Source organism: Caulobacter sp. CCUG 60055 (assembly GCF_022750545.1).
GTDB lineage: Bacteria > Pseudomonadota > Alphaproteobacteria > Caulobacterales > Caulobacteraceae > PUIC01.
On sequence record NZ_PUIC01000001.1, the window covers coordinates 505,055 to 559,941 of the forward strand.

General features: G+C 70.5%; 55 protein-coding genes and 1 tRNA gene (2 of these 56 running past the window's edge). 32 read left to right on the top strand and 24 right to left on the bottom strand.

Going from position 1 to position 54,887, the window contains the following annotated elements; genetic code table 11:
* Positions 1 to 216, top strand: the 3' portion of a protein-coding gene (locus tag C5708_RS02355; protein WP_242917435.1) for an efflux transporter outer membrane subunit. The gene continues 1,233 nt to the left of window position 1, outside the view; 216 of the gene's 1,449 nt are visible here — the last part of the coding sequence; its start codon lies beyond the left edge, outside the window; the stop codon is at positions 214 to 216.
* 263 nt (positions 217 to 479) lie between these two features.
* Here C5708_RS02355 and C5708_RS02360 read toward each other — a convergent pair.
* Positions 480 to 570 (bottom strand) — tRNA-Ser (locus C5708_RS02360).
* A 79-nt stretch (positions 571 to 649) separates the two neighbouring features.
* Positions 650 to 1,150 (bottom strand): AprI/Inh family metalloprotease inhibitor, encoded by a 501-nt coding sequence (locus C5708_RS02365; protein WP_242917437.1) that lies wholly within the window; start codon positions 1,148 to 1,150, stop codon positions 650 to 652.
* 367 nt (positions 1,151 to 1,517) lie between these two features.
* On the opposite strand from C5708_RS02365, the gene C5708_RS02370 reads away from it, so the two are divergent.
* Genes C5708_RS02370 through C5708_RS02385 form a run of 4 tightly spaced genes read left to right on the top strand, consistent with a single transcriptional unit; the run spans position 1,518 to position 6,252 of the window.
* Positions 1,518 to 3,098 carry an exopolysaccharide biosynthesis polyprenyl glycosylphosphotransferase gene (locus C5708_RS02370; RefSeq protein WP_278253693.1) on the top strand — a complete coding sequence of 527 codons (1,581 nt, stop codon included), beginning with the start codon at positions 1,518 to 1,520 and terminating at the stop codon, positions 3,096 to 3,098.
* Positions 3,099 to 3,110: 12 nt separating this feature from the next.
* A complete protein-coding gene (locus tag C5708_RS02375) occupies positions 3,111 to 4,559 on the top strand; it encodes a lipopolysaccharide biosynthesis protein (RefSeq protein ID WP_242917439.1) in 1,449 nt (482 codons plus the stop codon).
* Complete coding sequence (locus tag C5708_RS02380; protein ID WP_242917441.1) at positions 4,556 to 5,491, top strand: glycosyltransferase; 936 nt, start codon at positions 4,556 to 4,558, stop codon at positions 5,489 to 5,491. Before C5708_RS02375 ends, C5708_RS02380 begins: the two co-directional genes overlap by 4 nt.
* Positions 5,491 to 6,252 carry a polysaccharide deacetylase family protein gene (locus tag C5708_RS02385; protein WP_242917443.1) on the top strand — a complete coding sequence of 254 codons (762 nt, stop codon included), beginning with the start codon at positions 5,491 to 5,493 and terminating at the stop codon, positions 6,250 to 6,252. Before C5708_RS02380 ends, C5708_RS02385 begins: the two co-directional genes overlap by 1 nt.
* A 25-nt stretch (positions 6,253 to 6,277) precedes the next feature.
* On the opposite strand, the gene C5708_RS02390 is transcribed toward C5708_RS02385, so the two are convergent.
* From C5708_RS02390 to C5708_RS02400, 3 genes are all read right to left on the bottom strand, one after another.
* Entirely contained in the window at positions 6,278 to 7,546 is a 1,269-nt protein-coding gene (locus C5708_RS02390; protein ID WP_242917445.1) for an O-antigen ligase, read from the bottom strand.
* On the bottom strand, positions 7,543 to 8,253 hold the full coding sequence (locus C5708_RS02395) for a sugar kinase (protein WP_242917447.1): 711 nt from the start codon (positions 8,251 to 8,253) through the stop codon (positions 7,543 to 7,545). Before C5708_RS02395 ends, C5708_RS02390 begins: the two co-directional genes overlap by 4 nt.
* A 71-nt stretch (positions 8,254 to 8,324) precedes the next feature.
* A complete protein-coding gene (locus C5708_RS02400) occupies positions 8,325 to 9,833 on the bottom strand; it encodes a Wzz/FepE/Etk N-terminal domain-containing protein (RefSeq protein ID WP_242917449.1) in 1,509 nt (502 codons plus the stop codon).
* 114 nt (positions 9,834 to 9,947) lie between these two features.
* Between C5708_RS02400 and C5708_RS02405 the strand changes: the two genes are divergently transcribed.
* Positions 9,948 to 10,685 (top strand): polysaccharide biosynthesis/export family protein, encoded by a 738-nt coding sequence (locus C5708_RS02405; protein ID WP_242917451.1) that lies wholly within the window; start codon positions 9,948 to 9,950, stop codon positions 10,683 to 10,685.
* A gap of 18 nt (positions 10,686 to 10,703) precedes the next feature.
* Here C5708_RS02405 and C5708_RS02410 read toward each other — a convergent pair whose 3' ends face one another.
* Both C5708_RS02410 and C5708_RS02415 read right to left on the bottom strand, forming a co-directional pair.
* Positions 10,704 to 10,976: a sel1 repeat family protein gene (locus C5708_RS02410; RefSeq protein ID WP_242917453.1), complete on the bottom strand. Its 273-nt coding sequence runs from the start codon at positions 10,974 to 10,976 to the stop codon at positions 10,704 to 10,706.
* Between the two features lie 163 nt (positions 10,977 to 11,139).
* The gene (locus tag C5708_RS02415) at positions 11,140 to 11,865 is read right to left on the bottom strand and encodes a glutathione S-transferase N-terminal domain-containing protein (protein ID WP_242917455.1); all 726 of its coding nucleotides are present in this window, start codon (positions 11,863 to 11,865) and stop codon (positions 11,140 to 11,142) included.
* Positions 11,866 to 12,074: 209 nt separating this feature from the next.
* On the opposite strand from C5708_RS02415, the gene C5708_RS02420 reads away from it, so the two are divergent.
* Together C5708_RS02420 and C5708_RS02425 are read left to right on the top strand one after the other, a co-directional pair.
* Entirely contained in the window at positions 12,075 to 12,554 is a 480-nt protein-coding gene (locus C5708_RS02420) for an RcnB family protein (protein WP_242917457.1), read from the top strand.
* 170 nt (positions 12,555 to 12,724) lie between these two features.
* Positions 12,725 to 13,045 carry a hypothetical protein gene (locus C5708_RS02425; RefSeq protein ID WP_242917459.1) on the top strand — a complete coding sequence of 107 codons (321 nt, stop codon included), beginning with the start codon at positions 12,725 to 12,727 and terminating at the stop codon, positions 13,043 to 13,045.
* A 61-nt stretch (positions 13,046 to 13,106) separates the two neighbouring features.
* Here the strand turns inward: C5708_RS02425 and gatB are convergent, their stop codons facing one another.
* Positions 13,107 to 14,588 carry an Asp-tRNA(Asn)/Glu-tRNA(Gln) amidotransferase subunit GatB gene (gatB, locus tag C5708_RS02430; RefSeq protein ID WP_242917461.1) on the bottom strand — a complete coding sequence of 494 codons (1,482 nt, stop codon included), beginning with the start codon at positions 14,586 to 14,588 and terminating at the stop codon, positions 13,107 to 13,109.
* 122 nt (positions 14,589 to 14,710) lie between these two features.
* On the opposite strand from gatB, the gene C5708_RS02435 reads away from it, so the two are divergent.
* Positions 14,711 to 15,028 (top strand): hypothetical protein, encoded by a 318-nt coding sequence (locus tag C5708_RS02435; RefSeq protein WP_242917462.1) that lies wholly within the window; start codon positions 14,711 to 14,713, stop codon positions 15,026 to 15,028.
* A 135-nt stretch (positions 15,029 to 15,163) separates the two neighbouring features.
* Here C5708_RS02435 and gatA read toward each other — a convergent pair whose 3' ends face one another.
* Positions 15,164 to 16,636: an Asp-tRNA(Asn)/Glu-tRNA(Gln) amidotransferase subunit GatA gene (gene gatA, locus C5708_RS02440; protein WP_242917464.1), complete on the bottom strand. Its 1,473-nt coding sequence runs from the start codon at positions 16,634 to 16,636 to the stop codon at positions 15,164 to 15,166.
* Entirely contained in the window at positions 16,636 to 16,923 is a 288-nt protein-coding gene (gene gatC / locus C5708_RS02445; RefSeq protein ID WP_242917467.1) for an Asp-tRNA(Asn)/Glu-tRNA(Gln) amidotransferase subunit GatC, read from the bottom strand. Before gatC ends, gatA begins: the two co-directional genes overlap by 1 nt.
* A 192-nt stretch (positions 16,924 to 17,115) precedes the next feature.
* Here gatC and ruvX point away from each other — a divergent pair, with 192 nt between their 5' ends.
* The 11 genes from ruvX (at position 17,116) to rpmG (ending at position 29,557) form a co-directional block, all read left to right on the top strand.
* Entirely contained in the window at positions 17,116 to 17,589 is a 474-nt protein-coding gene (gene ruvX, locus C5708_RS02450; RefSeq protein ID WP_242917469.1) for a Holliday junction resolvase RuvX, read from the top strand.
* 56 nt (positions 17,590 to 17,645) lie between these two features.
* A complete protein-coding gene (locus C5708_RS02455) occupies positions 17,646 to 18,569 on the top strand; it encodes an alpha/beta hydrolase (RefSeq protein ID WP_242917471.1) in 924 nt (307 codons plus the stop codon).
* A gap of 34 nt (positions 18,570 to 18,603) precedes the next feature.
* The gene (locus C5708_RS02460; RefSeq protein WP_242917473.1) at positions 18,604 to 19,581 is read left to right on the top strand and encodes an aspartate carbamoyltransferase catalytic subunit; all 978 of its coding nucleotides are present in this window, start codon (positions 18,604 to 18,606) and stop codon (positions 19,579 to 19,581) included.
* Positions 19,581 to 20,894: a dihydroorotase gene (pyrC, locus tag C5708_RS02465; protein ID WP_242917475.1), complete on the top strand. Its 1,314-nt coding sequence runs from the start codon at positions 19,581 to 19,583 to the stop codon at positions 20,892 to 20,894. Before C5708_RS02460 ends, pyrC begins: the two co-directional genes overlap by 1 nt.
* Positions 20,895 to 21,008: 114 nt before the next feature.
* On the top strand, positions 21,009 to 21,644 hold the full coding sequence (gene plsY / locus C5708_RS02470; RefSeq protein WP_242918043.1) for a glycerol-3-phosphate 1-O-acyltransferase PlsY: 636 nt from the start codon (positions 21,009 to 21,011) through the stop codon (positions 21,642 to 21,644).
* Positions 21,644 to 22,756 (top strand): DNA-processing protein DprA, encoded by a 1,113-nt coding sequence (gene dprA / locus C5708_RS02475; RefSeq protein WP_242917477.1) that lies wholly within the window; start codon positions 21,644 to 21,646, stop codon positions 22,754 to 22,756. The genes plsY and dprA overlap by 1 nt, the downstream gene beginning before the upstream one ends.
* A gap of 144 nt (positions 22,757 to 22,900) precedes the next feature.
* On the top strand, positions 22,901 to 25,513 hold the full coding sequence (topA, locus tag C5708_RS02480) for a type I DNA topoisomerase (protein WP_242917479.1): 2,613 nt from the start codon (positions 22,901 to 22,903) through the stop codon (positions 25,511 to 25,513).
* Between the two features lie 161 nt (positions 25,514 to 25,674).
* Positions 25,675 to 27,960: a ribonuclease R gene (gene rnr, locus C5708_RS02485; RefSeq protein ID WP_242917481.1), complete on the top strand. Its 2,286-nt coding sequence runs from the start codon at positions 25,675 to 25,677 to the stop codon at positions 27,958 to 27,960.
* A 43-nt stretch (positions 27,961 to 28,003) separates the two neighbouring features.
* The gene (locus C5708_RS02490) at positions 28,004 to 28,723 is read left to right on the top strand and encodes an NUDIX hydrolase (RefSeq protein ID WP_242917483.1); all 720 of its coding nucleotides are present in this window, start codon (positions 28,004 to 28,006) and stop codon (positions 28,721 to 28,723) included.
* Positions 28,720 to 29,289, top strand: coding sequence for an NUDIX domain-containing protein (locus C5708_RS02495; protein WP_242917485.1), 570 nt, complete (start codon positions 28,720 to 28,722; stop codon positions 29,287 to 29,289). Before C5708_RS02490 ends, C5708_RS02495 begins: the two co-directional genes overlap by 4 nt.
* Before the next feature lie 100 nt (positions 29,290 to 29,389).
* Positions 29,390 to 29,557 carry a 50S ribosomal protein L33 gene (gene rpmG / locus C5708_RS02500; protein ID WP_242917487.1) on the top strand — a complete coding sequence of 56 codons (168 nt, stop codon included), beginning with the start codon at positions 29,390 to 29,392 and terminating at the stop codon, positions 29,555 to 29,557.
* Positions 29,558 to 29,658: 101 nt separating this feature from the next.
* Here the strand turns inward: rpmG and C5708_RS02505 are convergent, their stop codons facing one another.
* Together C5708_RS02505 and C5708_RS02510 are read right to left on the bottom strand one after the other, a co-directional pair.
* Positions 29,659 to 31,023: a PleD family two-component system response regulator gene (locus C5708_RS02505; RefSeq protein ID WP_242917489.1), complete on the bottom strand. Its 1,365-nt coding sequence runs from the start codon at positions 31,021 to 31,023 to the stop codon at positions 29,659 to 29,661.
* Positions 31,024 to 31,030: 7 nt separating this feature from the next.
* Positions 31,031 to 31,396 (bottom strand): response regulator, encoded by a 366-nt coding sequence (locus tag C5708_RS02510; RefSeq protein ID WP_242917491.1) that lies wholly within the window; start codon positions 31,394 to 31,396, stop codon positions 31,031 to 31,033.
* A gap of 174 nt (positions 31,397 to 31,570) precedes the next feature.
* Here C5708_RS02510 and C5708_RS02515 point away from each other — a divergent pair, with 174 nt between their 5' ends.
* The 6 genes from C5708_RS02515 (at position 31,571) to C5708_RS02540 (ending at position 36,813) form a co-directional block, all read left to right on the top strand.
* Positions 31,571 to 32,170 carry a hypothetical protein gene (locus C5708_RS02515; protein ID WP_347566990.1) on the top strand — a complete coding sequence of 200 codons (600 nt, stop codon included), beginning with the start codon at positions 31,571 to 31,573 and terminating at the stop codon, positions 32,168 to 32,170.
* 13 nt (positions 32,171 to 32,183) lie between these two features.
* Positions 32,184 to 33,083: an ROK family protein gene (locus C5708_RS02520; RefSeq protein ID WP_242917493.1), complete on the top strand. Its 900-nt coding sequence runs from the start codon at positions 32,184 to 32,186 to the stop codon at positions 33,081 to 33,083.
* Positions 33,080 to 34,336, top strand: coding sequence for a DNA polymerase IV (locus tag C5708_RS02525; protein WP_242917495.1), 1,257 nt, complete (start codon positions 33,080 to 33,082; stop codon positions 34,334 to 34,336). Before C5708_RS02520 ends, C5708_RS02525 begins: the two co-directional genes overlap by 4 nt.
* A gap of 73 nt (positions 34,337 to 34,409) precedes the next feature.
* The gene (locus C5708_RS02530) at positions 34,410 to 34,901 is read left to right on the top strand and encodes a RidA family protein (protein ID WP_242917497.1); all 492 of its coding nucleotides are present in this window, start codon (positions 34,410 to 34,412) and stop codon (positions 34,899 to 34,901) included.
* Complete coding sequence (locus C5708_RS02535) at positions 34,898 to 35,650, top strand: glycerophosphodiester phosphodiesterase family protein (RefSeq protein WP_242917506.1); 753 nt, start codon at positions 34,898 to 34,900, stop codon at positions 35,648 to 35,650. The genes C5708_RS02530 and C5708_RS02535 overlap by 4 nt, the downstream gene beginning before the upstream one ends.
* Entirely contained in the window at positions 35,593 to 36,813 is a 1,221-nt protein-coding gene (locus tag C5708_RS02540; protein WP_242917508.1) for a GNAT family N-acetyltransferase, read from the top strand. The genes C5708_RS02535 and C5708_RS02540 overlap by 58 nt, the downstream gene beginning before the upstream one ends.
* Before the next feature lie 9 nt (positions 36,814 to 36,822).
* Here the strand turns inward: C5708_RS02540 and C5708_RS02545 are convergent, their stop codons facing one another.
* Positions 36,823 to 37,401: a DUF5655 domain-containing protein gene (locus C5708_RS02545; protein WP_242917510.1), complete on the bottom strand. Its 579-nt coding sequence runs from the start codon at positions 37,399 to 37,401 to the stop codon at positions 36,823 to 36,825.
* Between the two features lie 61 nt (positions 37,402 to 37,462).
* Between C5708_RS02545 and C5708_RS02550 the strand changes: the two genes are divergently transcribed.
* Complete coding sequence (locus C5708_RS02550) at positions 37,463 to 37,900, top strand: HIT family protein (protein ID WP_242917512.1); 438 nt, start codon at positions 37,463 to 37,465, stop codon at positions 37,898 to 37,900.
* Between the two features lie 57 nt (positions 37,901 to 37,957).
* On the opposite strand, the gene clpA is transcribed toward C5708_RS02550, so the two are convergent.
* From clpA to phaP, 4 genes are all read right to left on the bottom strand, one after another.
* Entirely contained in the window at positions 37,958 to 40,264 is a 2,307-nt protein-coding gene (gene clpA / locus C5708_RS02555) for an ATP-dependent Clp protease ATP-binding subunit ClpA (RefSeq protein WP_242917514.1), read from the bottom strand.
* Positions 40,265 to 40,273: 9 nt separating this feature from the next.
* On the bottom strand, positions 40,274 to 40,603 hold the full coding sequence (gene clpS, locus C5708_RS02560) for an ATP-dependent Clp protease adapter ClpS (RefSeq protein WP_242917516.1): 330 nt from the start codon (positions 40,601 to 40,603) through the stop codon (positions 40,274 to 40,276).
* A gap of 208 nt (positions 40,604 to 40,811) precedes the next feature.
* Complete coding sequence (locus C5708_RS02565; RefSeq protein WP_242917518.1) at positions 40,812 to 41,876, bottom strand: DUF2332 family protein; 1,065 nt, start codon at positions 41,874 to 41,876, stop codon at positions 40,812 to 40,814.
* Positions 41,877 to 42,041: 165 nt separating this feature from the next.
* Positions 42,042 to 42,479, bottom strand: coding sequence for a TIGR01841 family phasin (gene phaP / locus C5708_RS02570; RefSeq protein ID WP_242917520.1), 438 nt, complete (start codon positions 42,477 to 42,479; stop codon positions 42,042 to 42,044).
* Between the two features lie 311 nt (positions 42,480 to 42,790).
* Here phaP and C5708_RS02575 point away from each other — a divergent pair, with 311 nt between their 5' ends.
* On the top strand, positions 42,791 to 44,128 hold the full coding sequence (locus C5708_RS02575) for a D-alanyl-D-alanine carboxypeptidase (protein ID WP_242917522.1): 1,338 nt from the start codon (positions 42,791 to 42,793) through the stop codon (positions 44,126 to 44,128).
* Positions 44,129 to 44,140: 12 nt separating this feature from the next.
* Here C5708_RS02575 and C5708_RS02580 read toward each other — a convergent pair whose 3' ends face one another.
* Complete coding sequence (locus tag C5708_RS02580) at positions 44,141 to 44,584, bottom strand: molecular chaperone DnaJ (RefSeq protein WP_242917524.1); 444 nt, start codon at positions 44,582 to 44,584, stop codon at positions 44,141 to 44,143.
* Between the two features lie 21 nt (positions 44,585 to 44,605).
* Positions 44,606 to 45,445, bottom strand: a complete 840-nt coding sequence (locus C5708_RS02585) for a division plane positioning ATPase MipZ (protein WP_242917526.1) — start codon at positions 45,443 to 45,445, stop codon at positions 44,606 to 44,608.
* A gap of 187 nt (positions 45,446 to 45,632) precedes the next feature.
* On the opposite strand from C5708_RS02585, the gene panC reads away from it, so the two are divergent.
* On the top strand, positions 45,633 to 46,490 hold the full coding sequence (gene panC, locus C5708_RS02590) for a pantoate--beta-alanine ligase (protein WP_242917528.1): 858 nt from the start codon (positions 45,633 to 45,635) through the stop codon (positions 46,488 to 46,490).
* Here the strand turns inward: panC and C5708_RS02595 are convergent, their stop codons facing one another.
* From C5708_RS02595 to C5708_RS02605, 3 genes are all read right to left on the bottom strand, one after another.
* Positions 46,491 to 46,901 carry a DUF1489 domain-containing protein gene (locus tag C5708_RS02595; protein ID WP_242917530.1) on the bottom strand — a complete coding sequence of 137 codons (411 nt, stop codon included), beginning with the start codon at positions 46,899 to 46,901 and terminating at the stop codon, positions 46,491 to 46,493.
* Between the two features lie 48 nt (positions 46,902 to 46,949).
* Positions 46,950 to 48,848 (bottom strand): biotin carboxylase N-terminal domain-containing protein, encoded by a 1,899-nt coding sequence (locus tag C5708_RS02600; RefSeq protein ID WP_242917532.1) that lies wholly within the window; start codon positions 48,846 to 48,848, stop codon positions 46,950 to 46,952.
* Between the two features lie 101 nt (positions 48,849 to 48,949).
* The gene (locus C5708_RS02605; RefSeq protein WP_242917534.1) at positions 48,950 to 49,786 is read right to left on the bottom strand and encodes an enoyl-CoA hydratase-related protein; all 837 of its coding nucleotides are present in this window, start codon (positions 49,784 to 49,786) and stop codon (positions 48,950 to 48,952) included.
* A 45-nt stretch (positions 49,787 to 49,831) separates the two neighbouring features.
* On the opposite strand from C5708_RS02605, the gene C5708_RS02610 reads away from it, so the two are divergent.
* A complete protein-coding gene (locus C5708_RS02610) occupies positions 49,832 to 50,638 on the top strand; it encodes a hypothetical protein (RefSeq protein ID WP_242917536.1) in 807 nt (268 codons plus the stop codon).
* A 19-nt stretch (positions 50,639 to 50,657) separates the two neighbouring features.
* Here C5708_RS02610 and C5708_RS02615 read toward each other — a convergent pair whose 3' ends face one another.
* Positions 50,658 to 52,265, bottom strand: coding sequence for a carboxyl transferase domain-containing protein (locus C5708_RS02615; RefSeq protein WP_242917538.1), 1,608 nt, complete (start codon positions 52,263 to 52,265; stop codon positions 50,658 to 50,660).
* Between the two features lie 181 nt (positions 52,266 to 52,446).
* Here C5708_RS02615 and C5708_RS02620 point away from each other — a divergent pair, with 181 nt between their 5' ends.
* Complete coding sequence (locus tag C5708_RS02620; RefSeq protein ID WP_242917540.1) at positions 52,447 to 53,007, top strand: YbjN domain-containing protein; 561 nt, start codon at positions 52,447 to 52,449, stop codon at positions 53,005 to 53,007.
* A 65-nt stretch (positions 53,008 to 53,072) separates the two neighbouring features.
* Positions 53,073 to 54,839 carry a patatin-like phospholipase family protein gene (locus C5708_RS02625; RefSeq protein WP_242918047.1) on the top strand — a complete coding sequence of 589 codons (1,767 nt, stop codon included), beginning with the start codon at positions 53,073 to 53,075 and terminating at the stop codon, positions 54,837 to 54,839.
* Here the strand turns inward: C5708_RS02625 and C5708_RS02630 are convergent.
* Positions 54,836 to 54,887: the 3' portion of a methyltransferase domain-containing protein gene (locus tag C5708_RS02630; RefSeq protein ID WP_242917542.1), read on the bottom strand. It continues 722 nt past the right edge of the window; 52 of the gene's 774 nt are visible here — the last part of the coding sequence; its start codon lies off the right edge, out of view; its stop codon occupies positions 54,836 to 54,838. The genes C5708_RS02625 and C5708_RS02630 overlap by 4 nt on opposite strands.

Sequence of the window (54,887 nt, forward strand, 5' to 3'; positions counted from 1 at the left end):
GACGAAGCGGCCCAGGCGGCCGATCAGGCCCGGCGGCTCTACACGGCCGGGCGCAGCCCCTATCTCAGCGGCCTGGACGCCGAGCGGTCCCTCGCCGCCGCCGAAAGCGCCCTGGCGGCGTCGGACGCCCGTCTGTCGCTGGATCAGGTCAACCTGTTCCTGGCGCTGGGCGGCGGCTGGAGCGGCGGCGGGCAAGCCGGAGCGACTAAAGGTTAGGAGACGCGGCGGTGGACGCCGCTGGACCAAGATGAGGTCCTCGGTGTGTTGGTCCAGAAGCGTCGCAATAAGGCGGTGACCGCCACACCTGCCTGACGAAGCTCGCTCGTGATCCGGCCATGTCGATCCACAAGGTCATGGTCTGGGCTGGACACAGCGACATAAGCATCACAGTCAGCCGCTACGCCCATCTACGGCCCGAGGACAGCCTCGACGCGCTGAATGTTCTGGAAGACAAAGCGCCTTATATCATTCGGGATTGTTGGCGGAGACGGAGGGATTCGAACCCTCGATACCCTTTAGAGGTATGACGATTTAGCAAACCGTTGCCTTCAGCCACTCGGCCACGTCTCCGGCGAAGGGCTGCTTAGCTGCTTCGCGCGGCGGGCGCAATGGCGTGACGCTTATCTGACGCTTTCGTCCACGGCCGCCGTCAGCGGATGATGTCCACCGCCGCGCCGTCCATCGTGCGGGCGCCCTGCCAACGGTCGGGATCGGTCGGGCGCAGGCGCGCCGCCGTCGCGCCGGCGACGGTGAACAGCCTGATCTCGCCCGAGATCAGCTCCCAGCCCGCCACCTCGCCCAGGCCGGCTGGACAGCCGCGCCCGACGGCGGCGCGCTGGACCGCGCCCGTCTGGTCGCCGAACAGGTAGAGCGCGCAACGCGACCATGCGCCGCGCTTGCCCATCCGCCAGCGCCCCGACGCGGCGCCGATCTCGTCGTTGCGCGCGAGCGCCATGCCGCCGAACCCGTGCCCGGCGTCGACCGGAGCCCAGCCAAGGCTGGATTTCTCGACGTCGCCTGGGGTCGCGGCGGCTGTTCTCGGCTCGGTCACGGGCGGGACGGCGTAGCCCAGTCCCGTGGTCATGAACTCGCTGGCCCCTTGGGACTGCGACTGGGTCTGGCTCTGATTGAGCAAAGGCGAGATGGTCATATTCGTCGAACTCTGGGTATTGTTCGGCGGCGTCTGGCCCCAGGCCCCCGCCGAAACCATCGCCCCGAGACCGACGCCCGCGCAGCCCGCGGCGCCCCATGCCGAAAACCTGACCATGCCCGCCGCCCGTTCCCTGAAACAGGATTAAAATGGAAGAGTTGGAAACTCGCCCCTCAGGGAAAAATGGTCGCGTGGGGGGCGAAATGCATTGACCAACTCGCTTGACGGGGCGCCTTCACCTATTCCGACCAGTCTTTCGACCTGCCGGATCGGCGCATTTGATAAACTTCTCTTCACCTTGTGTATTAACGGCAAGCACACTCGGGGCTGGCACTCTGCCCTCCTGTTCGACCTTCGATAGGCCCTGATGCTCGCGCCAGCCTTCAAGCCGGGTTCAGACCCAGAGCGCACGCCGGACGGCGCGGCGGCCGGGCGCGTGGCGTCGGACGTCGCCGCCGTCGACGCGCTTGAAGCCGCCGACGATCAGGCGACCGAGGCGCGCCGCCGGCGGGGGCCCTTCCGGCCGCGCAAGCTGGTGCCGGCCCGGGCGCGGGCCACCATGCGGGCGCCGATCTGGGCGTTCCAGCTGACCGACGCCGCCGTCGCCGTCGCCCTGGCCGGGCTGGCCTGGACCGTGACCTCGCCCGTCGATCCTCTACAGGCGCCCGTCGGCGCCGTGCTGCCGTTCGTCATGGCCGCCGGCGTGCTGCTGTGGGCGTTGCGCGCGCTCGACCTCTATCGTTTCGGCCACGCGGAGAACCTGACCCGCCATCTGCTGCGCCTGAGCGCCGTGTTCGCCCTCACCGGCCTGACCGCCCTGGCGGGCGTGACGCTGCTGGGCCGCGGCTCGACCGCGCCCCAGGGCGTGACCCTGTGGTACCTGCTGGCGTTCGCCAGCCTGTATCTGCTGCACGTGTGGTGGTGGACGAGCATGGCGCGCTGGCGCCGTTCGGGCCGCCTGACCCCCAACATCGTCGTGGTCGGGGCCACCGAGAACGCCGAGAAGTTCATCGCCGCCGCCCTGGCCACCAAGGAGGTGGCGGTGCTCGGCATCTTCGACGACCGCATCGGCCGCGCTCCGTCCTCGATCGCCGGCGTGCCCGTGCTGGGCGACATCAACGCCCTGCTCGACCACAAGATCGTGCCGTACGTCGACAAGATCGTCATCGCCGTGACATCGACCGCCCAGGCCCGCGTGCGCCAGCTGGTCGAGAAGCTGCGGGTGCTGCCCAACGAGATCACGCTCTTCGTCGACGTCGAGGACGACAGCGCCCGCGCCGCCGCCGTCTCCCGGCTCGCCGACACGCCGGTGGCCCATATCTCCGGCGCGCCGCAGCAGGAGCGCCGCGCCGCCGTCAAGCGCGCGCAGGATCTGGTGATCGGCGCCCTGGCCCTGGTCCTGTCGGCGCCGGTGATGGCGCTGGTCGCCCTGGCCATCCGCCTCGACAGCCCCGGCCCGATCCTGTTCCGCCAGCGCCGCCACGGCTTCAACAACGAGGAAATCGTCGTCTGGAAGTTCCGCTCGATGCGGGCCGAGGACAGCGACCCCCGCGCCCGCCGCCAGGTGCGGATCGGCGACGACCGCGTCACCCGCGTCGGCCGCTTCATCCGCCGCACCAGTCTCGACGAGCTGCCGCAGATCCTCAACGTGCTGACGGGCGAGATGTCGCTGGTCGGGCCGCGCCCGCACGCCATCGGCATGATGACCGGCGACGCCGAGTCGGCCCGGCTCGTCGCCGAATACGCCCATCGCCATCGCATGAAGCCGGGAATGACCGGCTGGGCGGCCGTCAACGGCTCGCGCGGCCCGGTCGACACGCCTGAACTGGTCCGCCGCCGCGTCGCGCTCGACATCGAGTACATCGAGCGGCAATCCTTCTGGTTCGACATGCAAATCCTGGCCATGACCATCCCCTGCCTGCTCGGGGACCGACTGGCCCCCCGTTAGGACGGCAACGCGATGTTCTGGCGCGGCGTGCTCGGCTACCTGCCGGTCAACATCGTCCAAGGCCTGACCGGTCTTCTGACCATCGTGGTCTTCACCCGGGTGCTGGCGCCTGCCGACTATGGGGCCTACGCCCTCGCCTTCTCGGTGATGACCCTCGTCCATACCGGCGTCTTCACCTGGCTCGAAGCGGCCATGGCCCGCTTCTACGCCGCCGAAGCCCAGGCCGGCCGGCTGCCGGATCATTTCGCCACCCTCTACCGCGCCTGGGCGGTGCTGGCGGCGGTCTTCCCGTTGATCGCCGGGGCGATCCTTTGGCTGTGGCCACTCGGCGCGCCGCTGAAGCTGGCCATCGCCGCCGGGCTGGCCACCATCCTGTTCCGCAGCCTCGCCAAGCTGGCCCAGGAGCGCCGCCGCGCCGCCGGCGACGTGCGCGGGGCGGCCCTGCTCGACATGGCGCAGACGGCGGGCGGCTTCCTGATCGGCGCGGCCCTGGCCCTGCTGGGCTGGGGCGGCGCGGCGCCCATGGCCGGCGTCGGCGCGGCGGCGGCGGTCTGCCTGCTGTGGGCCCTGCCGACCGAGCTGAAGCGGACGCGCGGCGGCCGGCTCGACCGCGCCCAGCTTCGCGTCTACGCCGTCTACGGCGTGCCGGTGTCGCTGTCGCTGATCTTCGCCCTGATCCTGGCCACGACGGACCGCCTGCTGCTGGCGGCGTTCCTCGACGAGACCAGCGTCGGCGTCTATCACGCTGGCTACAGCCTGGCGAACCGCACGCTCGACGTGCTGTTCATCTGGCTGGGCATGGCCGGCGGCCCGGCGGCCGTCGCCGCGCTGGAACAGGGCGGGCCCCGGGCCCTGGCCGCGACCGCCCGCGACCAGGCCTCGTTCATGGCGCTGATCGCTATTCCCGCCGCCGTCGGCCTGGCCCTGGTCGCGCGCCCCCTCGCCGATGTGATGGTCGGCGAAGGCCTGCGGGCCGGCGCCGCCCAGGTGACGCCCTGGATCGCCGCCAGCGCCCTGTTCGCCGGCTTCACCACCTACTATTTCCACACCGCCTTCACCCTGGCGCGGCGCACGCACCTGCTGTTGCTGGCCATGGCCATCCCGGCGGGACTGAACCTCGTGCTCAATCTGGTGATGATCCCGCGTTTCGGACTGCAAGGCGCGCTGTGGGCGACGACGGCCAGCTACGCGCTCGGCCTGGCCGCCTCGTCCCTGCTCGGCCGCCGGGCTCTGGTCCTGCCGGTGCCCTGGGGCGTGCTCGTCCGCGCCGGAGCGGCGGCGGCGGCGATGGCGGCGGCGGTTTGGGTGGTTCCGGCCTGGGGCGGTCTCGTAGAACTGCTGGCCAAGGCCGCTCTAGGCGTGGCGGTCTACGGACTGGCCGCCTTCGCCCTCGACGCCGGCGAGGCGCGCAGCCGCTCGCTGCGCCTGCTGCGCGCCCTCCAGGCCCGGAGGGCGGCATGAGCGAGGCCGCCGTCCGCGACAACGCCGCCTGGCCGGACGCGGCCCCGACCCTGTCGGTGCTGATCCCGTTCTTCCGCGACGATCCCTGCACGCTGCTGGCGGCGCTCGACCGCGAAGCCGGCGCGGCGGACGGCCGGGTCGAGATCGTCACGCTGGACGACGGCGGCGGCGATGCGGGTCTGGCCGCGCGGGTCGAGGCCGTCGCCGCCGGCCTCTCGCTCCCCTGCCGCTTCATCCGCCTCGACGGCAACGAGGGCCGCGCCAAGGGACGCAACCGCCTCGCCGCCCAGGCGCGCGGCCGCTGGCTGCTGTTCCTGGACAGCGACATGCTGCCGGACGACGGCCGGTTCCTGGGCGCCTATCTCGACCTCATCGCCGAGGCCGCCCCGGCGGTGGCGTTCGGCGGCTTCTCGCTAGACCAGGCCCCGCGCCGGCCGGAGCACGCCCTGCATCGGGCCATGGCCCTGAAATCCGATTGCGCCCCCAGCCGCGTGCGTCGGCTGACGCCCGAAAAATATGTCTTCACCTCGAACCTGCTGGTACGCCGCGACGTCTTCGACGGCGAGGCCTTCGACGAGGGCTTCTCGGGCTGGGGCTGGGAGGACGTCGAATGGGCGATGCGGGTCTCGCGCCGCCACGACATCCTGCATCTGGACAACACCGCCACCCACCTGGGCCTCGACCCGGCCGGCGTCATCGCCGCCAAGTACGAGCAATCGGCCGCCAATTTCGCCCGCGTCGCCTCAGCCCACCCCGACATCCTGTCCGGCTATCCCAGCTATCGCGCCGCCCGGGCCCTGAAGCGCGCGCCGCTGCGCGGCCTGTGGCGGCCCCTGCTCAAGCGTCTGGCCCTGGCCGAGGGCGCGCCCCTGGGCGTGCGGGCCTTCTCGATGCGGCTGTACCGCGCCGCGCTCTATGCGGAGGCGATCTGATGGACGCTGGCCAGGCCTACAGCGCCGACCGCTCGTTGAAGGGCAAGCTGCGCCGCCGGCTGTCGCGCTGGATCGCGCGCCGGCCCGCCCGTGTGCGGCTGGAGCGGCCGATGGTCTCGTTCACCTTCGACGACGCGCCCGCCACCGCCTTCGAGACCGGCGCGGCCCTGCTGGAGGCCGTCGGCGCGCGAGGCACCTTCTACGTCTCCGCCGGCCTGGCCGGAACCGACGGCCCGATGGGGCCGATCGCCCGGCGCGAGGCCGTCGAGCGGGCGATGGCGGCCGGGCACGACATCGCCTGCCACACCTTCTCGCACCTCGACTGCGGTCGGGCGACGGCGGCCGAGATCGCCGACGATGCGGGCCGCAGCCGCGCGACCCTGGTCGAATGGGGCGCGCCGGCGGCGGCGACCTTCGCCTATCCCTATGGCGACGTCTCGCCGCGAGCCAAGCGCGTCCTGGCCGGCCGCTACGGCCTGCTGCGCGGACTGCACCACGGCCTGATCGAGGACGGCGTCGATCTGAACCAGGCGCCCGCCGTCGGCGTCGAGGGCGCGGATGGCGAGGCGGTCGCGGCGCGCTGGATCGAGACGGCCGCCGCGCGCCGGGGCTGGCTGATCCTCTACACCCACGACGTCTGCGAAACGCCCTCGGCCTGGGGCTGCACGCCGGCCGCCCTGGCCCGGCTGATCGCGGCGGCCAGCGCCCGCGGCCTGGACATCGTCACCGCCGCCGAGGGCCTGCGCCGCATCGCCGCCTAGCGGCGAGGCGCAAGGATCGACCCGTTCAACGGAGCGCGAGCCGATCCGGATAGGCCAGCTTGACGGCGAACATCACGAACACCACCCACCGCAGGTCGTTGTAGGTGACGGCGATGCTCTCGGTGAGGCTGAGCAGGCTGAAGATCAGCAGGAACGGAAAGGCGGCGTAGGCTCCTTTCTCGCGATAGACCGCCACCAGGGCGGCGGTGATGGTCTGCAGGTAGAACAGCACCCAGGCGGCCAGTCCGACCACGCCCAGCCCCAGCCATTGCTCCAGCCAGGCGTTGTGGGCGTGCTGCGGCCGGAAACCCGCGTCATGGGTGATCCAGGCCAGCGGCCCCCGGCCGGACGGATCGTTCCATACCGCCCCGTAGCCGTAGCCGAGCCACGGCCGCGCGTCGATCTGACGCAGGACGCCGGCCCAGATCTTGGTCCGCCCGGTCAGGGTGGCGTCCTTGCCCAGCAGAGCGAACACCGCATCGGCCGCGAAAATCCCTGCCGAGACGATGACCAGCAGCCCGACCACGCCGATCCAGGTGGCCGCGACGCCGGTCACCCGCCCGCGACGGACGAGGCCGACGAAGACCAGTCCCCCCGCCCCCAGCAGCAGGGCCATCAGCGCCGTCTTCGAGGTCGACAGCAGCACCAGTCCGGCCGCCAGTCCCGCCGCCGTCCACCACAGCGCCCGCCGGGACGGATTGAGCAGGGCCGCGGCGCAGAGCACCGGGAAGAACTGAGCCATGTTGCCGCCCATGGCGTTCTTCTCGGTCCAAAGACCCCGCCAAGCCCCTGGGAACAGGTCGTGCATGCGCCCGATCGAGGGGATGGCCACGCCGGCGACATAGGAGGCGACCACCAGGATGGCGAAGGCGGCGGCCAGCACCTCGACCAGGGTCGCCCAGCGATAGCGCGTGGCCAGCACCGCGCCGCACAGGGTGGTGAAGCCGATGGCGAAGGAGCGGCGCAGGGTCTGGTCGGGCGCTATCGACCAGACGATGGACGTGCAGACGATCAGCATCAGCAGACAGAGGAACGGCTGGCGGGCCAGTCCTTGCAGCATCCTGCCGGGACTGAGGACCAGCAGGATCAGGCCGGCCGCGTAGGCGGGGAAGAACAGGGCGCGCAACAGGCCCGAGGCGGCGGGATCGGCCTTCTCGCCCGCCACCGGCAGCACCCACGCCTGGCTGAAGACCAGCAACATGATCACCGCCAGCACGAAGGCGATCACGTCCACCACCGTCGGGCGGGCCGTCTGCTCGCGCGGGGGAAGCCACGCGGCCGACGAGATGGTCATGACCGCGCCTTGAGGAACTTGGGCGGTTCGACCGTCACGCGGTTGAAGAAGATGCCGCCGCACCGGGCCCCGGCCGCCGTCAGGGCTTCCTTGAGCTGGCTGGAGGCGCGCACGTCGCCGGTGTCGGCCGACATCACCATGACGTTGACGTCGGCGAACGGGGCCACGGCCAACCCGGCCGGAGAACGGTCCAGCGACGGCGCGTCGACCACGATCAGGTCGGCGTAGCGCCTAAGCGCGCCCCAATAGGCGCCCGAGCCGAGGATGTGCACGGTCTGGTCGGGCCGCATCGATTCCCGTCGGAACCGCGTCGCCCAAAGGCGGGTGTGGCCGACCGGATGCGCGACCAGATAGCCGGCGTCGGGCCACGTCCGCCCGTCCTGGCCGCGCACGGCCGGCTGGACGGTGAAGAAGGCCGAGCCGTCGGGCGACGCCGCCGCCGGGCGGCCAAGGGCGCCGAACCGCGCCGGATCGGCCGCCAGGGCGGCGTGCTGGGCGTTGTTCAGCAGATCGAGATCGACGAGCCATACCGCGCGGCGGACCCGCTCTACGGCGTAGCGAGCGAATTCACGAGCGACGGTGGAGGTGCCCTCGCCGCGCCGGCCGCCGATGAACTGGATCATGCGGCCATGGCCGGGCGACGGCGGGCTCCAGGCTCCACCCAGGGACGCCCACAGCTGCGCCATTTCCGCCTTGAGATCCACCATCGTCGAATCGCCGTGTGCGCAACGTTCGAAACGCTTAACACGACTCGCCCAAGGCGTGCGCGATCTGGCCGTCAGGCCTTCAGCCGCGCCATGGCCAGCACCGGAAGGTCCAGGGTCCGCGCCGCCGCCGCCGGCGTCGGCACGCCCGGCCGCAGGAACATCCGCAGCAGGCCGACGCACAGGGCGGTGAAGGCGGCGAACAGCACCGCCAGCACGAACACCGGCTTCTTCAGGCTCTTGCCCTCGGTCGGCGTCACGGCCCGCTGGGCGATGCGGATATTGTCGTTGCTCTTCTGGGCCATGGCCTGGGCCGCCTGGCTCTCCTCCTCCTTGACCGTGAAGTCGCGGACGTTGCTCTGCAAGACGTCGCGCTCGCGGGAGAGGTTCTGGAACTGCGGCTCCAGCGCCGCCAGGCGCAGCTGCCTCTGGGTCACCTGGGCGATCTGGGCGTCGACCGTGGCCGTGGCCTGCTGCAGCGCCTCGACCTCGGCGCGGGCCTGGATGCTTTCGGTCTGCAGGGTCTGGAACACCGGGTTCACGCCCAGGCGCTTGGTCCCCTCGCCCTGGGCGCGGCCGCCGGCCACCGCCTGTTCGAGCTGCGCGATCTGGGCGTTGACGGCCTGGACGGGCTGGGAGTCGGGACGATAGCGCGACAAAAGGTCCTCCCGCCTCGCCTTCGCCTCGACCAGCTGGTCGGCGGCCTTGTTGTTGATGTCGCGATAGAGGCCGACCTCGGGATTGATCTGCCCCAGCTGGGCCGACAGGCCGGCGAGCTGTCCCTGCTTCTGCCGCAGCGACGCCTCGTTGGCGTACTTCTGCTGTTGCAGGGACTGCTGAAGCTGGTTGAGGGCGGCGCGCTCGGCCTCGAAGTCGCCGATGTTGTTGGTGGTCAGGAAGGTCTCGTAGGCGGCGTCGACGTCGGCGAGCCGTTCCTCGAAGCTCTTGCGCTGTTCGGCCAGGACCGGCGTGGTGCGGTCGATCAGCACCGTGCGCCGCTGGATCAGGTATTCCTCGACAAGGGCGTTGAGCACCCGCGCCGCCAGCTGGGGATCGCGGTTCTCATAGGTCAGGCGGACCACCGGGTTGCCGGGCGCGGTCTCGATCTTCAGGCCGCGGCTGACCGACTGCGCGAGCTTGCTGGCCATCTCGGCCTTTTCGGCCGGCAGGGCCTTGGCGTAGCGCGCGGCCTGCGACGGGGCCATCACCGGCACGCCGAGCCGCTCGACCACCCGCAGCCGCACCGAATCGCTGCCCAGGATCTCGGCCTCGGACTGGGTCACCTGATCCAGTTCCGGAATGGCCCCCCGGGCCGCGTCGCCGGCTCGCGGCTCGTAGACATATTCCTGGCCAAGGCTGATCAGCACGCTGGCGCGGGCCGGATAGGTCGTCCGCAGGGTGAGCGCGACGATCAGGCCGACGAGAAACAGGATCGCGAAGGTCCACAGCATCAGGAACCGCTCGCGCCATAGCAGCGTCACGAAATCCGAAGGCGCATAGCGGACGTGGAAACCCCACGGCTCGCCGCCGTCGCTGCGCGAAGCGGTCTGCGATCTCTGTGTCGAGGCTTGAGCGCCGCCCATGCGAATCCGCAACCGTTCCGTTCCCTTTCGGAACCTCGCAGCAAGGCGATTAACCAATGGTTACCCATTTTCTTTAACCTTCCCCCATAGCACTTGAGGGAGCGTTCATCGGCCATGTCCAGCATCCGGCGTCTCGGTTTCGCCTTGCCGCTCGCCTTGTCCGCGGGGCTCGCCGGCTGCGTGTCGGACACCTTTTCGCCGACGCCGCGGCCGACCGCCGACTTCGCCAATATCGGCTACGCCACCTGGAGCGACGACGAGCCGTCCTATCGGCTCTATCCCGGCGACGAACTCGACGTCTCGATCGCCAGCGCGCCGGAATTGAACAAGATCGCCCTCGTCCAGCCGGACGGCCGCGTGAGCCTGCCGCTGATCGATCCGGTTATGGTGGCCGACCTGTCGGTCGTCGACGCCCAGGCGGCGCTCAGCCACGCCTACGCCCGCCAGCTGATCCGGCCGGACGTGCGCGTGGCCGTCAAGACGGCGCAGCCTTTGAAGATCTTCGTGGGCGGCGAGGTCGACAAGCCCGGCGTCTACGACATGCCCGGCGACATCGACGCCCTGCGCGCCGTCTTCCAGGCCGGCGGCTTCAAGACCTCGGCCAAGCGTAGCCAGGTGGTGATCATCCGCCGCGGCCGCGACGGGCGGGCGATGATGCGCACCATAGACCTGGCGAGGGGGATTTCGGATCCGGGCCGCGCCGATCAGGCGCCGCTGCGGCGGTTCGACATCGTCTACGTGCCCCGCACCGGCGTCTCGGAGGCGGGGCAGTTCGTCCAGCAATACTTCCGCGACCTGCTGCCGGTGCAGATCGGCTTCAGCTACGCGCTCAACGGCTCGACCGTGTACTAGCGCGCCGCCGGCCCCGGCTCAGCCGTGGGCCAGCCATTCGCGCGCGGCGCGCTGGGCCTCGGCGACGTCGGCCGGGTCCATCTCCTGGCTCAGTTCCTTGCGATAGACCTTGGCCTCGATCGAGCCGCGCATGGCGGCCAGATTGAACAGCATGTGCGCCGACACGTAGTCCAGCGGCGCGCCGCCCTGCCCGGTCGAATAGAGCAGCCCCATGCGGAACAGCTCGTCGCCGGTGGAATCCGTCTGCGGCAACGGCATGTCGGCGGCCGGCGTCTCGATACAAGTGTGCATCTTCCACACTCCCTGCGAAGTCGCGGGCCGGCTTCTGCCGGCCCTCTGCGATGTCCGGGGATGAGAAAAGCCTGAGGGCCTTGAAAATAAGGTTAAGCGCGAAATCACCTTACATTAAGGAATTCAAGGGTTAGGCCCGGACAACCGGCGCCGGACGGGCCGCCTACCGCGCCCGCTGGCCGAACAGCACCGCCCGCGCCTTCTCCGCGTCCTTGCCGCTGGCGGCCAGGGTGTTGTTGCGCAGTTCGTTGCCCACCTTGAAGCCGGCCTGCACGCCGGCGCGCTCGCCGACACGGTCGAACCACGCCTTGAGATGCGGAAAGGCCTCGATCTGGACGCCCTGGTTGCGCCACGGCACGACCCAGGGCCAGCAGGCCATGTCGGCGATCGAGAACGCGCCGGCGATGAAGTCGCGGTCAGCCAGGCGCTTGTTCAGCACCCCATAGAGGCGATTGGTCTCGTTGGTGTAGCGGATCGCGCCGTAGGCGACCTGGCGCTGGTCGAAGATGAAGCTCGGCGCGTACTGGCGGAAGTGATGGGTCTGTCCGGCCATCGGGCCCAGCCCGCCCATCTGCCAGAACAGCCACTGGTCGACCTCGACGCGGGCGCGCTCGTCGGCCGGATAGAACTTGCCGGACTTGCGGCCCAGATACTGGAGGATGGCGCCGGATTCGAACACCGAGATCGGCCGCCCGTCCGGGCCGTCCGGGTCGACGATGGCCGGCATGCGGTTGTTCGGGCTGATGGCCAGGAATTCCGGGGCGAACTGGTCGCCGGCGCCGATGTTCACCGGGATCATCACATAGGGCAGCCCCATCTCCTCCAGGGCGATGGATATCTTCCACCCGTTCGGCGTCGGCCAATAGTGCAGTTCGATCGGCTGGCTCATGGGGCGTCCCTCACGCTGGATTTCCGGCGCCGCAAACATGGGACGGTTCCCCGTCCGGCGCCAGGGGGCCGTCGCCGTCGGCCGAGCCGGCCGGGGACTGACGATCGTGTTCAGCGTCAGTTCACGCGCAGGCCGTCACTCTCCACCTCAAGGCTTGAAACAAGTTCCAGCGCCGGGGGCAACGGCGTCGGAACTGGAAGGAGGACGATATGAAGCGCCTTATCCTCACCCTGGCGACCGCCGCGGCGGTCCTCGGCCCGATGGCCGGGGTCGCGTCGGCCGATCCGCGCGACGGCTGGGACCGCGACCGCTGGGAACGGGACCATCGCGACCAGGGGCGTTGGGATCGCGGCGGCTGGGATCGCCGGGACGACCGGCGAGACTGGGACGACCGCCGCCGACGCGACTGGGACGACCGCCGCCACAACGGCTATTACTATCAGAACCGCTGGCACTACGGCCCGCCGCCTCAGGCCTATTACGGCCAGCCCGGCTACCGCCCGGGCTACATCGCCTGGCGGCGCGGCGCCTATCTGCCGCCGTCCTATCGCGGCTATGTGGTCAACGACTATTACCGCTATCACTTGCGGCCGCCGCCCCATGGCTACTATTGGTATCGGGTAGGCAATGAATATCTGCTCGCCGCCATAGCGACGGGCCTGATCTTCGACGTGATAGCTAACAACTAGACAGTAGAAAAAATCGGAACGTCGCCCGGGAACTAATTCCGGGCGACGCCCGGCGCCTAATATTGGTCACGCATCGGGCGAAATAACCTTTCCCGAGCGCCATTTAGGCCCCATTCAACGGCCAGCGTTTCAGCGTCGTCAGCAAGACGTCGCAAGCAACGAGGCCTCCCATGAAGACCCTCAGCCTGATGGCCGGCCTGGCCGTCCTCGGCGCCGCCTCCGCGGCCTTCGCCCAGAGCCCGCCCGCCCCGCAGGAGCCGGCCGCCCAGCCCGCCCCCGCCATGCAATCCCAGCAAGCGCCGGCCGAGCCGGCCCAGCCGGCCGCCGATCCGGCGACCGCGCGCGGGGCGCCCGCCTCGACCATGGCCCCGGACGAGAAGTCGGGCGCGGCGATGTCGGCCGCCGACGCCAAGTCCGGCCAGCACAAGCACAAGGCCCCCAAGACCAAGGCCGAGCCTTCAAACGCGGCGCAGTCCACGACGCCGCAATAAGCAGCCCCTGACCTCAGGCCCGCCGCCCCGCCGAACGCGGGACGGCGGGCTGTGTTTCAGGTCACTCGGCGACGCCGAGCTTGGCCTTGAGGATGTCGTTGACCGCCGCCGGGTTGGCCTTGCCGCCGGTTTCGCGCATCACCTGCCCGACGAACCAGCCGATCGCCTGGGGCTTGTCCTTGACCGCCGCCGCCTTGTCCGGGTTGGCGGCGATGATCTTGTCGACCGCGGCCTCGATGGCGCCGGTGTCGGTGACCTGGACCAGGCCGTGCTTTTCGACGATGGCCTTGGGATCGCCCTCGCCCGCCGCCATGCGCTCGAACACCTCCTTGGCGATCTTGGACGAGATCACCCCGTCCTCGATCAGTTGGGCGTATTCGGACAGCATGGCCACGGTGATGTGGCCGGCGCCGGCGGCCGTCACCTCGGCCCCGGTGGCGTTGGCGAAAGTCAGCACCGACTGGGTGACGGTGTTGGCCATCAGCTTGGGGTCATGGCCGACCACCGCCGCCTCATAGAGGTCGGCCCGGGCGGCCTCGGTGACCAGCACCCCGGCGTCATAGGCCGACAGGCCGTACTGGCTCTGCAAACGCGCCTTCTTGGCGTCGGGCAGTTCGGGCAGGCTGTACTGGATCGCCTTGACCCAGGCCGGATCGAGTTCCAGCGGCAGCAGGTCGGGATCGGGGAAATAGCGATAGTCGTGCGCTTCCTCCTTCGAACGCATCGAACGGGTCTCGCCCTTGCCGGGGTCGAACAGGCGGGTCTCCTGGTCGATCTTGCCGCCGTCCTCGAGAATCTCGATCTGACGCCGGGCCTCGTATTCAATGGCCTGCTGGATGTAGCGGTAGGAATTGACGTTCTTGATCTCGCAACGCGTGCCGAGCTCGCCGCCGGGCCGCCGCACCGAGACGTTGACGTCGGCGCGCAGGTTGCCCTTCTCCATGTCGCCGTCGCAGGTGCCCAGATAGAGCAGGATGGTGCGCAGCTTCTTCACATAGGCCGCCGCTTCGTCCGACGAACGCATGTCCGGTCGCGAGACGATCTCCATCAGCGCCGTGCCGGCCCGGTTGAGGTCGACATAGGTGAAGTTGGGGTCCTGGTCGTGCAGCGACTTGCCGGCGTCCTGCTCCAGGTGCAGGCGCTCGATGCGGACGGTGAAGGTCGTGCCGTCGTCGCGTTCCACCTCGATCTCGCCCTCGCCGACGATCGGGTCCTTGAACTGGCTGATCTGATAGCCTTGCGGCAGATCGGGATAGAAATAGTTCTTCCGGTCGAAACGGCTCTTCAGGTTGATCTGCGCCTTCAGGCCCAGGCCCGTGCGCACCGCCTGCTCGACGCAGTGGCGGTTGATCACCGGCAGCATGCCGGGCATGGCCGCGTCCACCAGGCTGACCTGTTCGTTCGGTCCCGCGCCGAAACCCACCGCCGCGCCGGAGAACAGCTTGGCGTTGGAGGCGACCTGGGCGTGGACCTCCAGGCCCAGGACGATTTCCCAAGGGCCGGTGCGGCCCTGGATGAGTTTGGAAGAAGCAGAGTCGGTCATGCCCCGCGTCTTACACGCCCACGCGAGGCAAAGGGAGAGCCCGCGTTCTTGCGCCCGGGCGCGGAACACTGTTTTCTGCGCCGCCGCGCGCCAATCCGGCCGCGAACCGGGGATGTACCTCCATGATGAAGACTGCCGCCCTCGCCGGGCTCGTCCTGAGCCTCGCCGGCGCTTCCGGCGCGCTCGCCGCCGACGCCCAAGCCAAGGCCGCGCCGACCGCCGCCGCCAAGCCGTCGGTCGAGACCACCAGCATCGCCGACCTGATCGCCAACCCGGCGACCAAGGCCGTGCTGGAAAAGGACATGCCGGGCCTGCTGACCTCGCCTCACCTGGAAATGGTCAAGGGCATGAGCCTGCGCGCCCTGGCGCAGTTTCCCCAGGCCCAGCTCGACGACGCCAAGCTCAAGGCCATCCAGGCCGACCTCGACAAGGCGAGCTGATCATCCGCGCCCGCCAGCCTCGGCCGATGGGCGCGCCGCCACGAAAAACGGCCGCCGGAGCGATCCGGCGGCCGTCCTCGTTCTCACGCGCCTGGAAGGCGGCTCACCACCACCGCTGAGCCTTGGCAAGGCGGCTCACCACCACCGCTGAGCCTTGGCGCGGAAACCCGCCGCCCGCTCGACGGCGCCCGCCAGCGAGAACAGCGTGCCCTCGTCCAGGGCCTTGCCGATCAGTTGCAGGCCGAGCGGCAACCCGCCCGCGTCCAGCCCGGCCGGCACGCTCATCGACGGCAGGCCGGCGAGGTTGGTCGTCACGGTGAAGACGTCGTTCAGGTACATGGCGATCGGGTCGGCCTGGCGCTCGCCGAGGCCGAACGCCGCCGACGGCGCGGTCGGGGTCAGCAGCGCGTCGCAGCTTTCCCAGGCCCGGTCGAAGTCGTCGGCGATGCGGCGGCGGACCTTTTGGGCCTTGAGGTAGTAGGCGTCGTAATAGCCGGCCGACAGCACGTAGGTGCCGATCAGGATGCGGCGCTTGACCTCGTCGCCGAAGCCGGCGGCGCGGGTGTTCTCGTAGACCTCGGTCAGGTTGGCGCCGTCGGCGCGCAGGCCGTAGCGCATGCCGTCATAGCGGGCGAGGTTCGACGAAGCCTCGGCCGGAGCGACGATGTAATAGGCCGGCAGGGCGTACTTGGTGTGCGGCAGCGACACCTCGACGATCTCGCAGCCGGCGTCGCGCAGCCACTCGACGCCCTTGGCCCACAGCTGTTCGATCTCGGGCGGCATGCCGTCGACGCGATACTCCTTCGGCACGCCGACCCGCAGGCCCTTGACCGACTTGCCGACGAAGGCGGCGAAGTCCGGCGTCTCGACCGGCAGGCTGGTCGAGTCCTTGGGATCGTGGCCGGCCATGGAGGTCAGCAGGATCGCCGCGTCCTCGACGGTCTTGGCGATCGGGCCGGCCTGGTCGAGCGAGCTGGCGAAAGCCGCGACGCCCCAGCGCGAGCAGCGGCCATAGGTCGGCTTGATGCCGACCGTGCCGGTGAAGGCGGCCGGCTGGCGGATCGAGCCGCCGGTGTCCGTGGCGGTCGCGCCGAGGCAGAGGTCGGCGGCGACGGCCGCCGCCGAACCGCCCGACGAGCCGCCGGGGGTCAGGGCCTGGTTCGACCCAGCCGCACGCCAGGGATTGACCACCGCGCCGAACGCCGAGGTCTCGTTGGACGAGCCCATGGCGAACTCGTCCATGTTGAGCTTGCCCAGCATGACGGCGCCGTCGCGGAACAGGTTGGCCGAGACGGTGGATTCATAGGTCGGGACGAAGTCGCCGAGGATCTTGGAACAGGCGGTCGAACGCACGCCCTCGGTGCAGAACAGGTCCTTGATCCCCAGCGGCGCGCCGTCCAGCCGCCCGGCCTCGCCACGGGCGCGGCGGGAATCGGAGGCGCGGGCCATCTCCAGCGCCTTCTCCGGCGTCTCCAGCACGAAGGCGTTCAGCGGCCGGGCCGCCTCGACGGCCTCGACATGGGCCTGCGTCAGCTCGACGGCCGAGAACGCGCCGGACGCCAGACCGTCCAGCGCCCCCTTGAGGGTGAGCGAGGTCAGGGACGCCATTATTCAACCACCTTGGGCACGACGAAGAAGTTGCTGACGCTCTTGGGCGCGTTGGCCAGGACGCGGGACGGATCGCCGCCGTCGGTGACGACGTCGTCGCGCATCGGCAGCGACACCGCCACCGCCGAGGTCATCGGCTCGACGCCGTCGGTGTCGACCTCGTTCAGCTGCTCGATCCACTGCAGGATGCCGGACAGCTCCTGGGCCAGCGGCTCCAGCCGTTCCTCGGGCTCCTGGATGCGGGCTAGTCTGGCGACCTTGCGCACGGTCGCCGCGTCGATGGCCATGGGGCCTTCCTCGATAGTTGCGTCTTCGCAGGTAATGCGTAGCCGCAGGGGTTACTCGCCCCAGGCTCTCTTTGACAAGGTTCGTTGCGCCTGCGGCCCCAGAATCGTCATCCCGCCGAGGCGCGGCGCAGGGCCTGGATGAGTTTTCGTCGCCCGCTTCGCTTCGGCCGGGATCGCGGCTATGGGAGACGCATGGCCGTCCTCGATCTTCTCGACCTCTCCGCCGCCCTGCCGGCCCGCTCGCCCGTCGTCGGCCTCGACCTGGGCGAAAAGACCATCGGCGTCGCGGTCTCCGACGCCACGCGGATGATCGCCAGCCCCCTGGAGCTGATCCGCAAGTCCAAGTTCACCGAGGACGCGGCGGCGCTCTTCAAGCTGATGGAGAGCCGGCAGGCGGGCGGGATCGTCATCGGCCTGCCGGTCAATATGGACGGCACCGAGGGACCGCGTTGCCAGTCCAGCCGGGCCTTCGCCCGCAACCTCTTGCGCCTGCGCGACATTCCCATCGCCTTTTGGGACGAACGCTGGTCCAGCGCCGCCGTCAACCGCATGCTGGTCGGCGAGTTCGACGTCACCCGCGCCCGCCGCGCCGAACTGGTCGACAAGATGGCCGCGACCTACATCCTGCAAGGCGCCCTGGACCGCCTGCGGCAAGCCGAGGGATAGCCGCGTTCGGCGAATCCCGGCGAACTCCGTCCCTGGACAAGAAGAAGACTCCAGGGATGAAGCCGATGCGCCTCGCCGCCGTCATGTTCGCCGCCGCCGTCGGGTTCGCGCCGCTGACCGCTTCGGCGGCTCCCGCCGCGATCCCGGCCGCCGTCACCGCCGACCCGGCGCCGGACAAGGCCCATCCCGCCGACATGCAGTACGCTGGCGTTCCCAGCCACGGCGTCGTCATCAACGGCGTCATCTACCTGGCCGCCGGAGCCGGGCCCCACCCGACCCTGCTGCTGCTGCACGGCCTGCCCGGGCTGGAGCAGAACCTCGACCTCGCCCAGGCCGCCCGCCGCGCCGGCTGGAACGTGCTGACCCTGCACTATCGCGGCGCCTGGGGCAGCCCGGGGACATTCAGCTTCACCAGTTCGGCCGAAGACTGCCTGGCCGCCCTCGCCTGGCTGCGCGACCCGGCGGTCGCGGCCAAATACCGGATCGACGCCGGCCGCATCGCGGTCGCGGGGCACAGCATGGGCGGCTACATGACCGCCGCGACGCTCGCCGCCGACAAGAAGGTGCTGGGCGGCGCCCTGTTCGCGCCGGGCGACATCGGCGCGATGGACCTCCAGGTGATCGCCTCCGGCGCGCCCGATCCCCGCGCCATCGGCGCCAAGGCGTTGAACGACAACGGCCTGCAAGGACTGAACACCACGGCCGAGGCCCTGGCGGACGACCTGCTCGCCCACGCGAAGACCGAGAACTTCGTCGCCTTCACCCCGGCCCTGGCCGACCGCCCCCTGTTGCTGGTCACGGCCGACGACGGGTTCCGCGGCTTCGCCGACGGTCTCGCCGAACGGACCCGGAAGCTGGGTAACAGGCGGGTGACGCAGATCCACTTCGCCGACGACCACGCCTTCGACGCCCACCGCGTCGCCCTGGCCGGCGCCCTGGTCGACTGGCTGAACCAACTGGTCCCGCCCGCACGGCCTTGAGCGCGGTCGGAATCCTCCGTATAGGGTGCCCCCCATGCAGGGCGCGGCCGACATCGAAGATCTGATCCGACAGCGCGCCTTCCCTTTTCCCCACAAGCATTTGCTTTCCGTCGCCGGCCTGAATCGGCTGGAGGCGACGGCGTTGCTGGACCTCGGCGACGCCTTCGTCGGACTGAACCGGCAGCGCGACAAGAAGTCGGCGCTTCTGCGCGGCCGCACCCTGGTCAACCTGTTCTTCGAGAACTCGACGCGGACGCAGAGTTCGTTCGAATTGGCGGGCAAGCGGCTGGGCGCGGACGTGGTCAATATGAGCCCGCGCACCTCGTCGATCGCCAAGGGCGAGACCCTGCTCGACACGGCGGTGACGCTGAACGCCATGCAGCCCGACCTGCTGGTGGTCCGCCACGCCTCGTCCGGCGCCGGCAACCTGCTTTCCCAGAAGGTCGACTGCAGCGTCATCAACGCCGGCGACGGCCAGCACGAGCACCCGACCCAGGCCCTGCTCGACGCCCTGTCCATGCGCCGGGCGTTCGGCCGCGTGGAGGGCCTGACCGTGGCCATCTGCGGCGACGTGCTGCACAGCCGGGTCGCCCGCTCGAATGTCGGCCTGCTGCAACTGCTCGGCGCGCGCGTGCGGCTGGTCGGCCCCAGGACCCTGATGCCCGCCGGCGCCGACCGTTGGGGCGTCGAGGTGTTCCACGACATGCGCGCCGGCCTGGCCGGCGTCGACGTGGTGATGATGCTGCGTCTGCAGCTGGAGCGGATGCAGGGCGCGCTGGTGCCGTCGATGCGCGAATATTTCCGCTTCTACGGTCTTGATCGTGAAAAGCTTTCCCGCGCCGCGCCGCACGTCCGGGTCATGCACCCGGGGCCGATGAACCGCGGCGTCGAGATCGATTCCGAGATCGCCGACGACCTGGACGTCAGTCTGATCCAGAATCAGGTCGAGATGGGGGTGGCGGTGCGCATGGCGGTGCTGGCCTCGCTGGCCGCGCGACTGGACAACGCCTGATGCCCCGCAACGCCGGCAAATCGGCCCCCACGGCCTTCGTCAACGCCCGCCTCGTCGATCCCGAGAGCCGCTACGACGGCCCCGGCGCCCTGGTGGTGGCCGAGGGCGTCATCGCCGACGTCGCCCGCCGCCCCGGCTTCGAGGCGCTGTCCCCGGACGTGCGGGTGATCGACTGCAACGGCGCCATGCTGGCCCCCGGCCTGATCGACCTGCGGGTCAAGACCGGCGAGCCCGGCTCGGAAACCAAGGAGACGCTGGAATCGGCGGCGCGGGCCGCGGCGGGCGGCGGCGTCACCTCCATCGTCGTGCAGCCGGACACCGATCCGACCGTCGACGAGCCGTCGGTGGTCGATTTCATCCTGCGCCGGGCCCGCGACGTCGAACTGGTGCACGTCCACGTCGCCGGCGCGGCGACCAAAGGCCTGGCCGGCGAGCGCATGGCCGAGATCGGCCTGATGCGCGAGGCGGGCGCGGTCTATTTCACCGACGCCGACCGGCCGATCGTCGATTCCAAGGTGATGCGGCGCATCCTGAGCTACGCCTCGGGCTTCGGCGCGATCATCTCGCACCGCCCGGCCGATCCCTATCTCAGCGCCGGCGCCGCCGCGACCGAGGGCGAATTCGCCGGCCGCATGGGCCTGCCCGCCGCGCCGGTGGTCGCCGAACGCATCATGCTCGAACGCGACATGGCGCTGGCCGAGCTGACCGGCGCCCAGCTGCTGGTCGACCAGATCACCTGCGCCGACGCCCTGGCCACCCTGCGCCGGGCCAAGGACAGGGGCCTGAAGGTCGCGGCCACGGCCTCGATCAACCACCTGAGCTTCAACGAGCTCGACATCGGCGACTATCGCACCTTCTGCAAGCTGACCCCGCCGCTGCGGGCCGAGGACGACCGCCAGGCGCTGATCGAGGCGCTGGCCGACGGGCTGGTGGACATCGTGGTCTCGGCCCACGCGCCGGCGCCGGCCGAGGACAAGCGCCTGCCCTATGACGAGGCCGCGCCCGGCGCCGTCGGGCTGGAGACCCTGTTGCCCGGCCTGTTGACGCTGCACCACGAGGAGCGCGCGCCGCTGGTCGACCTGATCCGCGCCGTGACCCTGGCGCCGGCCCAGCTGCTGGGCCTGCAGGCCGGCCGCCTGGCCGCCGGCGCCCCCGCCGATCTGGTGCTGTGCGACATCGATGCGCCGCTGGTGGTCGACGCCGCCCGCCTGATGTCGAAGTCCAAGAACTCGCCCTTCGACGGCCGCCGGCTCCAGGGCCAGGTCCTGCTGACCATGGTCGACGGCCGGGTGATCCACAAGACGGCGCAGTAAGCCGGGCGCGCCGCTCTTTTTTTGTCGCCGCCGCCGTGAGATGAACGGCGGACCCGCCGCTTCCTGGGCGCGGGCGATGCAAATGGGGGCGTCTTGGACAATCTGCCGCTACCGATGATCGCCGCCGTCGCAATCGGCGGCTACCTGCTCGGCTCGATACCCTTCGGCGTCATCGTCACCCGCGCGGCCGGGACCGGCGACGTGCGCAACATCGGCTCGGGCAATATCGGCGCGACCAACGTGCTGCGCACCGGCCGCCGGGACCTGGCGGCCCTGACGCTGCTGGGCGACGTCGGCAAGGGGATCGTCGCCGCGCTGCTGGCGCGCTGGCTGGTCGGCCGCCTCGCAGGGACCGAGGCCGCCGTCGCGGCCGCCGCTTTGGCCGGGGGCGCGGCCTTCCTCGGCCATCTCTTCCCGGTCTGGCTCCGCTTCAAGGGCGGCAAGGGCGTCGCCACCTTCTACGGCGTCATGCTGACGGTCGCCTGGCCGGTCGGCCTGGCGGCGGCCGCGACCTGGATCGCCATGGCCGCCCTGTTCCGCATCTCGTCGCTGGCCGCCCTGACGGCGGCGGCCCTGGCCCCGCTGTTCGCGTTCGCCTTCGACCAGCCCTTCGCCGCGGTCGTGCTGGCCACGTTCATGGCCGTGTTGATCTTCATCCGCCACCACGAGAACATCCGCCGCCTGCTCAAGGGCCAGGAGCCGCGCATCGGCGGCAAGAAATCCGCGCCGCCGGCCGATCCCGCCCCCTGATGGCCGGCGAGCTCAGCGACGGCCAGCGCCGGGACCGGCTGCGCCTGGCGCGGACCGAGAACGTCGGCCCCGTCGCCTTCGCCCAGCTCCTCGCCCGTTTCGGCGACGCGCGCGCCGCCCTGGCCGCCCTGCCCGACCTTGTGCGCCGGGGCGGGCGGGCAGGACCGCCCCGCATCCCCGCCGAGGCCGAGATCGACGCGGAGATCGAGGCTGGCCGTCGCCTGGGCGCCCGGCTGATCGTGGTCGGCGAAGCGGCGTTCCCCGCCCGCCTCGCCGCGCTGGACCCGCCGCCGCCGACGCTGTGGTGCAAGGGCCGCCCGGAATTGCTGCACGCGCCCAGCGTCGCGGTGGTCGGCGCCCGCATCGCCTCCGCCGTCGGACAACGCTTCGCCCGGGGTCTGGCCGCCGAGCTGGGCGGCCACGGCTATGTGGTGGTCTCGGGCCTGGCCCGGGGCGTCGACGCCGCCGCCCATCAGGGGGCCCTGACCGCCGGCACCATCGCCGTCCTCGGCGGCGGCGTCGACGACGTCTACCCGCCCGAGCACCGCGACCTCTATGCGCGAATCGCCGAGGCGGGCTGCGTCGTCTCCGAAAGCCCGGTCGGCCATCGCGCCCAGGCCCGGGATTTTCCGCGCCGGAACCGGATCATCTCGGGCCTGTCGCTCGGCGTGGTGGTGGTCGAGGCCGAGCTGAGGTCCGGCTCGCTGATCACCGCCCGTCTCGCCGCCGAGCAGGGGCGCGAGGTGTTCGCCGTGCCGGGCTCGCCCCTCGATCCGCGGGCGCGCGGCGGCAACGACCTGATCCGCAACGGCGCCCATCTGTGCGAGGGGGTGGAGGACGTCCTGCGCGAACTGAACGGCCTGCGCCGCCTCGGCGAGGGCGATGAGGCTCCGTCGCTGCGGGCGGGCGACGGCGATCTCGCGACGGACGAAGCCGACATCGACCGTCTGCGCGAACAGATCGCCGCCCTCCTCTCGCCCAGTCCGGCGCCCCGCGACGAACTGGTCCGCCTCACCGGAGCCCCGGCCCGCCTGGTCCACGCCGCCCTGGTCGAGCTGGCTCTGGCCGGTCGCGCCGAGCTGTCGCCGGGCGGGCTGGTCTCGTCCTGCTGAACGCCGCCGGACGGAAGCGCGGGGTTTTTTCCCCTTCGGCCCAAAGCGCCGCGTTGACAGACGCGGGGGCGAACCCCCACTTTCGCCGCTCGCGCGAAAGGCCCCCCTCTCGCCCTCCTTCTTCCCGGTGATCCGAATCCCCGCATGAACGTCGTCGTCGTAGAAAGCCCGGCCAAGGCCAAGACCATCAACAAGTATCTGGGCAAGGACTACACGGTCCTGGCCAGCTACGGCCACGTGCGCGACCTTCCGTCCAAGGACGGGTCGGTCCAGCCGGACAACGATTTCGCCATGACCTGGGACGTCGATCCCAAGTCGGCCAAGCGCCTGAACGACATCGCCGACGCCGCCAAGTCCGCCGACCGCATCATCCTGGCCACCGACCCGGATCGCGAGGGCGAGGCGATCAGCTGGCACGTGCTCGAGGTGCTGAGCAAGAAGAAGGCCCTCAAGGACAAGCAGGTCCAGCGGGTGACCTTCAACGCCATCACCAAGACCGCCGTGGTCGAGGCGATGCGGCACCCGCGCGACATCGACATGGAGCTGGTCGACGCCTACCTGGCCCGGCGGGCGCTGGACTATCTGGTCGGCTTCACCCTGTCGCCGGTGCTGTGGCGCAAGCTGCCGGGCGCCCGCTCGGCCGGACGCGTGCAGTCGGTCGCCCTGCGCCTGATCGTCGACCGCGAGATCGAGATCGAGAAGTTCAAGACCCAGGAATACTGGACCGTCGACGCCGACGTGTCGGCCGGCTCCGACCCGTTCCTGGCCCGGCTGGTCAAGCACGAGGGCAAGAAGCTCGCCAAGTTCGACCTGAGCGACGAGGCTTCGGCCAGCGCCGCCCGCGCCGCCGTCGAGGCGGCGAGCTTCAAGGTCGCCTCGGTCGAGAAGAAGCCCGCCCGCCGCACGCCGGCGCCGCCCTTCACCACCTCGACCCTGCAACAGGAAGCCGCGCGCAAGCTGGGCTTCTCGGCCCAGCGCACCATGCAGGCGGCGCAGAAGCTGTACGAGGGCGTCGACATCGGCGGCGAGACCGTCGGCCTGATCACCTATATGCGGACCGACGGCGTCCAGGCCGCCCCCGAGGCGATCGACGAGGCGCGGACCGTGATCGCCGGCCGCTACGGCAAGGAGTACGTTCCCGAAAGCGCCCGCATCTACAAGACCAAGGCCAAGAACGCCCAGGAAGCGCACGAAGCCATCCGGCCGACCAGCCTGCAGCGCAATCCTGGCTCCCTGCGTCTCGATCCCGACCTCGGCCGGCTCTACGAGCTGATCTGGAAGCGGATGATCGCCTCGCAGATGGAGGCCGCCCGCATCGAGCGGACCACGGTCGAGCTGGACTCCGCCGACGGCCGCACCGGCCTGCGCGCCACCGGCCAGGTGGTGCAGTTCGACGGCTATCTGGCCGTCTATGAGGAAGGCCGCGACGACAGCGCGGATGATGAAGACGGCGGCCGCCTGCCGGTGATCGCCGAAGGCGCCTCGGCCAAGGTGCTCAAGGCCCGCGCCGACCAGCACTTCACCGAACCGCCGCCGCGCTATTCCGAAGCCAGCCTGGTCAAGAAGATGGAGGAGCTCGGCATCGGCCGGCCCTCGACCTACGCCTCGATCCTGACCGTGCTGCGCGACCGGGCCTATGTCCGCATGGACAAGAACCGGTTCATCCCGGAGGACAAGGGCCGGCTGGTCACCGCCTTCCTGCAGGAGTTCTTCCGCAAGTACGTCGAATACGACTTCACCGCCGCCCTGGAGGAGAAGCTCGACCAGGTCTCGGCCGGCGACCTCGACTACAAGCAGCTGCTTCGCGACTTCTGGAACGATTTCCACGCCGCCGTCGGCGAGATCGGCGAGCTGCGCGTGACCAACGTGCTGGAGGCGCTCAACGAGGCGCTCGGACCGCACATCTTCCCCGATCGCGGCGACGGGACCGATCCGCGCAGCTGCCCGACCTGCGGCACCGGCCGCCTGAGCCTCAAGACCGGTAAGTTCGGCGCCTTCATCGGCTGCTCCAACTATCCGGAATGCCGCTTCACCCGCCCGCTGGCGACGCCGGACGGCGAGAACGGCGAGGCCGAGGTCAGCGACCGCGAGCTGGGCGTCGATCCCGCCACCGGCCAGGCGGTGTGGCTGAAGGTCGGCCGCTTCGGCCCCTATGTCGAGGAAGCCAACGGCGACAAGCCCAAGCGCGCCAGCCTGCCCAAGGGCTGGCCGCCGGCGACCATCGACCTGGAGAAGGCGCTGCGGCTGCTGTCGCTGCCGCGCGAGGTCGGAACCCACCCCGAGGACGGCGAGGTCATCCTGGCCGGCATCGGGCGCTATGGTCCCTACGTCCAGCACAACGGCACCTACGCCAACCTGGAGAACGCCGACGAGGTGTTCGAGGTCGGCCTGAACCGCGCCGTCGCCGTCCTGGCCGAGAAGCGGGCCGGCGGCGGTCGGCCGCAGCGCGGCGCCGCAGCCGCCCTGAAGGAGCTGGGCGCCCACCCCGAGGACGGCCAGCCCGTCCGGGTGCTGTCGGGCCGCTTCGGCCCCTACATCAAGCACGGCTCGGTCAACGCCAACGTGCCGAAGGGCTCCGATCCCCAGGCCCTGACCCTCGACGAAGCGGTCGCCCTGCTGGCCGAACGCGCCGCCAAGGGCGGCGGCAAAAAGCCGGCCAAGGCCGTGAAAGCCAAGGCCGAGCCCAAGGCTAAGGCCGCCGCCAAGCCCAAGACGGCGGCGAAGAAACCGGCCGCGAAGAAGACAGCGAAGGCGTAAGCGCCCCTCACCCTCCCATTGCTTCACAATGACCCCCTCTCCCCGAGGGAGAGGGGTTGGCTCCATTCCGTCTCCCGCCGGGAGAAGGAGGGGCCCGCGCCCAAAGGGCGTGGGAGGATGAGGGGTTACGGCCCGGCCGCTTAGAAGCTACACCAAGGCCGATGGCCAAGACCAAAACCCGCCTCCCCAAGGCTGACAAGCCGCCGCAGGGCCTGCCCGACCGCGACACGCTGTTGAAATTCCTGCGCGAGGCCGGCGAGGCCGAAAAGGCCGATATCGCCAAGGCTTTCGGCCTCAAGGGCGCGGACCGCCGCGCCCTGCGGATGATGCTCAAGGCGCTGGAGGCCGAAGGCGCGCTCGGGCGGCGCGGCCGCAAGGGCTTCGCCGAGGCCGGCGCCCTGCCCCCGGTCGGCGTCGCCGACGTGGTCGAACGCGACGCCGACGGCGAACTCTATGTCCGTCTCGCCAAGGGCGGCGAAGACGCCCCGCAGGTGCGCCTGGCGCCCGAACGCCGCGATTCCAAGGCCGGCGCGCCCGGCCTTGGCGACCGCATTCTGGCCCGGTTCGAACGACTTGAAGGCGGCGAGTACGAAGCCAAGCTGATCAAGCGCCTGGGCCAGAGCGCTCACAAGATCCTGGGCGTGGTGCGCAAGGCGCGCCGCGAGACCCGCGTCGAACCCGTCGACCGCAAGTCCAAGGACGTGCTGGTGCTGTTCGAGGCCGACGCCCGGGACCTCAAGGACGGCGATCTGGTCGTGGCCCAGGTCGGCGCCGCCGACCGCCGCTACGGGCCCAAGCGCGGCAAGGTGCTGGAGGTGGTCGGCCGCGAGGACCAGCCGCGCGCCGCCTCGCTGATCGCCATCCACGCCCATGGGATACCCACCGGCTTCTCGCCCGACGCCGAGGCCGAGGCTGAAGCCGCCGAGCCGCCGACGCTCAGCGGCCGCACCGACCTGCGCGACATCCCCTTCGTCACCATCGACCCCGTCGACGCCCGCGACCACGACGACGCCGTGTTCGCCCAGGCCGACGACGATCCCAAGAACGAGGGCGGCTGGATCGTCTGGGTCGCCATCGCCGACGTCGCCGCCTATGTGCGGCCGGGCTCGGCCCTGGACCGCGAGGCGCGGGAGAAGGCCAACAGCGTCTATTTCCCCGACCGGGTCGAGCCGATGCTGCCCGAGCGATTGTCCAACGGCCTGTGCTCGCTGCGCCAGGGCGAGCCGCGCGCCTGCATGGCGGTGCGGATGGTCTTCGACAAGTCGGGCCGCAAGGTCCGCCACGAGTTCGCGCGCGGACTGATGCGCTCGGCCGCCAAGCTGGCCTACGAGCAGGCCCAGGCGGCCATCGACGGCCAGCCGGACGAGGCGACCGGCCCGCTGATGGACAGCGTCCTGAAGCCCCTGTGGGCCGCCTACGCGACCATGAAGAAGGGCCGCGACGCCCGCTCGCCCCTGGGCATCGAATCGGCCGAGCGCCGCATCCAGATCAGCCCCGAGGGCGAGGTCGTCTCGATCAGGCTGCGCGAGTCGCTGGAGGCGCACCGCCTGATCGAAGAGATGATGATCCAGGCCAATGTCTGCGCCGCCGAGACCCTGGAGGCCAAGCGCAGCCCGCTGGTCTATCGGGTGCACGACACGCCCAGCCAGGAGAAGATGTTCAACCTGGCCGACTTCCTGGCCACGCTGGGGATCACCTGGGCCAAGGGCGAGGCGCCGCGCACCGACCGCTTCAACCGCCTGCTCGACCAGATGCGCCAGGGACCGCACGCCGAGATCGTCAACGAGGTGGTGCTGCGCACCCAGATGCAGGCCCACTATTCGCCCGACAACATCGGCCACTTCGGCCTGAACCTCGCCCGCTACGCCCACTTCACCTCGCCGATCCGCCGCTACGCCGACCTGATCGTCCATCGCGGCCTGATCCGGGCCCTCAAGCTCGGAAACGACGGCCTGACGGACGAAGAGATCGCCCGGCTGCGCGAGACGGCCGAGCACATCACCTTCGCCGAGCGCCGGGCGATGGCGGCCGAGCGCGACGCCACCGACCGCTACGTCGCCGCCTTCATGGAGGAGCGCGTCGGCGCCGCCTTCGAGGGCCGCGTCACTGGCGTCACCCGCTTCGGCCTGTTCGTGCGGCTCAGGGACATCGGCGCCGACGGCCTGGTCCCGGTTTCGACCCTCGGCGGCGAGTACTTCATCCACGACGACCGCACCCACGCCCTGGTCGGCGAGCGCACCGGCCGTCGCTGGCCGCTGGGCATGGCCGTCGAGGTGCGGCTGACCGAGGCGACGCCGATCACCGGCGGACTGGTGTTCGAGATGCTCAGCGAGCCCGAGCCGGCCGTCCCCGGCGGCCCGCGCCCCCGTGTCGGCCTGCGCCGGCAGGTCGGCAAGGCCCCTCCCCGGTCGAGCCGCAAGGGCGGCGCCAAGCCTCGCCGCCGCTGATCGCTGCTTTTCGCGGGTCAAACAAGCGTTCTAAACTGACCCCATGACCGAACCGAAGCTCGATCCGAACTACGACCCGCGCGCCGACGGCGCCCTGCGCGCCGAGGGCGCCAAGGCCGTGCGGCCGCGCGACGCCGCCACGTTGATCATCGTCCGCCGCGACGGCGCCAAGCCGCGCCTGCTGATGGGCCGACGCAATCGCGGCCACGACTTCATGCCGGACAAGTGGGTGTTCCCCGGCGGCCGGATCGACCGCAGCGACTTCCGCGCGCCCGCCGCCAGCGAGCTGCGGCCGGCGGTGATCCAGCGCCTTGAGAAGACCGCCCCGCCGAGCCGCGCCCGCGCCCTGGCGCTGACCGCCGTGCGCGAGACGTTCGAGGAGACCGGGCTGCTGCTGGCCAGGCCCGCGCCCGCCAGGACCGTCGCCGGTCCCTGGCGCGACTTTCTCGGCCAGGGCGCGTCGCCGGACCTCGACGCGCTCGACTTCGTCGCCCGCGCCATCACCCCGCCCTACCGGCCCAAACGCTTCGACGCCCGTTTCTTCATGGCCGAGGCCGACCGGCTGGCCAGCCTCGACCGCGCCCCGGATTGCGGCGAGCTCGACGAGCTGGCCTGGGTCGAGCTGAGCGAGACCCTGGCGCTGGACCTGCCCAACATCACCCGCTTCGTCGTGCAGGAGCTGGCCCTGCGGCTGGAGCATCCAGACCGCCCGGCGCCGTTCGTCAGCTTCCGGCGCGGCGCCCGCCGGCTGGAGCACCTGTGAGGCCGGTCCGCCCGCGCCACGCCGCCAGCCTGGTTCTGGTCCGCCGCGACGGCGACGGCGTCGGCGTGCTGATGGGCCGGCGCCCCGCGCGCTCGGCCTTCGCCCCGGACGTGTTCGTGTTCCCCGGCGGCGCGGTCGAGCCCGGCGACTACGAGGCTTCGCCCGTCGCGCCCCTGGCGGACGCCTGCGCCAAGCGCGCCGCGGCGTCGCCGCGTCTGGCCCAGGCCCTCGCCGCCGCGGCCTTGCGCGAGACCGCCGAGGAGACCGGCCTCGTCCTGCCCGGCGACTTTTCCGGCCTGACGCTGCTCGCCCGCGCCATCACCCCGACCCAGAGCCCCATCCGCTTCCACGCCCGCTTCTTCGGCATGAACGCCGGGGAGGACCTGGGCGATCCCGCCGATTCGCCCGAACTGGCCGATCTTGGCTGGCGGACGGTGCGGCAGGCCCTGGCCCTGCCCTTGATCGACATCACCGAGGCCGTGCTGCGGTCGCTGGAGGTTCCTAGCGCGCCGCCGTTCCGCTTCACTTACCGCTCCGGACGGCCGGTCCAGACGCCCTTGCTGTAATTTCCACGGGCGGCGTTGACTTTACGCGCTCCATGCGTATTGTCCGCCGCTCAAAGATTTCGGCGAGCGGACGTGCCGCGCGCCACCGAAGGATTCGACCATGGCTAAGCCGGCTTCCATCAAGATCCGCCTCAACTCGACGGCCGACACCGGCTTCTTCTACGTCACCAAGAAGAACGCCCGCACCATGACCGAGAAGCTCGTGCTGAAGAAGTACGACCCGGTCGTGCGCAAGCACGTCGAATTCAAGGAAGGCAAGATCAAGTAAGATCGCCCTTCCCGATTTGACTATCGCAGCGCCCGGTCCCAAGGACCGGGCGTTTCGCGTTTCGGGCCTCCGTCGTCCCGCCGGCGAGCGGCGGCGGACCGTCAGGCGTTGCGGGAGACCACCTTGTTGCGCCCGGCGGCCTTGGCCTCGTAGACGGCCGCGTCGGCCCGCTGCAGCAGGGCGTCGGGCGTGTCGTCGGCGTCGAGGGTCGCCGACACCCCGATCGAGATGGTGACGGTGAGCAGCTCGGCGCCGCCGGCCACCCGGAACGGCGCGCCGGAGACGTGGGCGCGGATGCGCTCGGCGATGCGTTCAGCGTCGGACAGGCGGGTGTCGGGCATGATGACCACGAACTCCTCGCCGCCATAGCGGCACGGCAGGTCGATGGCCCGCACATTGCTGGCCAGCCGCACGGCGAACTCGCGCAGCACCTCGTCGCCGACCGGATGGCCGAAGGTGTCGTTGATCTTCTTGAAGTGGTCGATGTCGATCAGCAGCGCCCCGACCGGGTCGCCGCCCTTGACCGCGCGCTTGACCAGGGCGGCCAGCTGGCCGGTCATGTAGCGGCGGTTGTGCAGGCCGGTGAGCTGGTCGGTGACCGCCAGCTCCATCGAATGGTCGAGGTTGTTGCGCAGGAAGTCGGTGTAGCGCTTGCGCTTGATCTGGGTGCGGGCCCGCGCCGACAGCTCCTGCGGGTCGATGGGGCGCGGCAGGATGTCGTTGATGCCGATCTCCAGCGCCTTGATCATCCGCGACCGCTCGTCCGGATCGACCACGGCGAGAATCGGCAACCGCCGCGTCGCCTCGTCGGACAGCAGCTGCGCCGCCAGCCGCAGGCCGTCGAAGCCGCGGGCGTCGGCGTTGATGATCACCAGGTCGACCGGACCGCGCGCGGTCAGATGGGCCTTTTCGGGATCGGATTCGATGACCGGCCGGTGCTCGCTGGACAGCTCGGCGGCGATGCGCTGGGCCTGCCGCTCGTTGTCGTCGGCGATGACGATGCGCCCGCCCGTGCCGGCCAGCCGCGCCGCGGCCCCGGCGATCACGCCCAGGCGGCGGCCGGAATCCTCGCGCTGGCGCAGCTCGTCCATGATCACCTTCAGGCGGGTCAGGCTGCGCACCCGCGAGAACAGCATCACGTCGTCGATCGGCTTGTTCAGGAACTCGTCGGCCCCGGCCTCCAGGCCGGCGATACGATCGGAGCGGCCGTCGAGCGCCGTGACCAGCACCACGGGCACGTGGCGGGTGGCCGGATCGTCCTTCAGCCGCCGGCAGACCTCGAAGCCGTCCATGCCGGGCATCATCACGTCCAGCAGGATCAGGTCGGGCCGCTCCGCGGCGGCCATGGCCAGGGCGGTGGGTCCGTCGCGGGCGGTCAGGACCTCATAGTACTCGGCCGTCAGCTTGGCCTCGAGCAGCCGCACGTTCGGCTCGATGTCGTCGACCACCAGAATACGCGCGGTCATCGCAGCTTCACCCCAGGAAACGTCGGATGGTGTCCAGGAAGTGCGATACCGAAATCGGTTTCGAAATATAAGCCTCGCATCCGCCCTCCCGGATGCGTTCCTCGTCGCCCTTCATGGCGAAGGCGGTCACCGCCACCACCGGGATGTGCGACAGGTCGTCGTCTTCCTTCAGCCACTTGGTCACCTCCAGGCCGGATATCTCGGGCAGCTGGATGTCCATCAGGATGAGATCCGGACGGTGCTGGCGCGCGAGCGTCAGGGCCTGAAGCCCCTCGCGGGTTTCAAGGGTTTCGTAGCCTTGGGCGTCGAGCAGATCATGAAAGAGCTTCATGTTCAGCTCGTTATCCTCGACGATGAGGACTTTCTTCGTCATCAAGACCCCAAACGGAAGCCGTTGTCCGGCGGGCGGAAAAGGACTCGCCGCCGCCGTCTCCCCTCAGCTAATCACACGAACATCCTTAAACTCGCGTTAGTCGCGGAGACGCCCCTGCCCGCCGCCGACCAGACCTTCGTCCTGCCCGAGCTCGGCCTCGCCCCCGACCGGCCGTTGGTCATCGTCGATGTCGACGAGGTGGTGGCCCTGTTCATGCAAGGCTTCGCCCGCTTCGTCGCCCGGCGCGGCTACGAGATGCGCATCGAACGGTTCGCGCTGTTCCAAAATATTTTCCGGCCCGGCGAGAGCGCCAGCATCGACCTGGCCACCGGCCGGTCGCTGTTCGACGACTTCTTCCGCACCGAGGGCGAGGACATGGAGCCCGCTCCCGGCGCGGCCGAGGCCCTGGCCGCCCTGTCGGAAACGGCCCAGGTCGTCATCCTGACCAATGCGCCGGAGCACGGGCGGACAGGCCGGGCGCGCTGGCTGGCCCGGCACGGCATGGACTATCCGCTGGTGATCAACAGCGGCCCCAAGGGGCCCGCCGTAGCCGCCCTCCAGCGCCTGACCGAGCGGCCGGCGGCCTTCGTCGACGACCTCCTGCCCAATCTCGACTCGGCCGCGATCCACGCCCCGGCGGTGCGGCGCTTCCAGATCGTCGCGGACGAGCGTCTGCGCCCGTTCGCACCCGCCGAGCCCGACCGCCACGCCTGGCACGACGACTGGGGCACGTTGCGACAGGCCCTCGAAAGGTCGATCCTGTCTTCCGAATGAGCGAGGCGGGCGGATGATCCGAATCGGGGTCGATTTCGGCGGAACCAAGATCGAGGCGGCGGCGCTGGCGCCGGACGGCGCGGTGGTCGAGCGCCTGCGCGACCCCAATCCCCGCATCTACGACGCCGCCGTCCGCGTCGTGCGCGACCTGGTCGACGCCATCGAAAGCCGACATGGCCAGGGACTACGCGTCGGCGTCGGCGCGCCGGGCTCGCTGTCGCCGCGCACGGGGCGGGTGCGCAACGCCAACAGCACCTGGCTCAACGACCGCCCGTTCAAGCAGGACCTGGAGCAGGCGCTCGACAGGACCGTCCGCATCGAGAACGACGCCAACTGCTTCGCGCTGTCCGAGGCGGTCGACGGCGCCGCCCAGGACGCGGGCGTGGTCTTCGGCCTCATCATCGGCACAGGCTGCGGCGCGGGTCTGGTCGTCGACGGCCGCATCGTCGGGGGGCGTAACGCCTTCGCCGGCGAGTTCGGCCACATGCCCCTGCCCTGGCCCGACGCCGGCGAGCGCGACCGGCCGCCCTGCTGGTGCGGCCGGCCCGGCTGCATGGAGACCTTCGTGTGCGGCCCAGCCTTCGCCGCCGACCACGCCCGCGCCTCAGGCCGGTCGCTGAGCGCCGACGCGGTGGTCGCCGCCATGCGCGCCGGCGACCCAGGCGCCCGGGCGAGCTTCGACCGATATGTCGACCGCCTGGGTCGCGGCCTCGCCGTCGCCTGCAACCTGATCGACCCCGACGTGCTGGTGCTGGGCGGCGGCATGTCCAACATCGGCGAGCTCTACGAACGCCTGCCCGACGCCATCCGGCCGCACCTGTTCTCCGATTCCTTCGACACCCCGGTCAGACCGGCCCGGTTCGGCGATTCTTCCGGCGTGCGCGGCGCGGCCTGGCTGTGGCCCCTCGAATGAAGGCGCTCTGCCGCGACTGCTTCTGGACGGGCGACGGGGCGCCACGGCGGTGCCCGGCCTGCTTCTCGCCCCGCGTGGCGGCCCACGCCGAGCTCGACCGCCTGGCCATCGCCCACCTCGATTGCGACGCCTTCTACGCCTCGGTGGAGAAGCGCGACCGCCCCGAGCTGCGCGACCTGCCGGTGATCGTCGGCGGCGGCAAGCGCGGCGTGGTCACCACCTGCTGCTACATCGCCCGCATCAGCGGCGTGCGCTCGGCCATGCCGATGTTCAAGGCCCTGAAGCTTTGCCCCGAGGCGGTGGTCATCAAGCCCGACTTCAGCAAGTACCGCGCCGAGAGCGCGCGCATCCTCGGCCGGCTGTCCCACCTGACGCCCCTGGTCCAGCCGCTGTCGCTGGACGAAGCCTGGATGGACCTGTCGGGCACCGAGCGGCTGAACGGCGGCTTTCCCGCCCTGGTGCTGGCCAAGGCCCAGGCCGAAATCGAGCGCGAGAGCGGCCTGACCGTCTCCATCGGGGTCGCGCCGAACAAGTTCCTGGCCAAGATCGCCTCGGACCTCGACAAGCCGCGAGGGTTCTCGATCATCGGCGCGGCCGAGGCCAAGACCTTCCTGGCGGGCCGGCCGGCCTCGATCCTGCCCGGCGTCGGCCCGGCCTTCGTGCGCGCCCTCGAACAGGCGGGCCTGCGCACCGTGGGCGACCTCGCCCGCGCCGATCCGCGCATGCTGGTCGACCGCTTCGGGGCTTACGGACTGCGCCTGTCGCAACTGGCCCAGGGGCAGGACAGCCGCGCGGTCGATCCGGACCAGCAACGCAAGGCGATCAGCGCCGAGACCACCTTCGAGGAGGACCTGACCGAACTGGAGCCTCTGTGCGACAAGCTCTGGCCGCTGTGCGAGCGGGTGGCCAAGCAGGCGCGGGCGGCCGGCGCGGCGGGGCGGGTCGCCACGCTGAAGCTGCGCACCGCCGACTTCCGCATCGTCACCCGCCGCCGCACCCTGGCGGTTCCGACCCAGACGGCCCGCACCCTGTTCCAGGTGGCGCGCGAACTGCTGGCGCCGGAACTGCGCGGCGGCGCCTACCGGCTAATCGGGGCCGGCCTTTCGGACTTCATCGACGCCGGCGACGCCGGGTCCGACCTGTTCGCGGGCGACGAGCGCCGCACGCTGAAGGGCGAACAGGCCATCGACGCCCTGCGGGCCAAGTTCGGCGCCGGCGCCGTGGTTTCAGGCCGGGCGCTCAAGGGCTCGTGACCGTGGGCCTCTCCTCCCTTCTCGCCCTGTTGGCGACGCCGCTGGCGGCTTCCACCGCGTCGGCGCGCGGAGTATGACCTCGGCGAGGCATCACGGAGTCCCCATGTCCAAGATCGAAGACCGCCTGGCCGCCCTGGGCGTCGCCCTGCCGGCCCCCAAGGCCCCGGTGGCCAACTACGTGCCCTTCGTGCGCGCCGGAAACCTCGTCCACATCTCGGGGCAGGTCTCGATCGACGCCGACGGCGGGATCAAGGGCGTGGTCGGGGTCGACGCCGACCTGGAGACCGCGCAGGCGGCCGCCCGCCTGTGCGGGATCAACCTGCTGGCCCAGATGAAGGCGGCGACGGACGGCGATCTCGGCCGCGTGACGCGGGTGGTCAAGCTGGGCGGCTTCGTCCAGGCCGGGCCGGACTTCTTCGACATTCCCCAGGTGGTCAACGGCTGCTCGGACCTGATGGTCGCGGCGTTCGAGGACGTCGGCCGGCACGCGCGTTCGGCGGTGGGCGTCTATCGCCTGCCGTTCAACTTCGCGGTCGAGGTCGACGCGGTGGTGGAGATCCGGTGAGGGAGACCTTCGGCGAGCTCTGGGACCTGCTCTTCCACCCGCCCGTGGCGCACCGCGGGCTGTGGAGCCCGGACGGCGCGCCGGAGAACTCGCTGGCGGCGTTCCAGGCCGCCTGCGCGGCAGGCTACGGCGTCGAGCTCGACGTTCAGCTCTCGGCCGACGGCGAGGCCATGGTTTTTCACGACGACGGCCTGGAGCGGATGACCGGCGCGTCCGGCCGGCTGCGCGAGCGCACGGCGGCCGACCTGTCGACGCTGCGGCTGAACCAGGGCGACGAAGCCATTCCCACCCTGGCCGAGACCCTGGCCCTGATCGGCCGCCGGGCCATGGTCCATATCGAGCTGAAAACCCCGTTCGGCGAGGTCGGCCCGTTGGAGCGCCGGGTGTGCGAGGTGTTAAAGGACCACGCCGGCCCGACCTGCGTCATCGGCTTCAACCCCTACTCCCACGCCTGGTTCGCCGACCATCACCCCGCCGTGCTGCGGGGCCTGGACAGCTACGCCTACGCCGACGCCTCGGCCGAACGGCTGGCCCCCGACCTGCGGCGGGCCTTCGCCCGTCTGGACCATGTCGAGATCGCCCGTCCGCATTTCCTGGCCCTCGGCCTCGACATGCTGCCCAGCGAACCCGCCGCCGCCCTGCGCGCCGCCGGCATGCCGGTGGTCGCCTGGACCGTGCGCTCGCCCGGGCAATGGGACGCGGTGCGAGCCTGCTGCGACAACGTGATCTTCGAGGGCTTCCAGGCGTGATCGCCGTGCGCCCGGCGGTACGGGTCCATCGCCGCATCGCCGAGATCGGGCGCGAAGCCTGGGACGCCTGCGCCCCGGCCGGCGACGCCTACAACCCCTTCGTCGGCTTCGACTTCCTGGACGCCCTGGAAGAAGCGCAATGCGCCGTCGAACGCACCGGCTGGGCCCCGCACCACCTGTCGGTCCTCGACGACGACGGCCGCGTCGCCGCCGTCATGCCGCTCTATCTGAAGTCCCATAGCCAGGGCGAGTACGTCTTCGACTGGAACTGGGCGGACGCCTACGAGCGCGCCGGCGGCCAGTATTACCCCAAGCTGCAGAGCGCCTCGCCGTTCTCGCCGGTGACCGGCCCCCGGCTGCTGGTCCGCCCGGACGTCGACGCCGACGCGGCCAGGCGCGTGCTGCTGAGCGGCGCGCTCCAGCTTTGCGAACGCACAGACGCCTCGTCGCTGCACGTGACCTTCCCCGACGAGGCCGACTGGCGGTTCATGGGCGAGCAGGGCCTGCTCCAGCGCCAGGACCAGCAGTACCACTGGGTCAACCGGGGCTATGCGACCTTCGACGACTTCCTGGCCGCGCTGTCGGCCAACCGCCGCAAGACCATCCGGCGCGAGCGTCGCGACGCCCAGGCCGGCCTCGACATCGCCGCTTTCACCGGCGCCGATCTCACCGAAGAGCATTGGGACGCCTTCTACCGGTTCTACATGGACACCGGGTCGCGCAAGTGGGGCAGCCCGTACCTCAACCGGACGTTCTTCTCGCTGCTGGGCGAGCGGCTGGCCGACAAGGTGCTGCTGGTCATGGCCCAGCGGGACGGCCGCTGGATCGCCGGGGCGCTGAACCTGATCGGCGGCGACAGCCTGCTCGGACGCAACTGGGGCTGCGTCGAGGACGTGCCCTTCCTGCATTTCGAGCTCTGCTACTATCAGGCGATCGAGCACGCCATCCGCCTGGGCCTGGCCCGCGTCGAGGCCGGCGCCCAGGGCCAGCACAAGATCGCGCGCGGCTACCTGCCGACGGCGGTCTATTCGGCCCACTGGATCGCCGACCCCGCCCTGCGCGGGCCGGTGGCGCGCTATCTCGAACAGGAGCGCGAGGCGGTGCGGCGCGATATGGACGAACTGACCGAAGAGCACTCGCCGTTCCGACGCGGCGAAGGCTGACCGCTCGGCTTAGGACCGCTCCCAGGCCTGCCTGAGCAAGGCCGCCACCGTCTCGTCCGCCTCGCCGGCCGCCGTCAGCACCAAGGTCGCCCTCAGCCGCTCCGACCAGCCTTCGCTCGCCGGCGCTGTCAGGCGCCCGGAGGCCTCGGGGGACAAGGCCAGGCCCAGCCGCACCCGGTCGCCGGCCGCCGGCCGCACCGCCGCGAACTGATAGGCCCGCGACCAGGCCGTGTAGCCCTTGCGGGCGCCGAGCACCACGCCGTCCAGCCGGCCGACCAGCGCCGACACCGCCTCCATGATCGCCTTGCCGTTGGGCCGGCCGTCCCAGAGCGCCGCGATCAGGGCGTCCGGATCGTCCCAGCCGTGCTGCGAACCGAACGCCCGGGCCAGGACCAGCGAGGCGCGGTTCTGGGCCAGACCGTGATTTTCCTTGAACCAGCGCAACCGCGCCCGCATCCGCGTCTCCGGACAGGTTCGGGCCACGGCGACCCATTCGTCCAGCGTCCGGCCGGAATCCCGCTCCAGCCCCTCGCGCAGCGAGGCGAACCACTTCTTCTGCGCTTCGGTCAGGTGTTCGCCGTCGCCCATGGTTTTCCGCCGCCGTCCATTTTGCTAGGCACGATGGCGCCAAGCACAGGGAGCCGCAACGATGAGCCTCGACGGGACCTACGACGACGCCAACGTCTTCGCCAAGATCATCCGCGGCGAGATGCCGTCGGTGAAGGTGTACGAGGACGACGACGTGCTGGCCTTCATGGACGTGTTCCCGCAGTCCAAGGGCCACACCCTGGTCATTCCCAAGCGCTCCAAGGCCCGCAACCTGCTCGAAGTCGAACCCGAGGTGCTGCAGACCCTGATCCTGGCGGTGCAGAAGGTGGCCAAGGCCGTCCGCGCGGCGGTCAATCCCGACGGCGTCATGGTCGGCCAGTACAACGGCGCGCCGTCCGGCCAGACCATCTACCACCTGCACTTCCACATCATCCCGCGCTGGGAAGGCCAGGACATCAAGGGCCACAGCCACGGCCAGATGGCCGACATCGGCGAACTCAGCGAGCTCGCCAGGACGATCAGCGCCAAGCTGGGCTGACAAAGAAAAACGGCGGCCCTTTCGTTCGGGCCGCCGTTCCTTAGTTCAAGGCCTCGATCAGGCCAGGGCCGGCGCTTCCGCCTCGCCCGCTTCCGGCGCGCCGGCCTGCGGGTCCATCTCGAAGGCGATCTTGCCGTCCTTGAGCACCACCTTGACGTGGCCGCCGCGAACCAGCCGGCCGAACAGGATCTCGTCGGCCAGCGGCTTCTTGATGTGCTCCTGGATCACCCGGGCCAGCGGCCGGGCGCCGTAGAGCTCGTCGAAGCCGTTCTTGGCCAGCCAGTCGGCCGCCTCGTCGGACAGCTCCACCGTGACGTGGCGGTCGGCCAGTTGCGCCTCCAGCTGGATGACGAACTTGTGGACCACCTGGCGGATGATCTCCGGCGTCAGCGGCCTGAACGCCACCACCGCGTCGAGGCGGTTGCGGAATTCCGGCGAGAACAGCCGCTTGATCGCCGCCTCGTCCTCGCCCTCGGACTTGCCACGGCCGAAGCCGATCGAGTTCCGCTGGGCGTCCGACGCGCCGGCGTTGGTGGTCATGATCAGGATGACGTTCCTGAAATCGACCTTCTTGCCGACGGCGTCGGTCAGGACGCCGTGGTCCATGACCTGCAGCAGGATGTTGTAGACGTCCTGGTGCGCCTTCTCGATCTCGTCGAGCAGCACGACCGCGTGCGGATGCTGGTCGACGGCGTCGGTCAGCAGGCCGCCCTGGTCATGGCCGACATAGCCCGGAGGCGCGCCGATCAGGCGGCTGACCGTGTGCCGCTCCATGTACTCCGACATGTCGAAGCGCAGGAGCTCGATGCCCAGGGTCGAGGCCAGCTGCTTGGCCGCCTCGGTCTTGCCGACGCCGGTCGGGCCCGAGAACAGGTAGCAGCCGATCGGCTTCTGCGGATCGCGCAGGCCAGCGCGGGCCATCTTCATCGCCGCCGACAGCTGGTGGATGGCGTCGTCCTGGCCGAACACCACCCGCTGCAGGTCGGCCTCGAGCTGCTTGAGCGCCTCGGCGTCGGACTTGGACACCGATTTCGGCGGGATGCGGGCGATCTTGGCGACGACCGCCTCGATCTCCTTCAGGCCGATGGTCTTCTTGCGCTTGGATTCCGGCAGCAGCATCTGCGAGGCGCCGGCCTCGTCGATGATGTCGATGGCCTTGTCCGGCAGCTTGCGGTCGGTGATGTAGCGCGCCGACAGGTCCACCGCCGCCTTGAGGGCTTCGCTGGTGTAACGCAGCTTGTGAAAATCCTCGTAGTAGGTCTTGAGACCCTTGAGGATTTTTATGGTGTCCTCGACCGTCGGCTCGTTGACGTCGATCTTCTGGAAGCGCCGGACGAGCGCCCGGTCCTTCTCGAAGTGCTGACGGAACTCCTTGTAGGTGGTCGAGCCCATGCAGCGCAGCGTGCCCGAGGCCAGGGCCGGCTTGAGCAGGTTGGACGCGTCCATCGCGCCGCCGCTGGTGGCGCCGGCGCCGATCACCGTGTGGATCTCGTCTATGAACAGGATGGCGTTGGGGTGGTTCTCCAACTCCTTGACCACCTGCTTGACGCGCTCCTCGAAGTCGCCGCGATAACGGGTGCCGGCCAGCAGCGCGCCCATGTCGAGCGAGAAGATGGTCGCGCCGGAGAGGACGTCGGGCACCTGCTCGTTGACGATCTTGCGCGCCAGGCCCTCGGCGATGGCGGTCTTGCCGACGCCTGGGTCGCCGACCAGCAGCGGGTTGTTCTTGGTCCGCCGACAGAGGATCTGGATGGCGCGCTCGACCTCGTTGATCCGGCCGATCAGGGGATCGACCTTGCCCTGCTTGGCCTTCTCGTTGAGGTTGACGCAGTAGGCCTCCAGGGCCTCGCCGCCGGTCTTGGCCTGCGGCTTGTCGTCCTCGGCTTCGGTCTGGCCCTTGACGGCGCGGGGCTCGCTCGCCCCGGCCTTCTTGGCGATGCCGTGGGCGATGAAGTTGACCGCGTCGTAGCGCGTCATGTCCTGCTCTTGCAGGAAATAGGCGGCGTGGCTCTCCCGTTCCGAGAAGATGGCCACCAGCACGTTGGCGCCGGTCACCTCCTCGCGGCCCGAGGACTGGACGTGGATCACCGCGCGCTGGATCACGCGCTGGAACCCGGCCGTCGGCTTGGCGTCCTCGCCGTCGTCGACGACCAGGGACTGCAGTTCGACGTCGAGATAGTTGACGAGGCTCTTCTTCAGGGCGGCGAGATCGACGTCGCAGGCGCGCATGACGCCGGCGCCGTCCTCGTCGTCGGTCAGCGAAAGCAACAGGTGCTCAAGCGTCGCGTATTCGTGCTTGCGCTGGTTGGCCAGGGCGACGGCGCGATGAAGAGTCTCTTCGAGATGTCGCGAAAACGAGGGCAAGGGGGCCTCTCAATCCTTTTCCATGGTGCACTGGAGCGGGTGCTGATGCCGGCGAGCGGTGTCGGTCACCTGGGCGACCTTGGTTTCGGCCACCTCGTAGGTGAAGACGCCGCATACGCCGACGCCATGCTGATGGACGTGCAGCATGATCCGGGTCGCGTCTTCGCGCGATTTGTTGAAGAACCGCTCCAGAACGTAGACGACGAATTCCATAGGCGTATAGTCGTCGTTGAGGAGCAGCACGCGGTACAGCGAAGGCTTCTGCGTCTTCGGCTTGGCCTGCGTGACGACGGCGGAGCCGACGCCGTTTCCCTGATCACCTTGCTTTCGCTCGGCCATCAACAATGGTCTCCAAGGCGCGCCGAAAACACCGACGCGCTTCACTGATTAGATATGGAAACAGGAACCGTTTGGAAGAGCCGATCGCCATGCGGCGACGGATTAACGCAAGGGCGCCTGTCTTTGGGGCGGGTCGCGCGCCGACCGCCGGAACCGCCCTTGGGCGGCGGCGCGCGGCGACGCCAAGCCTAGATAGGAAGCCGGACGCCTAGCGCCAATGGACCATCGCGCCGTGCGGGTGGACCGAGGCCAGGATTCGCGCCTCCCCGCCCGGCCAGAGCGTCAGCCTCACCTGCATCGGACCGGTCGGATCGTCGGGATCGGGCTCCATGCGCAGCCACGCGAAGGGCGAATCACTTCGGGCCTCCGCGCCGGCCGCCGCGACTGCGTCGGCCACCCTGGCCTGGGTCTCGCCAGGCAGATACTGCCAGACCACGGAGTGGAACAGCACCACCGCGCGGCCCGCCCGTGGGCGGACGTGATCGGCCGCCCAGGCCCCGGCGTCGGCGCGCTCCACCGGCGGCGGATGGCGGCGGGCGACGTCGATCGCCGAGCGCAGGCGGGCCAGGCGGTCGGGCTGGTCCGGCCAGACATAGGCCTGCAGGCGCAGCGCCGCCTCGGGCGAGGCCAGGTCGATCGGCCGCAGGTCGCACCCGGCCCGCGAGTCGACCCGCACGGGCGCGTCTAGCGGCGGAGAGCCGCCCGACCAGGCCGCGTCCAGCCGCACCGGCGAGCCGGCGTCGCCCCAGGCCCCATGTTCCCCCAGCGCATAGCGATAGCGGTCCCAGTTGAGGTTCAGACCGCCGCTGGCCCCGATCTCCAGGCAACGCAGCGGCAGGCCGGTCTCCGCCGCGACGGTGAGAAAGCCGCCGAGCAGGCATAGCGAACGCCGCACCTCGTTGGTCTGGGGCGCCGAAGCCATGAACGTCGCCAAGGTCTCGAACCGCGCCTCGGCGGCGGCGGCCAGGGCGTCGGCGAGCGCGCCGTCGTCGCCCGCCTCCCCTTTGGGCGGATAGAAGGCCTCCAGGCCCGGCGCCTGTCCCGCCAGCGTCAGATAATGCAGCCCGCCGAGCAGCCTCAGCGGCATGACGTCCTCCATGATCCGGCGCAGGTCCGCCTCTCGCCAGGGATCGAGCAACCGTGCCAACGCACCGCCGGCGTCGGCGCGCGCAGCGGCCAGCCTGAGCACGCGGGCGGAAAAGGCCGAGCCCAGAAGCGCGCAGGCGTCGGCCTGCGAGTCCAAGGCTTTCAGGACCGGATCGGCAAGGGTCATGCGCGCAGCCTTGGCCCTGCGGCGGAAGGCGGCAAGATTGAAAGCGTCGATCAACCTAGGCCGGGAGGCAGGCGGCGCTCAAATGTCGCACAGAGACCTGGGACAATGAAAAACCCCCGGCGCATCGCTGCGCCGGGGGCTCTCTAAGTCAAGGCCGCGCCAGACTTAGCGGGCGGCTTGGAACTTCTCGACGGTCGCGGTGACGCGGGCGTTGAGCGGGGTCAGGGTTTCCTTGACCGAGGCGGCGACGGTTTCCGAAGCCTTGTTCACCTCGGCGAGGTAGCCTTCCAGGGCCGACTTGGCCCAGGCGGTCTGCAGCTCGACCACTTCCTGCACGCTCTTGGCCGAGGTCAGGCTCTTGGCGGCGGCGACGTGGTCCTCGACCGACTTCTTCGAGTAGGCGATGGCCTGGGCGCCCAGGGCTTCCGCGCCCTTGGTGGCGGCGGTCACCGAGGCCACGACGGCTTCGAGGTTCTGCTTGGAATGGGCGTTCAGCTCGTTCAGGGCGGCGAGGGACTTCTCGACCGAGTCCTTGAACGCTTGGTTGCCGGCGGTCGTGAACTGCTCGACCGTGGTCTTCAGGGCGTCGGCGGCTTTCGCCATGGGTTGTTCTCCTTGCTCGCGCTGGGGGCTGGCGCGTGTTGCGGCGCGGGGGCCGCAGGGCAAATCGGCTTCAAGCGGACCGAACGATAGCCCGCTCTGTGCGATCATCGTTATGCCAGAAGCCTTCCCTCAGCGTCAACGATTTTTTGTGCAGCGCACAATAACGCGTTTGTGAAATTTGTGCGACGCAACAGCACGGCATCTAACCCATTCTGGTCACTTGTTGTTTACCTTGCCGAAACAACGATAAGAGCATGCTATGAGCCAGGCATGGCGGCGCGGGGGCCGCCAAGTTCCAGGGACCAATGCGTATGTTCGAGCCCGTCCGCCGACTTCTGGTCACCGCCATCGCGCTTTCCGCGACGGCCCTGCCTGCGGCGCTCGTCGCGCCGACGGCCCAGGCCCAGATCCCCTACTCGGCCCTGCGCAACACCACCGAAGGCAAGTACGCCGCGGTCGTGGTCGACGCCAACACCGGCGAAGTGCTGTTCGCGAAGAACGCCGACAGCCAGCGCTATCCGGCGTCGCTGACCAAGATCATGACCATGTACCTGACGTTCGAAGCCCTCGCCTCCGGGCGCCTCAAGGCCACCGACACCCTGGTCGTCTCGCCCCGGGCCGCCGCCCAGGCCCCGACCAAGCTCGGCCTGCGCGCCGGCGAATCCATCACCGTCGACGAGGCCATCCGCGCCGTGGCGGTGAAGTCGGCCAACGACATGGCCGTGGCCCTGGCCGAGAAGATCGGCGGCAGCGAAGAACGGTTCTGCGCCCTGATGACCCTGCGCGCGCAGGAGCTGGGCATGACCAACACCCGCTATGTCAACGCCAACGGCCTGCCCGACAGCCGGCAGCTGACCTCGGCGCGCGACCTGGCCATCCTGTCGCGGGCGGTGATGCGCGACTATCCGCAGTACTATTCGTATTTCGGCCTGCACGACTTCAACTATCACGGTCAGTCGATCCGCAACCACAACGGCCTGCTGGCCAAGATGCCCGGCGTCGACGGCCTGAAGACGGGGTTCACCAACGCCTCCGGCTTCAACCTGGCCGCCTCGGCGGTGCGCGGCGACCGGCGGCTGATCGCCGTGGTGCTGGGCGGCAATTCGGTCGCCGCCCGCGACTCGCACGTCGAGGACCTGCTGGAGACCGGCTTCGACGTGATCCGCCGCCGCCAGATGGGCGAGCGCATCACCGTCGCCCAGAACCTGTTCGAACCCGCCCCCATCGGCGTGATCGACCGTCCGGCCACCGAGGAAGGCTCGGCCGACCAGGCCGGCCTGCGCATCGTCCTCACCGACAACAGCAACCTGCGCGGCCCGGTCGCCAACCGGCCGATCGCCAATCCCCCTCCGCCGCCGCCCCGCCCCGTCGCCGCCAGCGTCGAGACCGCCAAGGGCAAGGCGCGCGGCAAGGGCGACTGGCTGGTGCAGGTCGGCGCCTATCGCCAGAAGACCCAGGCCCGCAGCCAGCTCGCCGCCGTCAGCCACAAGTTCTCCAAGCACTTCGCCAACGCCCAGGGCGGCGTCCAGGGCGGCGAAGGCATGTATCGCGTGCGGTTCTCCGGCTTCACCGCCGACGAGGCCCGGGCGGCGTGCGCGGCGCTGGGCGCCAAGCGCCAGAGCTGCATGGTGGTGCCGCCCTCGCACTGAGGACGGCCTTCCCTACCCTTCCAGCAAGCGGTCCCGCGCGGCGTTGAGTTGCGCGGCCAGTCCGGGCGCGCCGCCCGCATCGGGATGCACGCGGCGGATCAACCGGTCGTAGGCGGCGCGGATCTCGGTTTCGCCCGCCTCCGGGCCGACCCCCAGGGTGGAGCGGGCCTCCGCCAGCGACATGCCGCCGCCAGGACGGCGGGCGGCCGAGGATCGCCCCGGAACGGCCTTGGCGACCGGTCGCCGGGCCGCCAGGGCCGTCCAGACGCCGAGCGCGGCCAGGAGGATCGCCTCCAGCCAGCCGCCCCTCGTTCCCAGATAGGCGGCGGCCAGGAAAGCCGCCACCGCCGTCACGCCGGCCACCACGCGCCATTGCCCCTTGGCGACCTGGGGACGCGCCCGGCCGACGAAGGCCAGCAGGCCGATCACGGCGAAGCCGATGGCGATGTAAAGCATGTGCGCTCCCGCGCGGCCGGGTCAGGCGCCGGCCGCGGCGAGCCCTCCTTCGCCCGAATAGGCCGAAAGGCCAAGCGCGCGCATCAGGGCGCGCAGCTCCTGGCGCGCGGCGACGTGCTGCAGCGACACCGGCACCGGGCGCACCGTCGGCGACAGGTCGGCGATGGTCAGGCCGAACGGGAACAGCTCGCGATAGATCACCCGGTCCCGCAGGCCCGGCCCCATGCGGAAGCCGACGCGCCGGGACAGCGCGGTCATCCGCTCCTCGACCCGCTTGCGGTTGCGGGCCTCGGTGGTGGCCAGGCGGTTGCGCAGCACCACCCAGTCCATCGACGTCCGCGCCTGGGCCATCTTGGTCTTGCGCGCTTCCCAGACGGTCTCGGAATAGATGCTGGGCTTGATCAGCTCCAGGGTCACGGGATCGACCTGGCCCAGCATGTCGAAGTCGACGAAGCTGTCGTTCATCGGCGTGACCACGAGGTCGGCCCGCCCGTGGGCGGCGCGCGACAGGGGCGTGTCGCTGCCGGGCGTGTCGATCAGCACGAAGTCGGTTTCCGCCAGGGCCCGGCCGTAGGCGTCCTCGAAACGGGCCAGCCCCTCGCCCGCGTCGGCCTTGGCCAGGGCCGCGTCGTCGTCCGACAGACGGTACTCGCCCGGCGTGGGGGCCGACACCTTCGCCGCCTCCAGCCAGGTCCGGCGGTTGGAGAAGAAGCGCGCGGTCGATTGCTGGCGCAGATCGAGATCGATCACCCCCACCCGGGCTCCGCCATGCAGGAGCGCGGTGACGAGGTGGGTGGCGATGGTGGATTTGCCCGCGCCGCCCTTTTCGTTGCCGATGACGATCGTACGCGCTTCAGACACTTCAGGAGGGCCCCAACCCGAGTCGTTAACAAACTCCGACGAGATACCCTGCGCGGCGGCGGCGTCAACGCGCGCGTTCCGCCATGGAGAGCGCGCCGGCCGCGGCCCATCGCCCCGCCCGTGACGCAAGCCCCTGGCGCAGCGACGAAAATAGGCTATCGGAGACGGCGTTTCGCATGGACTTCGCATGACCGCCTCCCCGCTCGCCACCGTCCGCACCGTCGCCGACCTGCGCGCCCATGTCGCCGCCTGGCGCCGCCAGGGCCTGCGCGTCGCCCTGGTCCCGACCATGGGGGCCCTGCACGCCGGCCATCTGTCGCTGGTGAGCCTGGCCCGGACCCGGGCCGACCGCGTGATCGCCAGCGTGTTCGTCAATCCGGCCCAGTTCGGCCCCAACGAGGATTTCGCCGCCTATCCGCGCGACGAGGCCGGCGACGCCGCCCAACTGGCGGCCGGCGGCTGCGATCTGCTGTTCGCGCCCGCGGCCTCAGAAATCTATCCGCCAGGCTTCGCCACCACGGTCACGACCGCCGGGATCAGCGAGTCGATGGAGGGTCTCGCCCGCCCCGGCCACTTCGCCGGCGTCGCCACGGTGGTCAGCAAGCTGCTGATCCAGGCCGCCCCCGATGTCGCCGTGTTCGGCGAGAAGGACTACCAGCAGCTCCAGGTCATCCGCCGTGTCGCGATCGACCTCGACCTGCCGGTCGAGATCGTCGGCGCCCCCACGGCGCGGGCCGAGGACGGCCTGGCCCTGTCGTCGCGCAACGCTTATCTGACGGCCGAGGAGCGGCGGGTCGCCGGCGTGCTCAACGTGATCATGGCCCGCGCCGCCGGGCGCATCGCCGCCGGGGACGACATCGCGGCGGCCGAGGCCGAGGGCCGCGCCGCCATCGAGGCGGCGGGCTTCGCCCGCATCGACTATTTCGAGACCCGCGCCGCCGACGACCTGCGCCGGCTGGGACCGGGCGTCATCGACGCGCCGGGACGGCTGCTGGCGGCGGTCCTGCTCGGCCGCACCCGCCTGCTCGACAACCGCGCGATCTGATCACCAGGCCCCGATCTCGCGCAGTTCGCGCGCGAGGTCCTGGGGCATGTCGCCGCCGGCCGCCTGCGCCAGGTCGGGCGGGGCGTCCTTGGCCTCGAAATAGCGCCAGCCCTGAAAGGCCCGGCGCGGCTGCGGCGCGGTATGGACGATGTCGGGATCGAGCACGATCTCGCAACGGCTGGCCTGGCCCTCGCCAAGGGTCTCGATCGCCAGCACCCGCTGGCGGATCAGCACCGCGCCCTTCATCACCCAGTAGAGCGAACCGCCGTCGACGATCTCGGCGGCCCGCTTGGGGGTCTGGCGGGTGTGGACGCGATTGGCCTCGCCGGTCGCATAGTGCCTGGCGCGCCAGGCGCGCAGCTCCTCGACCGTGTCGCAGCCGACGCAGAGCTTGATGAGATGAAGCGGCATGCCGCCTTGATACTCCCGCCGCGCCGCCGAGGAAAAGCCGGCTCGGCGTCAGCCGGCCTTTTCCAGCCGCGCCAGCAGCACGCCTTCGCTCACCTGCTCGCCGGCGGCGACCCGCAGTTCGGCCACCACGCCGGCGAAGGGCGCGACGAGGCCGTGCTCCATCTTCATCGCCTCCAGGGTGACCAGCGGCTGGCCGGCCTCGACCGCGTCGCCCTCGGCCACCGACACCGTCACGATCCGGCCGGGCATGGGCGACAGCACCGCGCCGTCGCCGCCCCCGGCCGCCGCGCCGTCGCCGCCGGCCACGGGCCGGCTGAACGCGAACGCCTCGCCGTCCTCGAAGACGACGATGTCGCCGTCGGCGACCAGCACGCCCTCCGGCTCGTAGTCGGCCACGGCCAGGGGCGCGGTCAGCACCTCGCCGCCGCATTGCAGGCGGACCTGCGGATCGGCGGCGCGGTTGACGCGGAAGCCGGCCAGCCCGGCCAGCGGCGACCACGGCGAGGCGTCGTCCGCCTCGTCCTCGGCCAGCTCGACGCTGACCAAGGCCGCCAGCTGGGCGGCGGCGGCCGACGGCCCCCCGGCCGGGACCAGGACCTCCAGGCGCTGCTCGATGAAGCCGGTGTCGACGGCGCCGGCCAGGAAGTCCCCGTGGTCCAGGCAGCGGGCCAGGAAGGCGGCGTTGGTCTTGACCGGCCAGACCTCGACCTGCCGGCAGGCGTCGGCCAGCGACCGCGCGGCGGCCGTACGGGTCGGCCCGTGGGCGATCAGCTTGGCGATCATCGGGTCGTAGAACGGCGTGACCTCGCCGCCTTCCTCGACGCCGGTGTCGACGCGGACGGCGTCCTCGGGCAGGTGGAAATGGCTCAGCGGCCCGGTCGAGGGCAGGAAGCCGGTGACGGGGTTCTCGGCGTAAAGGCGGGCCTCCATGGCCCAGCCGTCCAGGCGGATCTGGTCCTGGGCCAGCGGCAGCGGCTCGCCCGACGCCACCCGCAGCTGCCATTCGACCAGATCCTGCCCGGTGACCATCTCGGTGACCGGGTGCTCGACCTGCAGCCGGGTGTTCATCTCCATGAACCAGATGCGGTCGGCGCGCAGTCCCTCGGAGGCGTCGGCGATGAACTCCACCGTGCCGGCGCCTTCATAGGCCACCGCCTGGGCGGCCTTGACCGCCGCGGCGCACACCGCCTCGCGGGTCGCCGCGTCCATGCCGGGGGCCGGCGCCTCCTCGATCACCTTCTGGTGGCGGCGCTGCAGCGAGCAGTCGCGCTCGAACAGGTGCACCGCCCCGCCATGCCGGTCGGCGAACACCTGCACCTCGATGTGGCGCGGCCGGGTGACGTACTTCTCGATCAGCACGCGGTCGTCGCCGAAACTGGCGGCGGCCTCGCGCCGGCAGGAGGCCAGAGCGGCGGCGAAATCGCCCGCCTGGTCGACCTTGCGCATGCCCTTGCCGCCGCCGCCGGCGACGGCCTTGATCAGCACCGGATAGCCGATGGCGTCGGCCTCGCGCTGGAGCCGGTCCTCGGACTGGTCCTCGCCCAGATAGCCCGGCGTCACCGGCACGCCGGCCTCGGCCATCAGCTTCTTGGCCGCGTCCTTCAGGCCCATGGCCCGGATGGCCGACGGCGGCGGGCCCACCCAGGTCAGGCCGGCGGCGATCACCGCCTCGGCGAAATCGGCGTTCTCGGACAGGAAGCCGTAGCCGGGATGGACGGCGGCCGCCCCGGTGCGCCGGGCGGCGTCCAGGATCTTCCCGGGGACCAGATAGCTGTCCCGGGCGGCCGGCGGGCCGATCAGCACCGCCTCGTCGGCCTCGCGCACGTGCGGCGCCCCGGCGTCCGCCTCGGAATAGACCGCGATGGCGCGCACGCCCAGCCTGCGGGCCGTGCGGATGATCCGGCGGGCGATCTCGCCACGGTTGGCGATGAGGACGGAGGCGAGCACGGGCGTTTCCTGTTGGTTGGCCCGGCGGGGATCGACGGGACCTCCCGCCGGGCGATGGAATAGGCGCCGCCGGGGCGGCGGCGCGGATTGTCGTCTTGCTTTCAGAGCGCCCAGTTCGGCTTGCGCTTGCCCAGGAAGGCGCGCACGCCCTCCTGTCCCTCGGGGCTGGTGCGGCGCTGAGCGATGCGCCTGGCGGTGTCGTCCATCAGCGCGTGGTCGACCGGGCGTCCCCAGACGTCCCAGACCAGGCGCTTGGCGTCGGCGACCGCGCCGGGCGCGGCGGCCGCGATCTCGGCCGCCAGCCGTTCCGCCGCCGCGTCGAGCCCGGCCGCGTCGGCGGCCACCTCGTCGACCAGGCCGATACGCTCGGCGTGGGCGGCGTCGAAGACCCGGCCGGTGGCGAACAGCGCCTTGGCCGCGCGCGGCCCGATGGCGTTGACGACATAGGGGCTGATGGTCGCCGGCGTCAGGCCGAGCTTGACCTCCGAGAAGGCGAACTTGGCGCCGGCCACGGCCACGGCCATGTCGCAGGCCGCCACCAGTCCCGCGCCGCCGCCGAAGGCCGCGCCGTCGACCAGCGCCACCGTCAGGGCGGGAATGTCGGCCAGGGCCTTGAGCATCGACGCCAGCTCCATGGCGTCGTCGCGGTTGTCGGCCTCGGTCCAGTCCGCCGCCATGCGCATCCAGTCGAGGTCGGCGCCGGCGCAGAAGAACTCGCCCTCGCCTCGCAGGAAGACGATGCGAACGCCCTCTGCGCCCTGCAGCGTCTCGAACGCCTCCTTGAGGGCGGCGATGGTCGGGGCGTCGAAGGCGTTGCGCCGGTGCGGCCGGTTTATCCGGACGGTGGCGACGCCCTCTGGCGTGGCCTCGAGCCGGACCAGGGAGTCCGTCGGCTCGACGGGCTCGGGAACGGGTGGTTCGGTGATGGCGTTGGTCATCGGCTGTTCCTAGATCATGATGCCGGCGGTCGATGGGAGGCGCGCATGAAGCCTGACGGTCCCAACCTGCGGGCGCCGAGCCTGGGCTTGACGGCGTTGCTGCTCGCCGCCGCGCCCGCGACCGGCGCGGAGCCCGGCGCGAACAGCCGCACTCTTATCACCATGCAAGGCCGCCAGCAGCCCGCCTGGTTCCTGTGCGACGGGATCGACGCGCCGACCGTCCAGGTGGTGGGCAAGCCGGACGCCAAGGGCGATCTGGTCATCGCCGCCTACGACAAGGCCGCCCCGGGGCCGCCGCTGATCCACGACCACCATCTCGGCCCCGCCGATCCAGGCGCCGGAAACGTCCATTACGCCCTGACCCGGAACGGCCGCCCGGCCGGCTTCCTGCACGCGTTCAATCCGGGCATGCTCGACGATCCCGACCGCGCCCTGACGCCGCCGTTCACCAGCATGCGCGTCGACGGCCGGGAGATCGGCTGCCGCTGGCTGGAAGGGACGCGCCTGATCGGCTTCAGCGCCCGGCGCACCTTCGCGGTCACGCAGGACCGCGCCGGCCGCCTGACCTATCGCACCTTCGACTTCTCCGAGGCCGCCCACGCCGCACCGGCCGCCGCGGACGGCGTCGAGCGAACGACGCGTCCGACGCTGACCATCGATGGCGGCGTCGAAAGCACCGCCGCAGGCCAGACCGTTTTCCGCTTCACGAACAACGGTTACGGCTATGTGGTTCGCGTCCCGATCTCGCCCGGTTCGGGACCAGCCAAGGTGCTGGTGACGCGGGGCGGCCGAACCGTTCAGACCGAGCCCCTCGCCGCCTACACCTGGGCGCCCAGGCCTTCGCGCCCCTGATCGCGCCCGCCGCACCCGGTCACATCCGGAAGACGCCGAACCGGGTCTCCGGAATCGGCGCGTTCAGCGAGGCCGAAATGGCCAGGCCCAGGACGTCCCGGGTCTGGGCCGGGTCGATGACGCCGTCGTCCCATAGGCGCGAGGTGGCGTGGTAGGGGTCGCCTTCGTGCTCGTAGCGGTCGCGGATCGGCGTCTTGAACGCCTCCTCCTCCTCCGCCGGCCAGGCCTGGCCCTTGGCCTCCATGCCGTCGCGCTTGATGGTGGCCAGCACGCTGGCGGCCTGCTCGCCGCCCATCACCGAGATGCGGCTGTTGGGCCAGGTGAACAGGAAACGCGGACTGTAGGCGCGACCGCACATGCCGTAGTTGCCGGCGCCGAAGCTGCCGCCGATCAGCACCGTGAACTTGGGCACCTCGGCCGAGGCCACCGCCGTCACCAGCTTGGCCCCGTCCTTGGCGATGCCGCCGGCCTCGTATTTGCCGCCGACCATGAAGCCTGAGATGTTCTGCAGGAACACCAACGGAATCTTGCGCTTGCAGGCAAGTTCTATGAAGTGCGCGCCCTTGACCGCGCTCTCGGAGAACAGCACGCCGTTGTTGGCGAGGATGGCCACGGGCATGCCCCAGATCCTGGCGAAGCCGCAGACCAGGGTGGTCCCGTAGAGCGCCTTGAACTCCTGGAACTCCGAGCCGTCGACGATGCGGGCGATCACCTCGCGCACGTCATAGGGCGCGCGCACGTCCTGCGGGATGATGCCGTACAGCTCCTCGGGATCGTATTTCGGCGGCCGCGGCTCGGCCAGGTCGAGTTCGACCCGCTTGGTGGTGTTGAGGTTGGCGACGATCGAGCGGACGATCTCGAGCGCATGTTCGTCGTTGGCCGCCACATGGTCGACGACGCCGGATCGGCGACCGTGCGTCTCGGCCCCGCCCAGCTCCTCGGCCGAGATCACCTCGCCCGTGGCCGCCTTCACCAGCGGCGGCCCGGCCAGGAAGATGGTGCCCTGGTCGCGCACGATCACCGTCTCATCCGACATGGCCGGCACATAGGCCCCGCCGGCCGTGCACGAGCCCATGACGCAGGCGATCTGCGGAATGCCCTCGGCGCTCATCCGCGCCTGGTTGAAGAAGATGCGGCCGAAATGGTCGCGGTCCGGAAACACCTCGGCCTGGTGCGGCAGGTTGGCCCCGCCGCTGTCGACCAGATAGATGCAGGGAAGCCGGTTCTGCTGGGCGATCTCCTGGGCCCGCAGATGCTTCTTCACCGTCATCGGGAAATAGGCCCCGCCCTTCACCGTGGCGTCGTTGGCGACGATCATCACCTCGCGCCCGCTCACCCGGCCGATCCCGGTGATGACGCCGGCGGCGGGAGCCTCGCCGCCATAGAGATCGAACGCGGCGAGCGCCGCCACCTCAAGAAACGGCGAGCCCGGATCGAGCAGCCGCTCGACCCGTTCGCGCGGCAAGAGCTTGCCGCGCCCGGCATGACGTCGGCGCGCCTCCTCGGAACCGCCGAGCGCGATTCCCGCCGTTCGCTCGTGCAAAGTCTCCGCAAGGCGCCGGTTCAGGGTCACATTGTCCAGAAAACCAGCCGAACTCGGGTTTATATTGGTGGCGATCTGGCTCATTCCCGACACGTTTTCCCAAGCAATATAATTCTTGAGGCACAGCTCTACGCCAAACCCCGCCACGACCGCAACCGTCGAGCGGCGCGGATCGTAGAGAGGGCGGCGCGGGAGTGGAAGGGCGCTTGAAGGCGGTCCTCCGCTCTGCGACCCTGCCGCTCGCCTCGCTTGTGTCTGGTTCCCGATGAAACCTCTCGCCGCCGCCGTCGTCTTCAGCCTCATCGCCGGGTCCGCCCAGGCGCGGTCCGACGTTCCAGCCCTGGTCACCCGCTGGGACACGGCGGTGCTGATCCAGGCCGCCGAGGCGCTGGAGGCCAAGGACGTCGCCGCCAAGCGCGACGACGACGGCCGCCCCTATGTCAGCGGCGAAAGCGCCGACGGCCTGCTGTTCGTCTTCTATCCCACCGCCTGCGAGGCTGAACCGACGGCCAAGGCCCCCGCCGGGACCGACAAACCCAAGGCCAAGCCCCTCGACGGCCCGTGCTACGGCATGGAGGCGGTGGTCACCTACGACACCGAGGGCAAGAGCGAGGCCGACCGGAGCAAGCTGGTCGACCAGCTGAACCGCGATTTCGCCCTCGGCAAGTTCACCATCGATTCCGACCAGAGCATCGTCCTCAGCCGCTATCTGGTCTTCGACGACGGCGTTACGCGCGGCAACCTTGAGGCCGAGCTCAGCAACTTCCTCGCGGTCGGGACGGCGGCGGCCGGCAAAATCTGGCCGCGCGACGACAAGGCCGACTGAGCGGCGCTGTCGCCACGACTCGGCCGGCGGGCTAGGCTGAGCGCGTGGCCAGCCTTCCCGACACCATGGCGGACACCGCCCTCGCCCGCTTGTTCGTCGGCGACGACGCCTCGCCGGACGCCGTGTGGTTCTCGCTGCCCGGCGGCCGGACGCTGTACGACGCCGGCGGCCGCGCCGACCAGATCTACTTCCTGCGCGCCGGCCGCCTCGGGGTCATCCGCCGCGACGAGGGCCAGGAGCCGCAGTTCCTGGGCGTGATCCGCCCCGGCGAGCCGGCCGGCGAAATGTCGCTGCTGGCCGCCGCGCCGCATTCGGCCACGGTGGTGGCCCTGCGCGACAGCGAGATCGTCGCCGTGCCGCGCGAGGCCTTCTTCGCGGCGGCCGAACACAATCCCCGGCTGATGATGGAGTTGGCGCGGTTGATGATCCGCCGCACCCGCCAGAGCGGCGGCCAGCAGTCGGCGGCGGGGCAGCCCAGCGTCTACGGCTTCATCGGCCTGCGCGACGGCCTGGCCGTCCGCGCCCTGGTCGAGCGGCTGGAGGCCGAAATCGTCGCCATGGGCTATTCGGCGACGACGGCCGGGCGCGAGGCGCTGAACGCCCCGACCGAATGGTTCTCCAACGTCGAGAACGCCCACGACTTCGTGCTGTACGCAGCCGAGGCGGACGAGACGGCTTGGAAGCATCTGGTCGGCCGCCAGGTCGATCGCCTGTTCCTCGTCGGCCGGGGCGACCAGGCGCCGCCGCCGGAGGAGAGCCTGGCCTCGGAGCCGCTCCGCACCCAGCGCCTGGTCGACCTCGTCCTGCTCCAGAAAGCGACGCAGCGCGCGCCGGCCGGTTCGGAGGCCTGGCTGGACGCCACCCCCGCCGCCCGCCTGTTCCATGTGCGCGACCACGACGTCGGCGACCTGCGACGGCTGGCCCGCACCCTGGCGGGCAAGTCGGTCGGGCTGGTGTTGTCGGGCGGCGGCGCGCGGGCCTACGCCCATATCGGCGCCGTCCGCGCCCTGCGCGAGGCGGGCGTGCCCATCGACTTCGTCGGCGGCGTCTCGATGGGGGCGATCGTCGCGGCCGGCCTGGCCATGGGCTGGGACGACCAGGAGATCAACTGGCGGATTCGCAAGGCCTTCGTCGACAGCAGCCCCGTCGACGACATCGCCGTGCCGGTGATCGCCATGACCCGCGGCGAGAAGGTGCGCGAGCGCCTGCGTGAACACTTCGGCGACGAGCAGATATCCGACCTCTGGCTGCCGTTCTTCTGCGTGTCGTCGAACCTCACCTCCGGGGCCTACCAACTGCACCGGCGAGGCACCCTGCGCCATGCGCTCCGCGCCTCGATCTCGCTGCCCGGGGTGCTGCCGCCCTTCACCCAGGACAACAACGTCCTGGTTGACGGCGCGGTGATGAAGAACTTCCCGGCCGACATCATGCGGGCCTTCCACCTTGGCCCGATCATCGGGGTCGACGTCTCGCGCGGCCGCAGCATCACCGCCCAGGACGTGGCCCAGCCTGCTTCGGTGTGGCGCTGGCTGCTGTCAGGCGAATGGCGACGCGGCCCGCCGATCGTTTCGCTGCTGATGCGGGCGGCGACGGTCAGCACCGGCCGCGACCTGGCGGCGGCCCGCGAGGCGTCCGACCTGCTGATCTCGCCCAATCTGGAGGGCATCGAGATCCGCGACTGGCGGGCCTACGAACCGGCGGTCGAGGCCGGAAGGATCGCCACCGCCCAGGCGCTGGCCAGGCTGGAGACCCCGGTCGTCGACCTGCGCCGGCGGCCGACGCGCGAAGAGGCGGCCCGCAACGGCGCGGGCGCGACGGCGGTCAGGCCCTAGCGCCGCGCCACGATGAACAGGCGCGGGAAGGGAAACAGCGTGACCCCG

Bases quoted from the DNA above. Each gene is read 5' to 3' on its own strand.
- C5708_RS02390 (WP_242917445.1), bottom strand. From the start codon at position 7,546: ATGACCATCTCGTCGGCCGCGTGGCTTCCCCCGCGCGAGCAGACGGCC.
- C5708_RS02575 (WP_242917522.1), top strand. From the start codon at position 42,791: ATGTTCGAGCCCGTCCGCCGACTTCTGGTCACCGCCATCGCGCTTTCC.
- C5708_RS02415 (WP_242917455.1), bottom strand. From the start codon at position 11,865: ATGAGCCAGCCGATCGAACTGCACTATTGGCCGACGCCGAACGGGTGG.
- clpS (WP_242917516.1), bottom strand. From the start codon at position 40,603: ATGGCCGAGCGAAAGCAAGGTGATCAGGGAAACGGCGTCGGCTCCGCC.
- pyrC (WP_242917475.1), top strand. From the start codon at position 19,581: ATGCCCCGCAACGCCGGCAAATCGGCCCCCACGGCCTTCGTCAACGCC.
- ruvX (WP_242917469.1), top strand. From the start codon at position 17,116: ATGGCCGTCCTCGATCTTCTCGACCTCTCCGCCGCCCTGCCGGCCCGC.
- C5708_RS02595 (WP_242917530.1), bottom strand. From the start codon at position 46,901: ATGCCGCTTCATCTCATCAAGCTCTGCGTCGGCTGCGACACGGTCGAG.
- C5708_RS02615 (WP_242917538.1), bottom strand. From the start codon at position 52,265: ATGAGCCAGATCGCCACCAATATAAACCCGAGTTCGGCTGGTTTTCTG.
- C5708_RS02520 (WP_242917493.1), top strand. From the start codon at position 32,184: ATGATCCGAATCGGGGTCGATTTCGGCGGAACCAAGATCGAGGCGGCG.
- C5708_RS02425 (WP_242917459.1), top strand. From the start codon at position 12,725: ATGAAGACCCTCAGCCTGATGGCCGGCCTGGCCGTCCTCGGCGCCGCC.
- C5708_RS02605 (WP_242917534.1), bottom strand. From the start codon at position 49,786: ATGACCAACGCCATCACCGAACCACCCGTTCCCGAGCCCGTCGAGCCG.
- C5708_RS02545 (WP_242917510.1), bottom strand. From the start codon at position 37,401: ATGGGCGACGGCGAACACCTGACCGAAGCGCAGAAGAAGTGGTTCGCC.
- C5708_RS02370 (WP_278253693.1), top strand. From the start codon at position 1,518: ATGCTCGCGCCAGCCTTCAAGCCGGGTTCAGACCCAGAGCGCACGCCG.
- C5708_RS02510 (WP_242917491.1), bottom strand. From the start codon at position 31,396: ATGACGAAGAAAGTCCTCATCGTCGAGGATAACGAGCTGAACATGAAG.
- rpmG (WP_242917487.1), top strand. From the start codon at position 29,390: ATGGCTAAGCCGGCTTCCATCAAGATCCGCCTCAACTCGACGGCCGAC.
- C5708_RS02455 (WP_242917471.1), top strand. From the start codon at position 17,646: ATGAAGCCGATGCGCCTCGCCGCCGTCATGTTCGCCGCCGCCGTCGGG.
- topA (WP_242917479.1), top strand. From the start codon at position 22,901: ATGAACGTCGTCGTCGTAGAAAGCCCGGCCAAGGCCAAGACCATCAAC.
- C5708_RS02540 (WP_242917508.1), top strand. From the start codon at position 35,593: ATGGGACGCGGTGCGAGCCTGCTGCGACAACGTGATCTTCGAGGGCTT.
- C5708_RS02565 (WP_242917518.1), bottom strand. From the start codon at position 41,876: ATGACCCTTGCCGATCCGGTCCTGAAAGCCTTGGACTCGCAGGCCGAC.
- C5708_RS02625 (WP_242918047.1), top strand. From the start codon at position 53,073: ATGGCGGACACCGCCCTCGCCCGCTTGTTCGTCGGCGACGACGCCTCG.
- dprA (WP_242917477.1), top strand. From the start codon at position 21,644: ATGGCCGGCGAGCTCAGCGACGGCCAGCGCCGGGACCGGCTGCGCCTG.
- C5708_RS02550 (WP_242917512.1), top strand. From the start codon at position 37,463: ATGAGCCTCGACGGGACCTACGACGACGCCAACGTCTTCGCCAAGATC.
- C5708_RS02490 (WP_242917483.1), top strand. From the start codon at position 28,004: ATGACCGAACCGAAGCTCGATCCGAACTACGACCCGCGCGCCGACGGC.
- C5708_RS02405 (WP_242917451.1), top strand. From the start codon at position 9,948: ATGTCCAGCATCCGGCGTCTCGGTTTCGCCTTGCCGCTCGCCTTGTCC.
- gatB (WP_242917461.1), bottom strand. From the start codon at position 14,588: ATGACCGACTCTGCTTCTTCCAAACTCATCCAGGGCCGCACCGGCCCT.
- panC (WP_242917528.1), top strand. From the start codon at position 45,633: ATGACCGCCTCCCCGCTCGCCACCGTCCGCACCGTCGCCGACCTGCGC.
- C5708_RS02365 (WP_242917437.1), bottom strand. From the start codon at position 1,150: ATGACCATCTCGCCTTTGCTCAATCAGAGCCAGACCCAGTCGCAGTCC.
- C5708_RS02420 (WP_242917457.1), top strand. From the start codon at position 12,075: ATGAAGCGCCTTATCCTCACCCTGGCGACCGCCGCGGCGGTCCTCGGC.
- C5708_RS02580 (WP_242917524.1), bottom strand. From the start codon at position 44,584: ATGCTTTACATCGCCATCGGCTTCGCCGTGATCGGCCTGCTGGCCTTC.
- C5708_RS02620 (WP_242917540.1), top strand. From the start codon at position 52,447: ATGAAACCTCTCGCCGCCGCCGTCGTCTTCAGCCTCATCGCCGGGTCC.
- C5708_RS02410 (WP_242917453.1), bottom strand. From the start codon at position 10,976: ATGCACACTTGTATCGAGACGCCGGCCGCCGACATGCCGTTGCCGCAG.
- C5708_RS02610 (WP_242917536.1), top strand. From the start codon at position 49,832: ATGAAGCCTGACGGTCCCAACCTGCGGGCGCCGAGCCTGGGCTTGACG.
- C5708_RS02385 (WP_242917443.1), top strand. From the start codon at position 5,491: ATGGACGCTGGCCAGGCCTACAGCGCCGACCGCTCGTTGAAGGGCAAG.
- C5708_RS02505 (WP_242917489.1), bottom strand. From the start codon at position 31,023: ATGACCGCGCGTATTCTGGTGGTCGACGACATCGAGCCGAACGTGCGG.
- gatC (WP_242917467.1), bottom strand. From the start codon at position 16,923: ATGGCCATCGACGCGGCGACCGTGCGCAAGGTCGCCAGACTAGCCCGC.
- rnr (WP_242917481.1), top strand. From the start codon at position 25,675: ATGGCCAAGACCAAAACCCGCCTCCCCAAGGCTGACAAGCCGCCGCAG.
- C5708_RS02460 (WP_242917473.1), top strand. From the start codon at position 18,604: ATGCAGGGCGCGGCCGACATCGAAGATCTGATCCGACAGCGCGCCTTC.
- gatA (WP_242917464.1), bottom strand. From the start codon at position 16,636: ATGGCGTCCCTGACCTCGCTCACCCTCAAGGGGGCGCTGGACGGTCTG.
- C5708_RS02395 (WP_242917447.1), bottom strand. From the start codon at position 8,253: ATGGTGGATCTCAAGGCGGAAATGGCGCAGCTGTGGGCGTCCCTGGGT.
- C5708_RS02375 (WP_242917439.1), top strand. From the start codon at position 3,111: ATGTTCTGGCGCGGCGTGCTCGGCTACCTGCCGGTCAACATCGTCCAA.
- C5708_RS02435 (WP_242917462.1), top strand. From the start codon at position 14,711: ATGATGAAGACTGCCGCCCTCGCCGGGCTCGTCCTGAGCCTCGCCGGC.
- C5708_RS02380 (WP_242917441.1), top strand. From the start codon at position 4,556: ATGAGCGAGGCCGCCGTCCGCGACAACGCCGCCTGGCCGGACGCGGCC.
- C5708_RS02530 (WP_242917497.1), top strand. From the start codon at position 34,410: ATGACCTCGGCGAGGCATCACGGAGTCCCCATGTCCAAGATCGAAGAC.
- plsY (WP_242918043.1), top strand. From the start codon at position 21,009: ATGATCGCCGCCGTCGCAATCGGCGGCTACCTGCTCGGCTCGATACCC.
- C5708_RS02400 (WP_242917449.1), bottom strand. From the start codon at position 9,833: ATGGGCGGCGCTCAAGCCTCGACACAGAGATCGCAGACCGCTTCGCGC.
- phaP (WP_242917520.1), bottom strand. From the start codon at position 42,479: ATGGCGAAAGCCGCCGACGCCCTGAAGACCACGGTCGAGCAGTTCACG.
- C5708_RS02525 (WP_242917495.1), top strand. From the start codon at position 33,080: ATGAAGGCGCTCTGCCGCGACTGCTTCTGGACGGGCGACGGGGCGCCA.